Source organism: Trueperella bernardiae (genome assembly GCF_030246965.1).
GTDB classification, from domain to species: Bacteria; Actinomycetota; Actinomycetes; order Actinomycetales; family Actinomycetaceae; genus Trueperella; species Trueperella bernardiae.
On sequence record NZ_CP127099.1, the window covers coordinates 1371255 to 1428925 of the forward strand.

Here is a 57671-nt window from a genome sequence, read left to right on the forward strand (position 1 = left end):
ATGGTTAGTATCCCCTGCTTCAGCATGGACGGTCCTTCGCCGGTACCAGAATAACAACTGGTTGCCCATCGACTACGCCTGTCGGCCTCGCCTTAGGACCCGACTAACCCAGGGCGGACGAACCTGGCCCTGGAACCCTTAGTTATTCGGAGGACGGGATTCTCACCCGTCAATCGCTACTCATGCCTGCATTCTCACTCGCACTCAATCCACCACACAGTCACCTGGCAGCTTCACCTCAAGCACGACGCTCCCCTACCCAACAAAAAAATTGTTGCCACGGTTTCGGCGGTGTACTTAGCCCCGCTACATTGTCGGCGCGGAATCACTTGACCAGTGAGCTATTACGCACTCTTTCAAGGATGGCTGCTTCTAAGCCAACCTCCTGGTTGTCACAGCAACTCCACATCCTTTCCCACTTAGCACACCCTTAGGGGCCTTAACCGATGATCTGGGCTGTTTCCCTCTCGACAATGGAGCTTATCCCCCACAGTCTCACTGCCACGCTCAACTTAACCGGCATTCGGAGTTTGGCTGATCTCAGTACCCGGTATAAGGGCCATCGACCATCCAGTCGCTCTACCACCAGCAAGCACACGCAACGCTGCACCTAAATGCATTTCGGGGAGAACCAGCTATCACGAAGTTTGATTGGCCTTTCACCCCTAACCACAGGTCATCCCCTCCATTTTCAACTGAAGTGGGTTCGGGCCTCCACACGCTCTTACACGTGCTTCACCCTGCCCATGGCTAGATCACCTCGCTTCGGGTCTAGAACATGCAACTACAACGCCCTATTCAGACTCGCTTTCGCTACGACTACCCCACACGGGTTAACCTCGCCACACATCCTAACTCGCAGGCTCATTCTTCAAAAGGCACGCCATCACCCCCACCAAGAAGGCTCTGACGGATTGTAAGCGCACGGTTTCAGGTACTATTTCACTCCCCTCCCGGGGTACTTTTCACCATTCCCTCACGGTACTATCCACTATCGGTCACACGAAGTATTTAGGTTTACACAGTGGTCTGTGCAGATTCACACGAGATTTCACGAGCCCCGTGCTACTCGGGACAACCACAAAGAGAGCATGAGGTTTCAGCTACAGGACTATCACCCACTACGGTCCAGCTTCCCAACTGATTCGCCTACCCCACACCTTTATCACTCCACGACCCCATGCCGGTAAGGCCACATGGCTCCCACAACCCCGAATGCGCAACGCCCGACAGCTATCACACACACCCGGTTTAACCTCATCCGCTTTCGCTCGCCACTACTCACAGAATATCTCTTCCTACGGGTACTAAGATGTTTCACTTCCCCGCGTCACCCCCAACCACCCTATACATTCAGGTGGCGGTACCCAGAAACAACTCCAGGCAGGTTCCCCCATTCGGACACCCTCGGATCACAGCTCGTATGCCAACTCCCCGAGGCTTATCGCAGGCTACAACGTCCTTCATCGGCTTCGTGTACCAAGGCATCCACCGAACGCCCTTAAACACTTACAAAAACCAAAAGATGCTCGCATCCACTATACAATTCTCAACCACCACACCAACACCACACACAAACCCAAACAAACAGCCTGAAAACTTGCGCATGGGTGGCCAGGGCCTGTTACCCCACACCCCAACAGCATGCCAGCCAATCACATTGCGAACCACTAAAAACCCCACAACAACACCCACAACCACCATGATCGCAGGCACATGAGGCTCCTTAGAAAGGAGGTGATCCAGCCGCACCTTCCGGTACGGCTACCTTGTTACGACTTCGTCCCAATCGCCAATCCCACCTTCGACCGCTCCCCCCAAAAGGTTAGGCCACGGGCTTCGGGTGTTACCAACTTTCGTGACGTGACGGGCGGTGTGTACAAGGCCCGAGAACGTATTCACCGCAGCGTTGCTGATCTGCGATTACTAGCGACTCCGACTTCATGGGGTCGAGTTGCAGACCCCAATCCGAACTGAGACCAGCTTTAAGAGATTAGCTCACCCTCACAGGCTCGCAACCCTCTGTACCGGCCATTGTAGCATGCGTGAAGCCCAAGACATAAGGGGCATGATGATTTGACGTCATCCCCACCTTCCTCCGAGTTAACCCCGGCAGTCTCCCGTGAGTCCCCAACCGAATTGCTGGCAACACAGGACAAGGGTTGCGCTCGTTGCGGGACTTAACCCAACATCTCACGACACGAGCTGACGACAACCATGCACCACCTGTACACCACCCCGAAGGCTGCACCATCTCTGGCACATCGCAGTGTATGTCAAGCCTTGGTAAGGTTCTTCGCGTTGCATCGAATTAATCCGCATGCTCCGCCGCTTGTGCGGGCCCCCGTCAATTCCTTTGAGTTTTAGCCTTGCGGCCGTACTCCCCAGGCGGGGCACTTAATGCGTTAGCTACGGCGCAGAACCCGTGGAAAAGGCCCCACACCTAGTGCCCAACGTTTACGGCGTGGACTACCAGGGTATCTAATCCTGTTCGCTACCCACGCTTTCGCTCCTCAGCGTCAGTGGTGGCCCAGTAACCTGCCTTCGCCATCGGTGTTCCTCCTGATATCTGCGCATTCCACCGCTACACCAGGAATTCCAATTACCCCTACCACACTCTAGTCTGCCCGTACCCACTGCAACCCCGAAGTTAAGCCCCGGTCTTTCACAGCAGGCGCAACAAACCGCCTACGAGCTCTTTACGCCCAATAATTCCGGACAACGCTCGCGCCCTACGTATTACCGCGGCTGCTGGCACGTAGTTAGCCGGCGCTTCTTCTGCACATACCCTCAACCAAAAAGGCCTTGTTCTGTACTGAAAGGAGTTTACAACCCGAAAGCCTTCATCCCCCACGCGGCGTCGCTGCATCAGACTTGCGTCCATTGTGCAATATTCCCCACTGCTGCCTCCCGTAGGAGTCTGGGCCGTATCTCAGTCCCAATGTGGCCGGTCACCCTCTCAGGCCGGCTACCCGTCGACGCCTTGGTAGGCCATCACCCCACCAACAAGCTGATAGGCCGTGAGCCCATCCCTATCCAGAAACCCTTTCCAACCCCCACCATGCGATGAAAGCAGAATATCCGGTATTAGACCCAGTTTCCCAGGCTTATCCCAAAGACAAGGGCAGGTTACTCACGTATTACTCACCCGTTCGCCACTAATCCACCACAGCAAGCTGTAGCTTCATCGTTCGACTTGCATGTGTTAAGCACGCCGCCAGCGTTCGTCCTGAGCCAGGATCAAACTCTCCACAAAAAACCAAACCAACCAAACAGTCAGTAAGATCCATACAGAAAGCCTGACAAACAGACTCAAACAACCAGAAAAACTGGCAAAAAACACAACCAACCAAAAAGGCCAGCTGCAAAAAACACAACATAAAAAGCTGACACACTATTGAGATATCAAACAACACACCCACTCGCGAGACCAGCGAGTGTTCTTCGCTGCGCCCCTCGGGAGCAACCTCTCCAAGTTACTTCATCTTTCGACCGGAGTCAAATACCGGTGTCTAGATCACATAATCGGAAAGATGTTTGCCGCTCGTCCCGCGAGTCTCACGCTCCGGCGGCAAGAAAAGAATTTACACACCTTGCGCCCACAACGTCAAACTTCAGCGCCGTGCCCCTCCTCACACCGCTCTGAACTGCGAAAACAGGCGGAAAGGCCGACCGTGACGCATGACATAGGGCTGGGGGCGCGTCGGAATCGGCGCGCCCCCAGCGATCTGTGCTATATGCGGGCTCCCTTTCGCGCTCCAAGTGCCCGGCGTGCCCGCCGCTTGCGCGCATTCACGCCCTTTTCTTTACTACTGCCCGTTGGCGAACTCCTCGCGAATCGCGCCCGCCACCTTCTCAGCCAGGTCGGGCGTGAAGACACCCGGAATGATGAACGCCGAATTCAGCTCCGCCGGCTCCACCGCCGCCGCAATCGCGTTCGCGGCAACCACCAGCATCTGGTCGGTCACCTCGCCCGCCCGCACGTCCAGCATTCCGCGGAACAAACCCGGGAAGGCCAGCACGTTGTTTATCTGGTTCGGATAGTCCGACCGGCCCGTGGCCACCACCGCCGCATGATCCCCCGCAACGCCCGGATCCACCTCCGGCGTGGGGTTAGCGAGGGCGAACACCACGGCGTCGTCGGCCATGGTCGCGATGTCGTCCCCGTCAAGGATGTTTCCCGCCGAGACGCCGATGAACACGTCCGCGCCCGCCAGTACCTCTTTGAGGCTACCCTGCACCTGGCGCGGGTTGGTGTTTAGCGCCAGCCAGTTGCGGTCCGGGTCGGCCTCCTCGCGGAACGCTCCCAGCGCGCCGTTGCGCCCGCAGCCGATGATATCGTGGGCGCCCTGGCTCGTGAGCAGGCGGATGATGGCGTTGCCGGCCGCACCTACGCCCGACACCACAATCCGCACGTCCTCGATCTTCTTGTGAACCACCTTCAGCGCGTTAATCAGCGCCGCCAGCACCACAACCGCGGTGCCGTGCTGATCGTCATGGAAGACCGGAATGTCGAGCTCCTCGCGCAGCCTGCGCTCGATCTCGAAACACCGCGGCGCCGAGATGTCCTCCAAGTTGATCCCCGCAAACCCGGGCGCGATCGCCTTTACGATCGCAATCATCTCCTCGGTGTCCTTCGTGTCCAGGCATACCGGCCACGCATCCACGCCTGCGAAATTCTTGAACAGCGCCGCCTTGCCCTCCATGACGGGCATCGCGGCCAGCGGCCCGATATCCCCCAGGCCCAGCACGGCCGTCCCATCGGTTACGACGGCGACCGTGTTGCGCTTAATCGTGAGCCTGCGCGCCTCACTCGGATCCTCCACGATCCTCTCGCAGATCGCCGCCACACCCGGCGTGTAAATCTTCGACAGGTCCTGGCGCGTCTTCAGCGGGCGCTTGAGCGTCACCTCGATCTTACCGCCCAGGTGGGCCTGCACGGTCGCGTCGTGAATCCCATGCACGATCACGCCCTCGGTGCGTTGCAGCTTCTTGCGGATCTTCTTCGCGTGATCCAGGTCGTGCGTCATGCACGTGACGTCGAACAGCAGGTGCTCGTCGTCGGAACGCACCATGTCAATTCCCGTGATCAGCGCGTCTTCGTAGCTGATTTCGTTGGTGATACGCGGCACTGCGTGATCGTCGTAGGGAATCTCGATGCGCAACGTCACCGCATAACTCGGTCTCGGCTTTGCCATATTCTGCCTTGTCTCTCGTACTTGCGGGATTATTCTGTCAGGTCACCGGGCCCAAGGCCCCAAAGTTTCATCCACCGGGAAACCCCGTATCACCACGCGCCTCCGCCCACCGACCAGTGACCTCGCAAGGGAAAACCCCGGCGACCATCCGCCCGGGTTCCCGCACACGCTACCGCGCCCTGAGCACTTAGGCCTGGCCCGAGCGCTCCATGATGAGCTCGCGCACGCGCGCCGCATCCGCCTTGCCGCGGGTGGCCTTCATGACCGCGCCCACGATCGCTCCGGCTGCCTGCACCTTGCCCGCCCGGATCTTCTCCAGCACGTCCGGGTTCGCGGCCAGCGCCTCGTCTACGGCGGCACCGAGCGCCCCGTCGTCGGACACAACCTCCAGCCCGCGCGACGCCGCCACCTCAGCCGGGCTGCCCTCCCCGGCCAACACCCCATCCAGGGCTTGGCGGGCGAGCTTATCGGTCAGCTTGCCGCTTTGTACCAGCCCATCCAGTTCGGCGACATCGGCCGCACTCACCGGCACGTCAGCCAGCGCCAGCTCGTTGTCCTTCGCGTAGCGGGCCAGCTCACCCATCCACCACTTGCGAGCACCCGCCGGGCTCGCCCCGGCGTCCACCGAATCGCTGATGAAGTCCAGCGCGTCGGCGTTGACGATGTCACGCATCTCCATCTCCGACACGCCCCACTCGGCCGTCAGCCGCTTACGACGCGCGGCCGGCATCTCCGGCAACGACGCGCGGATCTCCTCCACCCACTCCGCCGGAGGCGCGATCGGCACCAGGTCCGGCTCGGGGAAGTAACGGTAGTCGTCAGCATCCGACTTGGGCCGGCCGGGCGACGTCGTCGAATTGGCCTCCTGCCAATGCCGCGTCTCCTGCAACACGGCCTGGCCCGAGGACAGCACCGCGGCCTGGCGGCACATCTCGAACTCGACCGCACGGGCGATCGCGCGGAAGGAGTTGACGTTCTTCGTCTCCGTGCGCGTGCCCAGCGGCGCGTCCGGGCTGGGGCGCAGCGACACGTTCACATCGGCGCGGACGTTGCCACGCTCCATGCGCGCCTCCGACACCCCGATCGCGCGCGCAATATCGCGGATGGTCTGCACGTACTTCGCAGCTACCTCCGGCGCCCGCGCCCCCGCGCCCTCAATCGGGCGGGTCACGATCTCCACCAGCGGCACGCCCGCACGGTTGTAATCCACCAGCGAATGCGTGGCGCCCTGCAGGCGGCCCTCGCCACCCACGTGCGTGTTCTTGCCCGCGTCCTCCTCCACGTGCGCGCGCTCGATGAGCACGCGGAAGACTTCGCCGTCGTCGAGCTCCACATCAAGGTGGCCGTCGTAGGCGATCGGCTCGTCCGACTGGGAGGTCTGGAAGTTCTTCGACAGGTCCGGGTAGAAGTAGTTCTTCCGCGCAAACCGGCACGATTCAGCGATCTTGCAGTTGAGCGCCAGGCCGAGCCGGATCGCATACTCGATTGCCTTCTTGTTCACCACCGGCAACGCGCCCGGCAGGCCAAGCGAGACAGGGGTGGTGTTAACGTTGGGCTCCCCGCCAAACTCGTTGGGGGCGGCGTCGAACATCTTCGTCGTCGTGGCGAGCTCCACGTGCACCTCAAGCCCGAGCACCGGGTCGAAGTTCGCGGCGACCTCGTCAAAATCCATCAATTCTTCCATCTCTACTTCTCCCCCACTTCGATCGGGCACTCGCGGGCGGAGGGGTCCGTGACCGCCTCCACCATCGCCGCCACCTTGTACATGCGCGCGTCCTCATGCGCCGGCGCGATCACCTGGAAGCCCACAGGCAACCCGTCCGCCAGCCCCGCCGGCACCGACACCGCCGGTACGCCCGCCAGGTTCGCCGGCGTGGTGGTCATATCATTCATGTACATCGCCATCAGGTCATCCTTCTTCGAGCCAAACTCGAAGGCGACCGTGGGGGCCGTGGGCGTGACCAGAACATCCACCTGCTCAAACGCCGCGTCCAGGTCCCGATGCACGAGCGTGCGCACCTTCAGCGCCGAGCCGTAGAACTGGTCATAGTGGCCCGAGCTCAGCGCGTACGTGCCCAGGATGATGCGGCGCTTCACCTCCGCACCAAACATCGCCCCGCGCGTGGCCGACATCATCGTCTCAGCCGTGACCGGCCCAGACTCCGGCTCCACACGGTTGCCATACCGCACCCCATCAAAGCGCGCCAGATTCGAGGAGACCTCCGCCGGCATGATGAGGTAGTACGCCGCAATCGCCGAATCAAACGCCGGGCAGGACACCTCCGTGACCTCCGCCCCGCGCGCCCTCAGCTTCTCCACGGTCTCCTCAAAGACGGCGAGCACGCCCGGCTCGAAGCCATCCCCCGACATCTCCTTCACCACGCCGATCCGCAGGCCCGCCAGATCCTGCGCGGCCATGCCCTCGGCCGCCGCGTCGTGCAGGCCGGTCGCAACCTGGGGCAGCGACGTCGAATCGTGCGGATCGTGGCTGGAAAGGATCTCCTGCAGGGCCGCCGCGTCGACAACCGTGCGAGCACACGGGCCCACCTGGTCCAACGACGACGCCATCGCCACCACGCCATAACGCGACACGTTGCCGTACGTGGGCTTGGCGCCCACCGTGCCCGTCACCGCGCCCGGCTGACGGATCGAACCGCCCGTATCCGAGCCCAGCGCCCACGGCACCATGTACGCCGCCACCGCCGCGGCCGAGCCGCCACCCGAACCACCCGGAATCAGGTTTTCGCCCCACGGATTCGTGGTGGGGCCAAACGCCGAATTCTCCGTGGACGAACCCATCGCGAACTCGTCCATGTTCGTGTGCCCCACGATCGGCAGCCGGGCCTCCTTGAGGTTCTTCACCACCGTGGCGTCATAGGGTGAAATCCAGCCCTCCAGCATCTTCGAACCACACGTCACCGGGGTACCCAGCTGGCAGATATTGTCCTTGATCGCAACCGGAACACCGGCGAAAGGCGGCAACTCCTTGCCAGCCACGCGATCGGCGTCGACAGCCCGCGCAACCTCGAGCGCGCCATCGGCGTCAACGAAAAGAAACGCATTCAGGTGCCCGTTCTCCGCCTCAATCCGGTCAAGGCACGCCTGCGTCAACTCAACCGAGGTGACCTCGCCGGCGCGCAACATCGCCACCAGCTCGACTGCAGACTTCTTCAGCAACTCCATTATTCCTCCCCCAAGATCTGCGGCACCGCGAACTTACCGTCCTCATTGGCTGGCGCCGAAGCAAATACCAGGTCAAGATCCAGCTTTTCAGTGCCCACCACATCCTCACGCCACACGTTCGTGAGCGGAATCGGATGGGAGGTAGCCGGAACATCGGAGGAAGCGACCGCGGAGACCTTCTCCATCGCGTCCGAGACCGTGGACAGCTCGCCAGCGAACTGCTCGATCTCCGCGTCCGTCAGGGAAATGCGTGCGAGGTCGGCCAGGCGGGCCACCTCGTCTTTTGAAAACTTTGACATGAGGAAAGTCTAACCCGTTCGATACTATTAGCACATGTCACGCTTCCTGCGACCAAATCGCGAAACCCCCAAGCGTCTCCTCAAGTACGGGGTGCTCGCCGGCGTCGGTGCCCAGCTCGCCACCGTCGCCGCCGTCCTCGCCGTGGACGAACACCGCAAACGTCGCAACCCGCCCACCGGCAAATTCCCCACCCTGCCCCCACGCACCACCACCGTCTCCGGCTCCGACCTCACCGTCTACACCTTCGGCGAAGACCTCTATGCCGACATGCTCGAAGCTATCGACGGCGCGCGCGAGCAAGTCTTCTTCGAGACCTACATCATCAAGGCCGACGAGGTCGGCTACCAGTTCCGCAATGCCCTCATCGCCGCCGCCCGGCGCGGCGTGCAGGTGTACATCATCATCGACACCTTCGGCAACCTCAACCAAGACCCACGCTTTCGGAACTTCCCCGAACAAGAGAACCTGCACGTCATCCTCTTCCCCCTCCTACGCACCGGCATCTTCACCGGCAACGGACGCGACCGCGGCTTCGATCACCGCAAGCTGCTGGTGGTCGACCAGGAGATCGGATTCGTTGGCGGCTACAACATCGGCTCCCTCTACGCCGACACCTGGCGCGACACCCACCTACGCATCAAAGGCCCGTCCGTGTGGGAGCTTGAGAACGCGTTCGTCGACATGTGGAACGTCTACCGGCCCAACTCCCAACCCGAGCTGCCCGACCGCGGGCTGTCGCACTGGTCGTCGAAAGTGATCGCCACGCAAAACGTGCCCGCCTTCAAGTCCTACCCCGTGCGCGCCTCCTACCTCGGCGCCATCGACCGGGCCTACCACCACGTCTACATCACCATGGGCTACTTCATTCCCGACGCCGGGATCCTCCACTCCCTCATCTCCGCCGCGAGGCGCGGGGTGGATGTGCGAGTGCTCATCCCCGAGTATTCGAACCACATCGTGGCCGACTGGGTGGGTCGGCCCTACTACAAGGACCTGCTGGCCTCCGGGGTGCGGATCTTCCTCTACCGGGAAGCCATGATCCACGCCAAAACCATGACCGTGGACGGCATCTGGTCCACCGTCGGCACCACCAACATTGACCGGATCTCCATGGACGGCAACTTCGAAATCAACGTCGAAGTGTTCAACAACCCGTTCGCCAAGATCATGGAGGAGATCTTCGAGCTGGACATGTCCAACTCCCGCGAGCTCACTGCCGCCCAATGGTCTCAGCGCAGCACCCTGGCCCGGGTCACAGAGCGGATCCTGCGCCCGCTGGCCCCGCTACTCTAAGGTCAGCGCGCGGGGCAGTTTTCCCTGGCCGGATTTGAACTTGTTGGACGGTATCGAGTCCACCGCCACGTGGACTCACGCCCTCATCGAGCAAACGGCGAAGCTCCAGGAGCGTTTAACGACGACACTCCGGCGCGACTACCCGCGCTGGCCGATCGGCGACCTCACCCGCCTAACGCTACGCCCACGCACGCCGCACCGCCGCCCCCTAGCCGTCCGCCCGGCCGAGCCTGCGCAGGAACTCCTCCGCGCTCCAGGTCTCAATGCCGAGCGCCTCCGCCTTCGTAGTCTTCGACGCGCCCGGGTTTTCCCCGATCACCACCACGGTGGTCTTCTTCGACACCGAGCCGGTGGCCTTACCACCCGCCTTCATGATCGCCTCGGCCACCCCGTCACGCGTGAAGCCTTCCACCGCGCCGGTCACCACGATCGTCATGCCCTCGAACGGCCGCACGACGCCGTCCGCGCCCTCCGCACCATCCGTGCCGGTCCCACCGGCCGGGCGCTCGTCCTCAAAAGTGACCCCGGCCGCCCGCCAGGCGTCCACGATCTCGCAATGCCAGGGTTCCTCGAACCAGTCGAGCAGCGAGCGGCCGATGATCTCGCCCACCCCGTCGATCTCGGAGAAGGGCGCCTCCCCCGCCTCCACCTGGGCGCGCCCTGAGGCCAGCATCGCCTCCAGCGAGCCGAAGTGGGCCGCGAGCGCCCGTGAGGCCACCGGCCCCACGTGGCGGATGTTGAGCGCCACGAGCTTGCGCCACAGCTCCTTCGTCTTTGCCTTCTCGATTTCGGCGAGCACCTTCTCCAACGTCTTCGACGGTGCCGAGATCGTCTTCACCTCGAAGCCCGCCCGCGCGGCACCCTCCGGCGCGGCCCCCTCCGCGGCTCTGCCCGCACCCGCCTCGCCCGCGCGCCCGGTCCGCGACCACGCCGGCTTGGTCCAGCCGGCCCTCACGTAGCGCCAGTCACCCGTGTGCTCGCCGGCAAGCCGAATCGGTAGCCATGTTCGCACACCCTCCAGGCCCGCGGCCGTGAGGGCGAACAGCTGCGCCTCGGTGTCAAGGAAGGGCTTCTGTGCTGTGGGGATCCCGAGCTCGCGCTGGAGCTCCTCCCCAATCACGCCCTCCGGGTCGAGCAGCGCCCCGTCCTCATTCGTGATTCCCAGCTCCACCCGCTGCTCAAGCGTAAGCACGATCCGCACGCGCGGGTCGGCCGCGTCCTCCAGCGGCCAGCCGGCCTCATGCGCGGCGAGCGCCTCCTCATCCGTGAGCTCAATCGCGTGCCCGGTGGCGAGCGCGATCAGCACGTCGGCCCGGTAACGGTCCGGATCGGCCAGCCACTGCGCGGACTCCTCCCCCAGCGATTCGATGTCGAGCGCACCGCGCGAGCCGATGTGGATCACCCGCTGGTGCAACTGCGCGGGGCACGAGCGCGTGTTCGTACACCGCAGGTCCTTATCCCCCTCTTTCGCCGGCGCGATCTTGCCCCCGCACGCGGGGCAGTGCGTGGGCATGACGAAGGCACGCTCCGAACCGTCCCGTTCCGCCAGCACCGGGCCCACCACCTCGGGGATGATGTCGCCCGCCTTGCGTAAGATCACCACGTCGCCGATCATCACGCCCTTACGCTCCACCTCGAATGGGTTGTGCAAGGTGGCTTGGGCCACCGTGGAGCCGTCCACCCACACCGGCTCCATCACCGCGAACGGCGTGACGCGCCCCGTGCGGCCCACCTGCACCTGGATATCGAGCAGCCGGGTCTGGACCTCGGTGGGCGGGAACTTGTAGGCCACCGCCCAGCGCGGCACGCGCGCCGTGTAGCCAAGCTGTGCCTGCACGCGCCGGTCCTCCAGCTTGATGACCACGCCGTCAAACTCGTGATCGAGCGACGCCCGCGCCCCCTGAAACTCATCGAGGTAATCCTCAATCTCCGCCAGAGTGGACACCATCCGCGTCTGCCCCGACACGGGCAGCCCCCACGCCCGGAACACCTCATAGACGCCCTCCTGGGTGGCCATCTTTTCCTGCAGTGCCTCCGAGGCGCCCTCGAGAGCCCCGATCCCGTGGGCGATGAAACTCAGCGATTTGATCGCGAAGCCCGTGTTGTCTTCCTGGCGCATCGTTCCAGCCGCCGCGTTGCGCGGGTTGACGAACGTCTTGAGTAGCCCCTCGCGCTGCAGGCGCGGTAGCGGCGCCAGCCCCTCCTTCGCCCGGCCGGCGTTCTTGGCACGCAGCGCCTTGTTATAGGCATCGATCTCCTGGTTGCGCCGCGCCACCTCCTCGTTGCGCGCCTCCACCAGATCGTTGAATTCGGTGAACTTCGCGATCGGGAAGTAGACCTCCCCGCGCACCTCCACCAGTTCCGGCCACTCCTCCCCCGAAAGCCGCGCGGGGATCGCCTGGATCGCGAGCGCGTTGCGCGTCACGTCCTCGCCCGTCACCCCGTCCCCGCGCGTGGCCGCGGTCTCCAGCACGCCGCCGCGGTACGTCAGGTTGAGCGCCAGCCCGTCGATCTTCACCTCGGCCGTAAACCGACTCCCTTCCGGCAGTTCGCCCGTGATCCCGGCAAACCACGTGGCCAGCTCCTCGCGGCTGAACACGTCCTGTAGCGAGTACATGCGCTCGGCATGGCGCAGCTCGGCCACCGCCCCGCGCGCCACCTTCGCCCCCACCTTCATCGTGGGCGACTGCGGGCTCCACAGCTGTGGGAAGCGATCCTCGAGCGCGCGCATCTGCGCAATCAGCGAGTCATACGTGGCGTCCACCATGATCGGCTCGCCCGTCGAATGGTAGGCCTCCTGCGCGCGGCGCAGCTTGGGCGCCAGCTCATTCCAGCGTGTTGTTGCTTCTTCGATATTCACCCCCTCATTGTCTCCCATCCCTCCGACATTTTTCTTCCAGTAGGCTGGGGGCATGTGTGGACGATACGCAACCACGATGTCTCGGACCGACATCCAGCTCGAGTTCCGCCTCGACGTCGCCGCCGACTCCTACTCCCCCACCCCCAACTGGAACGTCGCGCCCACCCAGGACATCCCCATCGTCCTCGAGCGCCCGCCCCAGCCCGGGGATGAGCCGCTTCGCGACGCCGTCACCCCACCCGCGTCCACACCTCCCGAAGCGCCCGACTCCCCTGGCGAGGAGGGCGCGCCCGGCGTCGTTCGCGCCCTCACCCCGGCGTTTTGGGGGCTCATCGCGCCGTGGGCGAAGGACACCACCCGGCCGATGATCAACGCGCGCATGGAGACGCTGGCCGAGAAGCGTATGTTCGCGCCAGCCCTGAAGAAGCGGCGGTGCATTATCCCGGCGTCGGGGTACTTTGAGTGGCGCAAGCCGGACAAGACCCCGCTCTACCTCTACCGCGAATCCGGCCCGCTCGCGTTCGCAGGCTTGTACGGCTGGTGGAAGGACGGGCAGGAGTGGCTGCTGACGGCCGCGATCGTCACGCGCGCGGCCGAGGTCGAACTGGCGCAGATCCACGATCGGGTGCCACTCATCCTTGAGCCCTCCGAGTACGACACGTGGCTCGACCCCGCCAACGACGACCCCGCGCTTCTCACCGCTCTCGAACGCCCCGGACCCCAGCTGTCCTTCCACGAGGTGGGCCGGGCGGTGGGTAACGTGCGCAACAACTCACCGCAGAACATCGCCCGCACCTGAGGCACACCCCCGGTATGAAAGGCGTCCGATTTTTACCCCGTACCCTAATGCCATGAACGAATTTGCCACCGTCCGCGGATCCTTCCCCGGCGACTTGCTGTTGGCACTCCTGGTCGCCTTCCTCACGTTGCTGATCCCCGCTGACGTGCTCGGCATCGACCTCCTCCACGACGCGCTACTGTATACTTCCGGCGTCGCCACCGTGCTCGGCACCTTCTTCCGCCGCACGCACCCCGTCCCCGCCGGCATCACGGTCTACCTGGCGGCGCTCGTGCGCTACGTGGCCTTCCCCACCGAGTTCTTCCCGCAGGACGTGGCCGTCCTCCTCGCGCTCTACGCTGTGCTCGCCTTCGGCTCGGCCACAATGAAGATCCCCGCGATCCTGGGCGCCTGCTTCGGCGCGTTCCTCCTCGTGCTGCCGTACGCGGGTAGCGAGTCCCCCCACCTGCTCGTCATCTTCCTCGTCTTCGCCGGCCAGGCCATCGTCATCGCCACGGCGGCGGTGGCCCTGTTGCGCCGCGCCCAGTACGACCAACTCGACCACATCATCGTCGACGCCCAGATCGCCCAGGTCAACGCCGAGCGCGACGCCGAGCTCGCCGTCGTCTCCGAACGCACCCGCATCGCCCGCGAAATGCACGACATCGTGGCCCACACCCTCTCCGTCGTCATCGCCCAGGCCGACGGGGGGCGCTACGCCGCCAAAAACAACCCCGAAGCGGCGGTGCGCGCGCTCGACGTCATCGCCGACATGTCCCGTGCGGCCCTCGGCGACATCCGCTCCATCATCGGCGTGCTCCGCGACCCGGAGGAAATCGACGCCCCGCTCGCGCCTGAGCCCGTCGACGCCGACCTGCTCCAGCTGGTCGAGCAGGTGCGCTCCGCCGGCCACGAGGTCGCCCTGGTGACCACCGGCTCCCAGCGCCCACTGCCAGTTGGCGTGGGCAAGGCCCTCTACCGTATCTGCCAAGAGGCCCTCACCAACTCCCTCAAGCACGCCGGCCCCGACGCCGCCATCACGGTCTCCCTCCACTGGCGCCCGGCCGAAGTGGTGCTCGACATCAGCGACAACGGCCGCGGGGCCGCCACCTTCAACGACGGCAAGGGCCACGGAATCATCGGCATGACCGAGCGGGCCGCCGTCTTCGGCGGTACTGTGGTCAGCGGACCGCGCTCGAGCGGCGGATTTAGAGTGACAGCAACAATTCCAACCCCCGGCGAAAGGAACAGTCATGTGTGACAAGATTCGGGTGGGCCTCATCGACGATCAGGACCTGGTGCGCAGCGGGTTTTCCATGGTCATCGACTCCCAAGACGACATGTGTACCGTGCTCGAGGCCTCGCACGGCAAGCAGGCCCTGGATCGGCTGGCACTCGTGCCGGTCGACGTCGTGCTCATGGACATCCGCATGCCCGGCATGGACGGGCTGGAGACCACCGAGCGGATCAACCAGATGGAATTCCCGCACGGGGTGCGCCCGAAGGTCATCATTCTCACCACCTTCGACCTGGACGAGTACGTCATGCGCGCCATCCGCGGCGGCGCCTCCGGCTTCCTCCTCAAGGACGCCCCGCCGGACCAGATGCTCTCCTCCATCCGCACCGTCCACCGTGGCGACGCCGTCATCGCGCCGTCGTCCACCAAGCGCCTCGTGTCCTACATCGCCCAGAAAGCGGTGGAGGATCGCGCGTTGCGCCCGCAGATTGTCGACGTGCTCACCGAACGTGAGCGCGAAGTGCTCTACCACATGGCCAAGGGGCTATCGAACACGGAGATCGGCGAGGAGCTCGATGTCGCCCAGGCCACGATCAAGACCCACGTGGGGCGCATCTTCGCCAAGCTCGGCGCCCGTGACAGGGTGCAGGCCGTGGTGCTCGCCTACGAAGCCGGGCTCGTGCGCCCGGGTGATCTCGGGTGATTGAGGCCGAGTACGTCCGCCTCGACAGCGGCGTGGGCCGCCAGCGTCGCACCGTCCTCGACGACGTCTCCCTCACCATCCCCGACTCCTCCATTACCACCGTGCTTGGTGGGCTCGACTCCGACATGTCGGCCCTCATGAACGTGCTGGGCGGGATGGAGCGCGTCACCTCGGGTAGCGTGGTGGTCGACGGCGTCGACCTCGCCAGCACCTCCGACGCTGAGCGCGAGCGCATGCGCGCCTCCACGTTCGCCCTGCTGTTCAAGCAGGACAACCTCCTGCCCGCGCTCACCCTTGGGGAGAACCTGGACCTGCCCGCCAAGCTCAACGGCACGCGCGTGAGCACGCAGGAGCACACGGAGATCATCGACCTGTTCGGCCTGTCCCAGGTGCTCGGCCACTACCCTGACGCGGTTCCGCTCATCGAGCAGAACAAGTGCGCGCTCGCCGCCCTCGTCATGGCCGGGCGCCGCGTGGTCCTGTGCGACGAGCCCACCGACGGCTTCACCCGCGCCGACCGGGAGACCCTGTACGCGCTGCTGCGGGTGTGTGCCCGCGAGCGCGGCATGACCGTGGTGACCTTCACCTCCAACCCGATGTCCGCCGTGTCTGCCGACAGGGTGTACCTCATGACCGACTCGCGCATCACCGCCGAGCTCAACGCCCCCACCCTCGATTCGATCCTCGATACCCTGCGTGTCATCTTCAGCGAGGAACCCTGATGCTGCGCCAGCAACTCGAGCATCACTGGCCCTCCCACCTGCTTGCCGGCGTGGCACTGACCTACGCCGCCGCCATGGTATTCTTCGTCACCACCATGCTGGGGTTCGCCGACCACACGCTGGCCCTGTCGGTGAAGAAGTCGATCCCGCACTCGGACCTGGTGGTGTATTCGGAGGCCGACACGGCCCTGGCCGTTGCCGAGCAGATCGGCGAGCTGGACCAGGTGGAGACCGTCTTCGTCGATTCTTCGCTTCTGGCCGAGGTACTGACCGAGACCGAGCACCTGCCCGTCTCCATCCGCTCCCTCGCCCCGCCCGTGCTACGTACCCAGGAGATCATCTTCGGTGAATTCCCCGCATCCCCGCGCGAGATCGCGGTGACCCACCAGCTGGCCAGCGCCCTCCACGTCCAGGCCGGCGACGAGCTGACCGTGGCGGGAGGGGACGTGGCCAAGCGATATAGCGTCTCCGGGATCTATACCCGCTCCCGGCTCCTTGACCCGGTGGGCTTCGAGGCGATCACCACCGAACCCAACCCCAACTTCGTGGCCGCCCAAGGCAACGAGCAGGGCGGGATCGAGGTGCGCGTCCTTCCCACCGCCGACCCCGATACCCTCCAGGCGGAAATCCTCGAGATCCCTGGCACCGTGGTGGTCAACGCCCAGGACCGCTACGACGTCGAATATGCCCGCCAGCGCGACGCCCTGGATACCCTGACCGAGGCCACTCCCTGGCTGCTCACCACCGCCTTCATCACCGCCACCACGGTGGTCTACATGACCGTGGTCGGCGTGGCCCGCCGGCGCACCACCGAGAGCCAGGCCCTGCGCTCCCTCGGCCTGTCGGCCCTGCGCCGCCACCGGATGCTCGGCCGGGAGGTCGGCGTCGTCGCCGGTCTCACCTATCTGCTCGGCATCGGGGTGGGCTACGCGGGGGCGATGGGTGCCTCCTCCATCGCGCGCGCCGAAAGCGGGGCCCCCTTCCTGCCCGCGAGCATCGGCTTCCCCGCCGCGGCAACGTTCTGGGCGTTCGTGGCTGTGGCCCTCGCCACGGTGATCGGCACCGCCACCGGCATCCTGTCCACCTACCTGCGCACCACCAACGCCTGGAAACCTGCCATCCGCACGGCCAGCCCCGCCATCGTGCTTTTCGCTGCCGCCTTCCTGTACGCCACGGTCGCAATGCCCGGCGCGCTGAGCGCGAACGTGAGCGCGGGCGGCGTCGTCGTCTCACTGCTGGCCCTCGCAGCTGCCACGCTGGTCGCGTACGGGGTGATCGTCGTCGTGACGAGGCGCCTGACCAAGTCCTTCCACGTCGGCTCAGCCTTCTCACTCCTGCCGCGATCGCTCACCGCCACGATGACCACCGTGTCGCTGTTCGTCATCCTCATGTCCTCCGCCGCGCTCGGTGCCCTCCACACCACCTACTCCACGCTCACCGCCAACGACGACCGCCTCGCCAACCTCTACGACCTGTCCATCACCGCCGGGGTCACCTCCGCTTCCATTTCCGACGCCGACATCCAGGCCGTGCACGACTGGGGCGGAGCCTCTGCCACCCTCACCTACCACCTGCTCAACACCTCCGGATGGGAGCCCGAAGACTTCCAGCCCGGGGCACTGTATGCCGTGGATCCCGGGGAGGCCGAGGACTACCTCGGGCGGCGGATCGAGCCGGGCACGCTGCTCGTTCCGCGCGGGACCAACAACGTGCCGAGCTCCATGAACCTCACCTACGTCGACGCCAAAGGATTCACCCGCTCGACGAACGTGAACGTGACCGTTGCCGACGTGCCCTTCGCGCTCATCTCCTCGGCCGGGCTGGGCGACCTCGAGCCCACCGCCATGTGGATCCGGCTCGCCGACCACCACCACATCTCCGAGGACTTCAGCCGCCTCGAAGCCTCCCTCACCCCCGGTGAGGACCGGCCCTTCCTCACCCTCGCCATCACACCCCCGCAAGAGGCGCCCGCGAACGTGTCACAAATCGCGGCCATCATCCAAACGAGCGTCATCGCCGTGCTTGGCTTCGCCGCCTACCTGCACGTGCCCCGGTACCTCGCCGACCAGTCCCTCGAGACCCGCTACCTGCGCTCCAAGGGTATGACCGGGCTGCGCATCCGCCAGCGGCGACTGAGCCAGGGAATGGCAAGCGCCTTCGTGACCTCAGTGACCGGGGTGGGGCTTGGGGTGGGAAGCACCCTCCTGCTCATGACCCTCCACGGGCGGGCCACCCCGCACGAGCCGAGTATCCCGATCGTCACGCTCGCCCTCAACATCGGGTCGATCCTGCTCGGGTGCCTCGCCCTTGGCATACTCGGATACCATGTCGACGTGTCAAAGCGCACAAAAGCCCGAGATTACGCGGAAATTGGGCGTTAATCACACTTTTTTCCTTTACCGGGCACACAAAACCTGAAAAGGTTAAGGGCGTATAAGCCAGTGTTAAACAATGCGTTAGGAGACTAGGTCATGGATTGGCGCCACCGCGCAGAATGCCTCAACGAGGATCCAGAGCTTTTCTTCCCGATCGGCTCCTCGGGTCCCGCCATGGCACAGGTCGAGCGCGCCAAGGCCGTGTGCCAGCGTTGCGACGTCCAGGAGGTGTGCCTTAAATGGGCCCTGGACAACAACCAGGACGCCGGCGTGTGGGGCGGCATGTCGGAAGACGAGCGCCGCACGCTCAAGCGCCGCACGGCGCGCGTGCGCCGCTAATCGCTGGGAGCTTTCGCGGGCCCCGTCAGCGAGGCCCGCTTTTCTTATGCCCGGCCGACCCGGCCCTAGGCCTGGGAACGGATGTTGAGGTCGAGCACCACAACGGTGCCCCCGCCCTCACGAGGGAGCCACTCGATATTGCCCCTGAGCTCGGAGAGCACCATTGTCCTCACGATCTGGGTGCCGAGGCCGGAGGGGCGGTGGTCGCCCACGCCGACGCCATCGTCGGCCACCTCGATGTGGAGCCGGGTGCCGTCGCGTTGGGCGCGGATGTCGAGCCGTCCGCCCCCCGGCAGTCCGTGTTCTATGGCGTTGGAGATGATCTCGTTCATCACCACGCCGAGCGCCGTAGCCTCCTCGGCTCGCACGCGCCCGAAGGTGCCCTCGAACGTGGTGATCACCGGCTCCCCAGTAACGCCAACGTCTCGTACCATGCGCATGACCGGCACGAACACCTGATCGAAGTCCACAACCTCGTCGATGGTTTGTGACAGCTTCTCGTGCACCACGGCGATTGTGGCCACGCGGCGCTGCGCCGTCTCCAGCGCGGCCCGGGTCATGCCCTCCCCTGCACGGCGCGCCTGCATCCGCAGCAGCGCCGACACCGTCTGCAGGTTGTTCTTCACGCGGTGGTTGATCTCGCGGATTGTGGAGTCCTTGCTCATGAGCACGCGCTCTTGGCGGCGCAGCTCGGTGATGTCGCGGCAGAGCACGAGCGCCCCGTGGCGCACGCCCTTGACCAGCAGGGGCACGGCACGGAAGGAGATGACCACGTCGTTGCGCTCGATCTCGGTCATCCACGCGGCCCGGCCCATGAGCACGAGCGGCAGGGCCTCGTCCACGCGGGACACCCCATCTAGTTCGATCACTTCGGTGGCAAGCATCGCGCCCTGGAGCGGCTTTTCCACGCCGAGCCGGCGCAGGTTAGAGATCGCGTTCGGCGAGGCGTAGATGGTCTCGCCCTCGGTGTCCACGTGAATGAGCCCGTCCGTGACGCGCGGGGTGCCGTGCCGGTAGCCCGAAGGCGAGCCGTCGATGGGGAACTCCCCGGTGGTTACCATGGCGATGAGCGCGTCCGCGATCGACTCATAATTGGCGAGCAGCACCATCGGCACGCGGTCCACGAACTTGGCGGTGATCACCCCGAGCACCGCGATGACCTCCCCTTCGAATCGCACGGGCACAAGCCGCACGTCGACGTCGTCGTCGTGCCCAAAAACCTGCTCGCCGGTGGTGGCGGCCTTCTCGATGACGGCCGCCTCGTCGTCGGGGACGATCTCGCCCACGAAGTCGGTTTGGTGGACGGTGGTGGCGGTGGCGGGGCGGGCCTGCGCGGCCGTCATTACGCCCGATTCGACGCGGATGTAGAGGGCAAGGTCGGAGAAGGTGATGTCAGCGATGATCTGCCACTCGCCGGTGAGGTGGTGGAGCCATTCGCGCTGACGCTCGTTCAGGTGCGAGTCACGGCTGAGAATGCGGGAGAGTGTAGACACAGTTCCCACTGTAATGATTAATCGTGTTGAATAGTAGCTATGAAGTTTGTTTCTGAAACCAGCTACGTCGGCCCGCTTGAGCTCGTGCTGGATGTGCTGACGTCGCCCGAGTTGTTCCGCGCACGCACGCGTGCGGCGGGCGTCGCGGAGTTGGCCGATTTTGCCGACGACGGCGCCACGCATTCCTTCCGCCTCCAGGTTCCGACCGAGCAGATCCCGGCGGCGGCGCGCTCCTTCTTCCCACACGGCGCGAAGGTTTTTGCAACGGCCACCCCCGTGGTCCACAACGAGGCCGGGCGCGTGGACGGGGCGAAGATCCCGTACACGATCGATGTGTCGGGCGCGCCCGTGGCCGGCTCGCTCACCTTCCTGCTCGCTGACACCGGCGCGACCACCGCGGCGAAGATCAGCGGCGAGATCAAGGTGTCGGTGCCTTTTATTGGTGGCCGAATCGAGAAGATGGTGGTAGACCAGCTGAGTAAGGTCATTGCCAAGGATACTGATCTGGTCAACGCCGAGGTCCTGCGGCGGCGCACGGAGGAAGAATGATTAACCGTCAATACGAGGATCTGCTGGCCGACGTCCTAGAAAACGGGGAGCGCAAGGGCGACCGCACCGGCACTGGCACGCTGTCCGTGTTTGGTCGCCAGCTGCGCTACAACCTGGCCGAGGGCTTTCCGCGCATCACCACGAAGTTTGTAGCGATGAAGGCGGTCAAAGGCGAACTGCTGTGGTTTTTGCGCGGGGATACGAATGTGCGCTGGCTTCAGGAGCGCGGGATTTCCATTTGGGATGAGTGGGCTGACGACGACGGCGAACTCGGGCCCGTCTATGGCTACCAGTGGCGTTCGTGGCCGGCCCCGTCCGGAGAGCACATTGACCAGATCGCGAACGTGGTAGAGAAGTTGAAGAAGAACCCGGATTCGCGGCGGATGATTGTGTCGGCGTGGAATGTGGCCGACCTCGACGACATGGCCCTGCAGCCCTGCCACGCCCTGTTCCAGTTCTATGTGGCCGGCGGCAAGCTGTCCTGCCAACTGTACCAACGGTCGGCGGACCTGTTCTTGGGCGTGCCGTTCAACATCGCCTCCTACTCCTTGCTCACGCACATGGTGGCCCAGCAGGCGGGGTTGGACGTGGGCGATTTCGTGTGGACGGGCGGGGACTGCCACATTTATTTGAACCATGTGGACCAGGTGCGTGAGCAGATCTCGCGCGAACCCTACCCCTTCCCTACGCTCGAGCTGAAGAAGGCCGACTCCATTTTCGACTACGACATGGACGACATCCTCGCCTCCCAGGGATACCAGCATCACCCCGCGATTCACGCCCCGGTGGCCGTGTAATGCTGGGGATGATCTGGGCCCAGGGGCATGAGCGGGCGATCGGCCGCGGCGGCGCGATGGCCTGGCACCTGCCCGAAGACATGCGGTTTTTCCGGCGCATGACCACCGGCCACCCCGTCATCATGGGCCGCCGGACGTGGGAGTCACTCGACGAGCGCTACCGCCCGCTGCCCGGGCGCACGAACATCGTGCTCACCCGGGACGAGAGCTTTTCCTCCGACGACGCCCTGGTGGCCCGCTCGCTGGATAAGGCGATCGCCCTGGGCGAGGAGGCCGCTGGCGAGGGGCTCGTGTGGATCGTGGGCGGGGCGCAACTGTATGAGGCGGCGATGAAGAAGGCGGACGGCGTCGTGGTCACGGACATCGACATCGACGTTCCCGACGCCGACGCGTTCGCCCCCGCCATCCCATTCAACTGGGAACCCGTGGGCACCGAGCCCTTCCGCGGGTGGCACGTGGCCGAGAACGGCATGCGCTTCCGGGTAAGCGCCTACAGGCGCCGCCGCTCCGGCTTTGTCCCCGGGGATTTGGCCGCCGCGCTCGGCGAGCTGCCGCTCTAGTCTCCCAGCAGGTCCGACATCGGCGTGAAGTCCGCGAACAGGGCCTTCGCTTCGGCGACGTCATCCGACTGACTGTCGACCGGCTGGCTGTCGGCCGCATTCACGACGCCGGCGCCCGCCCCCGCGCCTGAACCCGCCTGCCCCGCGCCCACAACACCGTCGCCCGCGCCTGCCTGGCCGGCAACCAAGCTGCCCGCGGGCCGCCCGGCCTGGGCGATGACCGCCAGCTCGTCCATCGCGCGCCGGATTCGGCGGCGCAGGCTCGCCCCGCCCTCGGCGTCGGAATCGGCGGCGTGCGCGCCGAAGTCCTCGGTGGCAGCGTAGACCGCAGTCGTCACAACGTTCGCGTGAAGGTAGGTCATCATCGGCCGGATCGCGTGCTCGGTGACGAGCGAGTGCCGGGGCGTGCCGCCCGTCGCACCGATCGCCACGGGCTTGCCGGCCAGGTACCCCTCGGGCAGCACGTCAAAGAAGGACTTGAACAGGCCCGAGTAGGAGGCGTTGTAGGCCGGCGTCACCGCGATGAGCGCCTCCGCGCCCCTCACCTGCTCGAAGGCCTTAGCGAGCGCGGGCAAGGGGAAGCCGGTGAGCATCGCGTCGGTGACGTCGTGGGCCAGCTCGCGCAGCGAGATCATCTGCACCTGCCCGCCGTGCGCGCTCACGTACGCCTCCGCCATCGCCCGGCCCAGCTGCTGCGTGGTCGAGGACTCCGACAGCGACGCCGACACCACCGCGATCATCGCTCGCCCTCCGCGTCTCGCAGGAGCTGGTCGGCGAGGTTGACGGAGGCCGCCTGGGTGTCCTGCTGGGCGTAGAAGGAGGCGCCGGTGACGTCGTCGACGTACGTCTTGCCCTCCTCGTACGCGATTCCCGCCTCACGACGCGCGGCCACCCGAGCGGCGTGCGTGGGGGCGTCCGGCACACCGGGCTTCCGCATCGCCTCGAACTCCTTGCGCATGACAGGCACGATCTCGCCCAGGTAGTCGAGCTGTTCAAGCACGGTCCTGAGCGGCAGGCCGGCGTGGTCGATGAGGAAGAGCTGGCGCTGGTAGTCCCCCACATGCTCGCGGAAGCCGAGCGTGCGGTCGATGACCTCCTGCGGGGAGCCGACCGTCAACGGGGTCTGCTCCGAGAAGTCCTCGAGCGAGGGTCCGTGCCCGTACACGGGCGCGTTGTCGAAGTAGGGGCGGAACTCGCGCTTGGCGGTCTGCGAATCCTTCGCGATGTAGAACTGCCCGCCCAGGCCCACAATCGCCTGCTCGGGCGTGCCGTGCCCGTAGTGGGCGAAGCGCTGGCGGTAGAGCGCGATCATCTGCCGGGTGTGGCTCATCGGCCAGAAGATGTTGTTGTGGAAGAAGCCGTCCCCGTAGTAAGCGGCCTGCTCGGCAATCTCCGGCGAGCGGATCGAGCCATGCCAGACGAAGGGCGCCACCCCATCCAGCGGGCGCGGGGTGGACGTGAAGCCACGCAGAGGCGTGCGGAACTTGCCCTGCCAGTCCACCTCCTCTTCCTCCCACAGCCGGCGCAGCAGCGCGTAATTCTCAATCGCGAGCGGGATACCCTGGCGGATATCCTGGCCAAACCACGGGTAAACCGGGCCCGTGTTGCCGCGGCCCATCATGAGGTCCATCCGCCCGTCCACCAGGTGCTGGAGCATCGCGTAGTCCTCGGCGATCTTCACCGGATCGTTGGTGGTAATGAGCGTGGTCGACGTCGACAGGATAATCTTCTTCGTCTGCGCGCCAATGTAGCCCAGCAAGGTGGTGGGCGAGGAGGAGAAGAAGGGCGGGTTGTGGTGCTCGCCGATCGCGTAGATGTCCATACCCACGTCCTCGGCGTGCTTGGCGATCGTCACCGCGGCCTTGATGCGCTCGGCCTCGCTCGGCGTGCGGCCGGTGGTGGGGTCGGTGGTGATGTCAGAGACGGAAAAGACTCCGAATTGCATGGTGTCTCCTTGGGGCATAATCAGCTTCGGAGACATCCTAGCACATTTAATTGAAACCTCAACTATCCGGGTTCTGCTTCACCTCCCCAGTCTCGGCCATCGGGTTTCGGACGCGACGCAACAGGCCTGCGTCGAGCATCAGGACTTAGAGGCTTTTCGTCGCCACAACCGGCGCTTTTGGCCACAAAGTCCTGATGTTTGACAACCGAGCTACTTATCCAGCCGGCGCATGAAGGACGCCCGCAACCTCTCCTTGTTGACGGCGGCCACCGCCGCGAGCGGCACGTTCGCCGGACACACCGCCGCGCACTCCCCATAGTTCGAGCACGGCCCGAAGTTCCGATCCGCCACCGCGATCATCGCTTTCGCCCGGAGCGCCCGCTCCTTCGACGGCAGCGGCAGCATCGCCAGGTGAGTGAGCTTCGCACCCACGAACAGGTGGGCTGCGCCGTTGGGGCAGGCCGCCACGCACGCCCCGCACCCGATGCACGCGGCGAAATCGAGGGCGTCCTCCACGGTGGTGTGGTCCACCGGCACGGAGTCGGCGTCGGGGGCCGTGCCCGCGTTGATCGCCACGTGGGCGCCGGCCTCGAGCACCTCGTCGAGCTTGTGGCGGTTGACCATGAGGTCGCGCAGCACGGGGTAGCTGGCCGAGCGCAGCGGCTCGATCCGCACCATCTGCCCGTCCGTGAAGGAGCGCAGGCGCTGGTGGCAGGCCGGCGTGTTGCGCTCCGGACCGTGCGGGGTGCCGCTCACCTGAATGCCGCATGCCCCGCAGATGCCTTCACGGCAGTCGGACTCGAACGTGAAGGGCTCCTTGCCGGAGTTGACCAGCTGCTCGTTAAGGCGGTCCAGGAGCTCGAGGATACTCATCGAGTCGTCCAGACCCTCCATCGTGTGGTATTCGAAGCGGCCCGGGGCGTCCTGCCCGGGCTGACGCCAGATTTCCAATGTCAGTTTCATGAGTAGCTCCTCGTTGCCAACGGCACGGCCGTGAAGGTCAGCGGCTCCATGTGCCGCACGAAACCGTCCGGCGCGCTCTCCCACGCCGAGGCGAAGGCCCAGTGGGCGTCGTCGCGCTTGGCTTCGCCGTCGTCTTGGTATTCGAAGCGGAAGTGGGCCCCGGCCGATTCTTCGCGGTCGAGCGCGTCCACGCACATGAGCTCGGCGAGCTCCAGGAAGTCGGCCACGCGGCCGGCCTTCTCCAGGGTTTGGTTGACCTGCGCATCCCCGCCGGGCACCGACAGGTCCTCCCAGAATTCCCCGCGCAGGCGCCGGACCTCGCCGATCGCCTTCTCCAGGGACTTCTTCGTGCGGCCCACGCCGCAGCCCTCGTACAAGATGGCCCCGAGCTCACGGTGGAACTGGACCGGACCGCGGCTTCCCCCGATCGCGAGGAAGGCGTCCGTGCGGGCCTGTACCCGCTCCAGCGCCTCCCTCACCGGCGCCGAGTCCGGGCCGGGTAGCTCCTCGCCCAGATGCTTGGACAGGTAGTTCGGTACCGAGAACGGCAGGGTGAACCACCCGTCCACGCACGCCGACAGCAGCGAGTTCGCGCCCAGCCGGTTCGCGCCGTGGTACGACCAGCCGGCCTCCCCGCCCACGAACAGCCCGGGGATCGAGCTCATCTGGTCAAAATCGGTCCACAGCCCACCCATCGTGAAGTGAGCTCCCGGCGCGATCCGCATCGGGGTCTCGTACGGGTTCTCACCCGTGGCGTGCTCGTACATATGGAACAGGTTGCCGTAGCGTTCGGCGATCACGTCCTTGCCCACGGCTCTCATCGCGTCCGAGAAGTCGAGGTAGACCGAGTTCTTTAGCGGCCCCACCCCGTGGCCCGAGTTGATCTGCTCGGTGGCCGCGCGCGAGGCGATGTCGCGCGGGGTGAGGTTGCCGAACGCGGGGTATTTGCGCTCGAGGTAGTAGTCACGCTCGGCGTCGGGAATCTGCTCAGGCGGACGGTCATCCCCGGCGCGCTTGGGCACCCAGATTCGCCCGTCATTGCGTAGCGACTCCGACATGAGGATCGTCTTCGACTGGAACGGCGAGCTGACCGGCAAGGCGGTGGGGTGGAACTGGACGAAGGAGGCGTGGGCGAGGTAGGCGCCGTGTTTGTGGGCACGCCACGCCGCCGACGCGTTCGAGTTCAACGCCAGCGTGGACTGGAAGTACACCGAGCCATACCCGCCGGTCGCAAGCACAACGGCATGTGCCGGGATCGCCTTCACCTCACCCGTCACGAGGTCGCGGATGACGACGCCGCGGGCCACGCCGTCGTCGATAATGAGGTCCAGCATCTCCGAACGAATGTGCATCGTGACCTTGCCGCGGCGGATCTGGCGCTGGAGCGCCTGCGAGGAGGCGAGCTGGAGTTGCTGGCCGGTCTGGCCGCGCGTGTAGTACGTGCGCGAGACCTGCACGCCGCCAAACGAGCGCGTGGCGAGCGTGCCGCCGTACTCGCGGGCGAAGGGGGCGCCCACCGCGTTCATGTGGTCGATCACGCGGATCGACTCCTCGCCGAGCCGGAAGGCCTCCGCCTCGCGCGAGCGGAAGTCGCCGCCCTTGACCGTGTCGGTGACGAAGCGCTTGAGCGAATCGCCATCCACCTTGCGCGCCCGGGCCGCGTTGATGCCGCCCTGGGCCGCCACCGAGTGGGCGCGGCGCGGGGCGTCGTGGTAGGTGACCGAGTGGACGTTGTAGCCCAGCTCCCCCAGCGCCGCGGCACACCCGGCGCCCGCCAGTCCCGTTCCCACGACGACGACCGTGAACTTCTTCGTGTTTAGCGGGCTGACCAACTTGTACGAGTCGCGGCGGCGCTGCCACGCGGTGGCCGGATCGCCATCTGGGATGTTGCCGTCCAAGATCGAGCCAAGGCGTGTGCCGCGCACCTTCGCCGGGGGCGGCGTGAAGTCCGCGGCGAACGCGGGCCGGGCGGCGGCGTCGTCGGAAGAACCGCGCAAGAAATTGAAGAAACTCATGATAGCCACCCCATCTGTACGGCGAGCGGAATTGAGGCGTTGCCCAAGAGGATCGCGATCGCGGCCAGGGCGCCGACCCAGATGAAGACCGAGCGAAGGCGCGCGCCCATCGAACCGAAGTCGACCGCCATGTTGAAGGCGCCATGTGCCACGTGAATCGCAAGCAACACCATGATGAGCACGTAGAAGATCGCCATCGCCGGGCGCTCAAAGGAGCCAACCAGGTTGCCGTAGGCGGCGGACGAGGCGGCCGTGGGCCCGCGGAAGGAATCGGAGGCCACCGGCTGCAGACCAACCGTCAGGTCAAGAATGTGAACAATGAGGAAGCCCAGGATCGCCACGCCCGTCACCGGCATGAGCCGGGCCGAAACCGCCTGGATGCCGTGAAGCTTGCGTGCCCGGTGCTTGCCGCGGAACTTCCGGCCCCGGATGTAGACGATCGACGCCGCCCACACATGCAAGACCAGGCAAGCGCCCAGCACCACGCGCATGATCCAGAGCACGGCCAGCTTCGGGAACAGCGGGTAGAACGCCTCGCGCAGCCAGTGGGCGTAACCGTCGAAGCTGGCAGCACCCATGTAGACCTTGAGATTTCCATACAGGTGGATGAGAACGAAGATCGCCCAAATGGCGCCCGTGACCGCCATGACGACCTTCAACGCCCACGAGGGCGGAGCCTTCAGTTGCATCGTTGCCTCCTTCCTGCCATTGTCCCAGGCCGCAGATGTGATTCTTCACACCTTTGTCCCGAATCGGGTATGCTCGAGGGGTTGCCGGGACGGCCCGGCGCCGCGCTGGTGTTGCCGATCGCTACGCGGCACAGGCGAGGGACGGCCCTCAAGAAAGGGCACATGCCTGCTGTGATTGCATGGTTGGCCATGGGGTTGACCTTGGTGGTTGACCTGTCGGGGCCGGTGACCGTGGCGGGAATCCTCGCCGTCATCATCTATGCCTCCTTCGAGGTGAAGCGGCGGGCGGACGCGCTCTCACGGCGGCTCGGCGAGCCCGTCGGCACGATCATCCTCACCCTGTCGATCATGGTGATCGAGGTGGGAATGGTGGCGAGCGTGCTGCTCGGCCCGGGCACACATGCCTCCATCGCGCGCGACGCCGCCTTCTCCGCCGCGATGCTCATCCTCAACGGGATCCTGGCCGGCGCCATCCTCGCCCACGTGGCCCGGCGCGGGCCGATGCCGATTCGGGCACGGGCGCTGGCTTGGTACCTGGGAACGCTCGGGGTACTCGGCACGGGCGCATTCGTGCTGCCGAGGGCGGTGGGCGAATACCGGGGCGGCTGGGCGGTCATGGCCGGGGTCGGGCTGGTCGCAGCATACGGGGTTTTCATGTGGCGCCAGCTCGGCCCGGGGGCGGGCGACTTCTCCGAAGCCGACTCGCCCCCGCGCTCCTCCGAGCCCGTCGCTCGCAACCTGGTGTGGCTCGTGGTCACCTTGGTGGCGATCGTGGCGCTCTCCCACGCGCTTGGCCCACTGCTCGATGCGACCGTGGGCAACACCGCGATTGTTGGCCTCATCGTGGCGGGCGTGGTCCTCCTGCCCGAGACCGTCACCACGCTCCTTGCCGGCTGGGAAGGGCAGAGCCAGCGCGTGTCAAACCTGACCCACGGCGCGCTCGTATCGGTACTCGGCGGCTCGGTCCCCGCCGTGGTGCTCATCGGGGTCGCCACCGGGCAAGACATCGTGCTTGGCGTGGGAGGCACGGAGCTGGCCCTCCTCGCGGCGACGCTCGGCCTGCAAGCCACGGCGCTGGCAGGCCGGCGATTCAACGCGGCCCACGGGCTGGGGCACCTGACGTTGCTTGCCGCCTACGTGGCGGGACTGCTCGCCTGACGACCGGGGTTCCCGCCCGGCTTCACTCCCCTTCCCCGCGTGTGCAACGGTAATTCCCCATGTGCAACGTTAATAAACTGCTTTTCGCCGTTGCATATTGCGGATTAGCGTTGCATATGGCCAGGCACTGACGAGCGAGGTGGCTGAGGCGTGGCGGGGTCGGGCAATGCAAAGCCCGGGATCTCGGCTGAGATCCCGGGCTTGTTCTCGTGGCGGGGGCAGGATTTGAACCTACGACCTCCGGGTTATGAGCCCGGCGAGCTACCGAACTGCTCCACCCCGCGTCGGCATCCCCTACTTTATTCAGCCAGCGTCCCGGATTCAAGGTTGGCCGTGGTGCCCTTCCTCACCATCCGCCAAGCTCGCCCAGGTGGGTAGATGCAGACACCGGGGCGGGGGCCCGCGCATGCGAGCCCCCGCCCCTCGATCCGATCAGCGGCAGGCAGACACCGTGTCAGCCAACCCGCCGGCCGTGTGGCCGTTAACCGATCAGATCAATGTTGTCCCAACCGTGGCCGCCCTGGATGGGCTTCGCCCAGCCGCTCTTGCCCGTGTTGTAGTAGGTGAACAGGCGGCCGTCGTTGCGAACGCCGACCAGGTCGAAGCGGCCGTCACCGTTCACGTCGCCCGGGATGGTCGCCTGGACGAAGCTCGACCAGCCGTGGCCGATCTGAGCCGTGTAGGCGATCAAGCCATCGCGGCCGCCCTTGTACAGGAACATCTTGCCATCGTCGCGGATCGCCACGATGTCAGCGTTGCGGTCGCCGCTGAGGTCGCCGGGGCCAAGGATGGTGGCCATCGACGACCAGCCGTGGCCGATCTTCGTGCCAGAGTGCATCCCATTGGCCGTGACGACGTAGCGGTAGAGATCGCCCGTGGCAACGTGGCGTGCCACCACGTACTCGGAGCCCGAGCCTCCCAGCTTGCCGGCGTAGACAATGTTGTCCATGCCGTTCCAGCCATGACCCACCTGCGGGCCCTGGGTCAGGAAACCATCACCCTGAGAGTAGTAGAAGTGCACCGTGCCGTCTGTGTGGCGAACCAGCACGTCCGCACGCCCATCGCCGTTCATGTCCGGGATGGGGGCGAGAGCGGTGAACTCATCCGCGTTGCAGTCGACGATAGCGCCGCCCGCGAAGGTGCCGTTGCCCACAGAGGCGTAGCGGCGCAGACTGTTGTCCTTGTCAACCGCCCACAGGTCAGCAAAACGATCACCCGTGAACTCACCCAACAGGCCCGTGCCACGAGCCGGAATCGACGGACGATCCACGGCCTGGCACGTCCCAGGCTCCGGCTGCGGCTCCGGCTCGGGCTCCGGCTGCGGCTCCGGCTCGGGCTCCGGCTCGGGCTCCGGCTCGGGCTCCGGCTCCGGCGTAGCACAGGTGCCGCCGAGGCGGATCTTGCCAGCGCCACCGAAGACAGCGCCGTTGATGGCATCGAGGCCAACCAGCTTGACGAACTTGCCCTCAACGGCCGGGAACTCCACAACCTGAGGCGCGAGGTCGGCAGTGAAGTTGCCCGTAGCGACCGGATCGCCCCAGTCCTCGCCATCCATCGAGACGTAGATCTCGTAGCCCTTGATGCGACCGTTCGCCGCACCCTGGCGGGTGGTGTACTCGAAACCGGTGAACGTACAGGTCAGGTCGTTATCCGTGACCGCCGCCGGCTCGAGCGTGATGTGGTGCGGGTAGCCCCGCACACTCGGGCTCCACTGGGTGTGCCAGTAGGTGCTGGGATCGCCGTCGATCGCCGCCGCAGCGAAGCCGCTCGGCGCCGGCTCATCGGACGTCTGCTGGGAGCTGAAGTCCGTGACCGTCAGGTCTGACCCACCGATCGGGTTGAGGAGCTCGGCCTTGCTCGGGTCGATGGTCGCGGTCTGCGCGCCCTCGCCCGCCTTGTCGCCGATCATCCAGGTGCCGGTGAAGACCAGATCGCCGGGCTCGGAAGTGCGCGGAGCATCGACCTTCCAGGTCGCCACAGACGCGGCGTCCTTCGTGGCCTCGGTGGCGCCGGCCGTCACCTCCGTGACGGTCCAGCCCTCGGGCGCCTGAAGCTTGTGCGCCACGTCGGTTAGGTCGTCAGCGTAGGAATCCACCGTTGTGGTTACCTCGTAGGTGCGCACGTCGTCGCTCGAGGGCTCAACCTGCTGGACATCCATACTGGTGCCCGGGATCAGCCCGAGGTCCTCCACGCGGAAGTTGTCGATCGTCAGATCGCCCTGGTAGTGGTTGCCCGCCTTGACAATACCGATGAAGGTCGGCTGGGAGCTCGCGCGGAACTGCATCTCGAAGGTCGACGTGCCCTTGCCGGCGTTACCGTCGGCGTCTTGCCAGCCTGTACCGCGGCTCTGCGCGATCGGGTTGCGGGTGTCGATGACTTCCTTCCAGCTATCCCCGGTCGACTCGTCGTGGCCGATGACCAGCTGGTAGTCGCCGTCGTAGCCGGCCTGGTAGTCGAAGCTCACCTTGTAGGTGCGGTTCGCTTCGAGCGGCACCGACGCGGTGGTGGTGCGCAGGATGAGCCCGCCGTTCTCCTGGTGGGCGAGGAGCGACCAGTCGCCGTCGAGCACGTTGTCGATGAGCTTCTGGCCCGCCTCGGTGTTCTGGCCGTTGCGGGTGCCCCACCAGCCGGACTGCGAGTAGGGCTCGTTGCGCAGGGCGAGCTGCGTGCGGGCGTCACCGGTCTGGGTGGAGCCGGTGACGAACGGCCAGTAGCCGGTGTCGGTGTCCTCGAAGTTCGTGAACGCGATGGTCGCGTCTGTCGGGGCCTTGTCGGTCTCCTTGAAGGCCACCACGCGTAGGTCGTCGACCGCCACGGTCGCGTCGCCCTCGCCCACGGTGATGGCGAACGTCATCGCCTTGCCGTCGGTGTGGAAGCGGACGGGCACGCGCTGGAAGCGCGTTTTGAACTTCTCGTCCGACGCCGTGGCATTGATCGCGCCCGACGTGGTGATGGTGGTGGTGGCCACCCCGTCCACGTCCTTCTGGTAGTCGCCCGGTGTCACGACGCCGTCCTTGCCGGTCACGGACACGCTCACCTCGCGCGTCTTACCCGGCTGGATCTCGATCCACGCCCAGGCGGAGTAGTCGCCTTCGGGCAGGGTGATCTCCTGGGAGATCGAGCCCGCGCCCTCGCCGAACTGGGCCTGGTAGTTGCCGCGCTCGGAGGTGGCGACGGTGGCGTCGCCAGTCACGTCGTAACTATCGAGGGTGCCGGAGAAGAAGCCCGGGTCCGTAATTCCGGTGCCCTCGCCCCAGTTCGGGGTGGCGGGCGCGGGAACAGCGCTGCTCGGGTAGAGCACGTAGGCCGTAGTGGCACCGCCGTCGGTAGCCGGGATGGTCACTGAGCCGTCCGAAACCGGCAGGTCGGTGACCTCGGCGCGGCCGGTGGCCGTGAGCTTGAACAGCTTCAGGCTCGACTGCGAGGCCCATGCATTCGTGAGCTTCCAGGTGGTGGCCTCCCCGCTCGGGTTGTAGTAGTACAGGCGATCCTCGCCGCCGTCCTTCCACGGCAGCAAGTAGGTTGCACCGTTCAGCACGGTGGCGCCGTCATAGGTGACCACACGGTCGGTTGCGGAGTCGTACCCGCCAACCGCGGTCTGCGCCGAGGTGACCTCCGTGCCGTTGGCAAAGACCACGCGGCCGGCCTGGCCGTTCGCGGGCTTGGTCCAGGACATGATGTCGGACTGCTGGAGGAACTTCGCCGGGAGGTTCTTCTGCCAGATGCCCTGGATGAAGGTGTTGTAGTTGACGTTGCCCGCCCAGCCCTCGAACTCGCGGACGTTGGTGTTGCCCAGCATCGGATCGGGGTTGAACGTGTCACGGTAAGCGTTTTCCACGAAGCGGATGAGCGTGGAGCTCAGGCCCTTGTTCGTGGTTCCGCCGTAGGGTTCGTCATTGGCCCAGTGGGACCACGTGGACAGGGTGGGAAGCGAATAGGCCCACTCGGAGGCCAGGCGGAAGCCCAGCTCTTGCTGCTGCCTCCACGCGAACGCCTCGGCCTGCCAGCCGCTCTCATAGTAGACGTCCCAGTAGAGCCAGTTGAGGTTCGAATCGGCCGGGAAGTCCTTGCGCAGCTGCGCCAGGCGCTTGAGCACGTTGCCGGTGGCCAGGTCCTTCTTGTCGTTCATCTTGTAGGACTGGTTCATCCAGCCCCACGCGAGCCGCGGCGGCATGCGCAGCTCACACGGAGCGGCCACGCCGTTCGCGGCATCGTCCACGTAGCCGTTCACCCCGTCAGAGAAGCACTTGGCCTCGGAGTAGGACTCGGTGGCGTTGACATGGATACCGAAGGTGGCATTCCAGGCCTTGCCGGCATCCACGAGCTTCTTGAGGTCGGCAAGGCCGCCGGCGCGCTCGTTGTAGTTGTTGCCGTAGTCGCCCTGGGCCGAGTCGTGGCCCTCGGACTGGTAGCCCTTGAGCAGGACCTGCTGGCCGAGGTTATCCGTGGCGAGCGCGATCCGCTTCGTGTCGTCGAGCGTGCGCAGGAAGGGGTGGGTGGCCTGGGAGACGATGTTGAACGGGATGCGGGTGATGACGGTGTTCTTCGTGTCATTCATGCCGACGAACGGGCGCAGCACGTCGCGCGTGGCGATCGCTGCGTCCTGCCAGTCGACAGCCCCGTCCGCGTTCGCGTCAGCCGTGATCTTGACCTGGATGAAGGGATCAGGCTCTTCCCCGATGCCGCTGCCGTCGTCGTACTGCACGACGGCGCCGCCGCGGTGCACCCATTCGTACGGGGAGATGGTGCCGATGCGGTTGCCATTCTGCTCGCGGACCTGGACCGTGTAGCGGTCATTACCCGAGGTGCCGGACACGGCGGTCTGGTCGTCAATCGCATTGGTCTCGAAACCGGCGGCCAGGCCGTTGCCGGCTGCCACCGCCATCCACACCCGTGCAGTCGTGTCGGCGGTGGACGCGACCGTGAGGAAGCTGTCCGGGTTCGCGGCGCGGTTGGTGTTGATCCGCGCGCCGCCCACCATCGCCGTGGCGTCGGCAACCGAGTCCAGCGACACGAGGTCAAGCCCCGGGATCTGGATGCGGTTGATCTTCTTCTCCGGGTCAGTGATGTTCGTGATGCGGTAGTCGAGCACCTGGTCCTTGACCGAGATAACCACATCGAAGGATCCAGACACCGACGGCAGGCTGACCGGGTACGTCACCGCGGTCTTGTCCGCGCTGACGGACGGATCGCCGACGACGACGGGCGTCGCCTTCCCATCAATGTTGACCGAGGTCAGCGCATCGCCGAACTTGCCGGGCATCTGCTTCTCACCCAGCTGGTAGTCCACCACCTGCGGGAAGGCGGGGTGGGTGTGAACGGTGAGCTGGCCGTCCGTGATTTCGGGCGCACCCTCGGGGATAACGACCTCGAGAGGAGCGGCCGGCTCCGGCTCGGTGCCTGGCTCGTTTTCAGCGGCGGTGAAGGCCGCGAACTCGGACAGCGCGGCCACCTGCTCCGCGCTGTCGTTGCCGCCCCATGTGCTGTTAATAGTCACCGCCACGCAACGTGCGGCGGTCGGCTCGAAATCGACGTTGACCGGCGCAAGCTTGCCGGCATCCGGGGCCGCGGGGATCGACTCGTCCGCCACGGACTCAAAATCGGGGACCGAGTCTTTACTGGCGTAGGCCTCCGGGTTCGCGCACTCCGCGTCAGTAGAAACGGAGACGTTGAAATTGCCGAACCGGCCCGAACCGTTAGAGGACTGGCGCGGGGTCAGCACGATACGGCCGAGCCCCTCCACGCTCTCGCCAAGGTCCACGACGAGCTTGTGAGGTAGCGGATCCTTCGCAGGGTTCCACTTCGTGTGCCAATAAGTGTCAGTGTTGCCGTCGAGAACGAGCTTCGCCGGGCCGTTGGCACCTTCGCCCGTGGTCTCGACCGAGTCCGCGTAGGCCACAGACATCCCCGTCTGCGGTATCGGTGAGTATGTATAAGTTACGCCAAAGGCGGGGGCTGTGATCCCGCCTATCGCCAGCGCTGCACCCGCGATGAGCGCCGCACTTCGTTGTGGAGATGATCGCATGTTTTATTCCTGTCGCTGGATTTGTGATCTGTAAAGCCAGCTTGAACGTCAATGTTCACGGCTTCACGCTTCCAGCCTAGACCATGGGAGAACTCATTTCAGCAAAACTGGCAAAATTCGACCACGTCAAAACCGTTCTTTTGCCATATTGGCCAAACCTGCGCGACCACGGGGACCAGGAAACGGGGAGGGAGCCCGCCCGGACTCCCTCCCCTGCCTGCGACTCAGCGCCAGCTACTGGCCGTCGATCTCCTGCTGAGCCTTGACCGCGTCGTCGATCGCCTTCTCCAGCGCCTCCTGAGCCTTGCCGTAGTCCGCCCAGTTGCCCGCGTCCAGCGCGGCCTTCGAATCCTCGATGGCCTTCTTCGCCGAATTCAGCGCGCTATCGAGCCGCTCCTGCACGCTACCCGGCACTGGCGCGATCGGCGCCTGGCTCGGCTCGCTGCGGGGATCCTCAGTCGGCTCCGTGCTCGGCTCCTCCGGCGGCGTCGCACCCTCGAGCGGGGCCTCCTTTTCGCCCACGACGCCGGCATCGCCCGCGTTCACACCCGAATCACCGCCGAAGACCTGGTCGAGGGACTCATCCAGTGTGGGCGCGAAGCCCACGTTGTCACCAAACAGGGTGAGCACGTACTGCAGGGTCGGGTACTGAGTACCCGAGGACGCCTGGACGTAAACCGGCTGGACGTAGAGCAGGCCGTCACCCACGGGCAGCGACAGGAGGTTGCCGCGCATGATCTCCGTGCCGCCCTGCTGGAGCAGGTTGAGATCCGTAGACACCTTCGGGTTGGCCAGCATCGTGTTCTGCGCCTGGCCGGGGCCGGGCACCGTCAGGTCTCGCGGCAGCTCGAGCAGGCTGAGCTTGCCGTAACCTTCGCCCTTGACGCCCCTCTCGTTGCCGGCGTCGCCGGATGCGGCAAGGAAGCCGGTCATGACGTTACGGTTCGTCTGGCCGCCCGGAATGTAGGACGTGGTGAGCGAGAACGCCGTCTGGTCCTCCCCCGGCATCTTGAGGGTGAGGTAGTACGGGGGCTGCTTCGGGGTGGTGGGGCTGGCGGCCTTGGTCGGCTCCAGCGGCACGTTCCAGAAGTCGCCGCCCGAGTAGAACGACTTCGCGTCCGTCACGTGGTAGCGCGCCAGCAGGGTGCGCTGGATCTTGAACAGGTCCTCCGGGTAGCGCACGTGGGCGATCAGATCGCCCGGCATCTCGGACAGCTCGGTGATCTGGCCGGGGAAGATGGACTTCCAGGCGTTGATGATCGGATCGTCGTTGTCCCACTGGTAGAGGGTGACCGAGCCGTCGTAGGCGTTGACCACGGCCTTGACCGAATTGCGAATGTAGTTGATTTCCTCCGGGCGCGGCTGACCCAGGCCGGTCGTCGTCGCATCCGCGGTGGCCTCGGTCAGGGTCTCGCGCGCCGAGTATGGGTAGTTGTTCGACGTCGTGTAGCCGTCGATGATCCACACCAGGTCCTTGCGGGTGGACGGATCGTTGTCCATGTCCACCACCGCGGGCACGGCCTTCGTATCCAGGGTCAGGTACGGAGCTACCTTGCGCACGCGCTCGTGCGGGTCGCGGTTGAACAGGATCTGGGAATCGGAGGTGACGCGGTCAGAGAAGAACAGTTCGGTCGACCTCATCCGGATGGCGTACATGAGCCGCTCGAAGGCGTTGCCCACGCTCGGCCCGCCGTTACCGGTGTAGGTGTTCATCACCTGACCGTTCGGGGCCGTGTCGTCCGGGTAGTCGAGCTCCCACGGGTCCGAGCCCTCCGGTGCGCCCACGATCGAGTACGACGGCGACTGCTGACCGAAGTACACGCGTGGCTCGTAGTCGCCGAGCTGGCCCGTGGACGGGATGCCGGCCTCCCAGAACGCCGGGTCGCCACGCGAAGTAATCGTGTTGCCGTAGGCGGCCGCCACGCCGAAGCCGTGGGTGTAGACCGTGTGGTCGTTGACCCAGGAACGACGCTCGGCGTCCAGACCCCCGAGGTTGAGCTCGCGCACCGCGATCACCGTGTCGCGCGTCTGCCCGTCGATCTCGTAGCGGTCAACCGTGAGCGGGTCCTTGAACTGGTAATACTGCCGGTTCTGCTGGAGCTGGTTGAACGAGGGATCCACGATGTTCGGATCGAGCAGGCGGATCTGCGCCGCCGTCTCCGAGTCCTTGCGCAGCTGGCCCGGCTCGACGTCGGTACGCGCGTCATACTGCTGGGTCTCAACGTGGGCCATGTCGTAGGCCTTGAGCGTGGCGTCAATGTTGCGCTGAATGTAGGTCGATTCGAGCTCGGCCGCGTTCGGGCGCACCTTGAAGTTCTCCACGAGCGCCGGGTAAAGCATCGTCACCACGAGGGCCGTGGCCACCGTGGAGGCGATGCCGATGACGGCTGGCTTCCAGCGGCGCTGCACCGCGGCGACCACGAACAGTCCCGCCACGAGCACCACCACAATCGCCAGGATCGTCAGGCCCGGCTTGGAGGCGTTGATGTCGGTGTAGGTGGCGCCGGAGAAGCGCTGGTTATTGCCCAGCAGCAGGTCATACCGGGCGAGCCAGTAGTTGACGGCAATCATGAGCGTGCCGATCGCGAGCAACACGCCGGCGTGTGCCTGGGCCTTTTTCGACACGGTAAATCCGCGCTGACCCGCCCCGATATCGCCCGTCATCCAGTAGACCACGGCCCCCACCATGAACGATAGGATCACCAAGGTCACCATGAAGCTCATGATCGTGTGGATCGCGGGCAGGGAGAAGACATAGAAGGACACGTCCAGGCCGTATTCGGGGTCCGCCTCCCCGAACGAGGAGCGGTTGATCCACAGAAGGAAGGTCTGCCAGTTGCCGGCCAGGCCCGCGCCGAACAGCAGGGAGACCACCGCGGGCACCACGCCGAAGGTCAGCCACTTGCGCCCCAGCAGCGTGTCGCGGAAGTTGTTCCCGTCGAGGTTAATGACGTTCTCCGGCGTCTTGCGCTCGCGCACCGCGATCCACAGGTTGAGCACGACGACCCCGAACACCAGCACGAATCCGATCGCGCCGAGGGCGATCGACGCGCCGTACTGGGTCCAAAACACGCGCGCGGCCTCAATCTGTTCGTACCACTTGAGCTCGGTCCAAAAACCGGCAAAGCCGATGAGCGCAAACACCAGCAAGCCGAGCACGATCAGCGTGGGGATGAACGCTCCTGGCCGGGCCCGATGCTCCTTTTCGGTGGATGTAGTCAAGATAAACCTCGTTTCATGGCCGCGTTTTGCGGGCATTTCGGCACGTTAGAACTGACAAAACCGTATAACATCTGCCGCGCGGGGCGCCATGCGGTTCACCTAAGAGCTTGCCGGTGGCGTGTGGTAAGAATAGGCCGTGACTGAAAATACGAAGACCCCCATGACTCGTTCGTTGGAGAAGTCCACCTTGGAGATCGAGCGGCACGTGGCCACCGGCGGCTGGGATGCCCCGATCCGGCTCTTCGCCCTCGCACTCGCCAAGAATGCGCTCGCCCAGCATCCCGAGCTCGCCGGCGAGCTCCCATCGGACGTCCAGGCCGACGCGATCAACGACGAGACCACCCTGTTCTCCATCGAGCAGGAGGGCCTGCCCCCGGTGGATACGCTCGAGGAGCTCCTGGGCCGCATCGTCTGGCCCGCCGACGTCGATGGCGCGGCCCTCGCCGTGGAGCGCATCATTCTTCCGCCCAGCGCCGAGGTGACCCTGCCCGAAGACCCGGTCGAAGCCGAGAAGATGCTGGCCGAACACCCGGATCGGCAGGACGTGCGCATCGTCGCCTCCGTCCTTCGCACGGGCGAGAGCTGGTGCGCGATCCGCATGCGCAAGTTTGACGACGACGCCAAGGTCCTCTCCGGCGCCAACCTCATCCCCGGCATCGTCGAGGGGCTGAGGTTGGGCTTCGCCGAGCAGCCCTAAGCGCTGGCTCAGCCTCCGCCGCCGGGCGGCGGGCCGCAGGCGCTTAGCCCTCCGGGTTCACTTCGGGCAGCGCCGAGCAGGGCGTGAGCGAGCTCGTGTCACCCGCGCCGATCGCCTCGACGGCGGCGATGGCCTGGTCGATCGTGCGCACGGCCCAGATATTCAGACCGTCGAGCTCGTACCCGATCGTCTCGGGGCAGTTGTAGGCGGGGGCAATGAAGTCCGTGGCGCCGGCCGCGCTTGCCCCCGCGAGTTTGTGGCGGATCCCCCCGATCGGCTCGATGTCGCCATCCCAGGCGATGGCACCCGTGCCGGCGATCACCGCATCCCCGCCCAGCGAGCCGGGCGTGACGGCGTCGTAAATGGCGAGGGTGAACATCGTGCCGGCCGAGGGCCCGCCGATCCCCTCCACCTCGTAGGTGGCCTGCGCGGGCAGCTGAACATCAGCGACCGAGACGTAGATTCCGAGCACCGAGCCGGGGTGGACCCAGCCGGTGACGTCGGGCTCGAAGCCGCGGGTCGTCGTCGTGACCTCTTGCTCCGAACCGTCGCGCTCGATCGTCAGCGTCACCTGCGTACCGGGCGCCGTATCGTCGAGCACGTTGGTCATCTGGCGGAAGGTTCCGATCGTGGCCGTGCGCTCCGGCGTCGTGATCGCGCGCAACACGTCGCCCTCCTGCAGGATCGCTTCTGCCGGGGAGCCCTCGGGCACGCCCGCCACGCTCAGCGTCATCGACACGTCCATCCCCGCCTCCTCGAAGGCGACCGCGGCGGCCGTGTCCTGCGAACTCGTCATGAGCTGAACGTTTTGCTCGTTGACCTCGCTCGAGGACACCTCCTTGGGATAGTACGCGCGCACCGGCACCACCTCGTCTGAGGTCAGGAGCGCCGAGGCCACCACGGCACCCGAGATGCCGGCGTCGGCGTTGCCCAAGGCGTTGACGGTGGTCATGAGGAAATGCGTGCCCGAATCGAAGGTCTGCGTGCCCCCGACCGTCACCAGGTTCTCCCCGTGCTCGGTCACGTCCAGGACCGGGCCGGGGCGCTGCACCATATACGACGACGGCAGCGCGGCACCCGCCGCGAGCAGAACGGCGAAGATGCCACCCGAGATGACGGTCTTGGAGGGGCGAGAAGTGAACATGTGATCCTCTTTCCGGAACTTCGCGCTCGGCGCACCGCCCCGCGTTGTCCGGTGCGGCGGACTGCTACTACCCTATAGTGAATCCAAGGAGGAAAAATGAGCAATAGCGACATGGGCCCGGGCAACGACGGTTGGCAGGACCGCCTACGCGCCATCCTCGGCCCGGAGGCCGCCGACCGGCTCATTGAGCAAATCAGGAATCAGGGCCAGGATCCGGATCAGTTCATGTCCCAGATGCTCAACCCAGCAAACCTCGCACTTGTGACGAATCAAATTCAGCAGATGCTCGGCTCCTCGGGCGAGGGGCCGGTGAACTGGAAGCTGGCCGAGCGCGTGGCGCGCGAAACGATCACCAATCAGCACCTTGATCGGCTCACCGCCGACACCGCCGATAGGACCCGCGCCTCCCTGCGCACGGCCTCCCTGTGGCTGGACGCCGCCACCGCCCTCGACCCGACGACGGGCCCTAACATGGCCCTGTCCCGCCTCGACATGCTGGCCCATTCCCTGTCCACCTTCCGCAGGCTGCTCGAGCCGGTGGGCTCCAACGTCTCGCGCGCCTTTTCTGAGATCTTCCGCGAGCAGGCCGAGCACATACCCCCACAGATGGCCGGCTTGTTCGGCGACCCGGGCGGCTTCGTGAACAAGATGATCGCCTCCGTGCTCGGCGTACAATACGGCGGGGCGCTGGCGGAGCTCGCGGCCGAGAGCTTCGGCTCCACCGACACGGGCGTTCCGCTCATGGAGGGGTCCTCGGCCGTGCTCGTGCCCACGAACGTGGCGGGCTTCGCCAAGGACCTCGAGATCCCGGACGAGGAAGTGCTGTTATTTGCCGCCGTTCGCGAGGCCGCCGCCGCGCGCCTCTACACGCGCGTGCCCTGGCTGCGCCCGCGAGTCATCGACACGATCGCCCAGATCGCCTCCGGCTTCGAGATCGACATGGAAACGATCGAGGAACAGGCCCGCGGCCTGACCGAAGGCATGTCCTTCGACCCGTCCTCCATGCCCGAACTCGACATGTCGAAGGTATTCGTGCTCGACCTGTCCGAAGAGCAGGAGGATTCCGTGGCGCGCCTTCAGCTCCTCCTGTCACTGGTGGAGGGCTGGGTCAGCGAGGTCACCGCCCGCGCCGTGGCACCGCACCTGCCCAACGCCGTGGCCCTGCGCGAACTGTTCACCCGCCGCTACGCCACCGACAACCCTGCCAAGCACGTGTGGCAGGCCCAGCTCGGCATCGAACTCACCCCGCGCCTGCAGCGCGAGGCCGCCGCGTTCTGGCAGCAGGCCGAGTTCCGCGTGGGGATCGACGAGCGCGACGCCCTGTGGGCTCACCCCGACCTCCTGCCCACCTCCGCCGCGCTCGACAACCCGGCCGCCTTCTTCGGCCCGGACGTGGCAAGCGTGGAGGCCGAGCTCGATTCCTTCCTCGAGGACCTCTTCAACGACGAGAACCAGGGCCAGGCCCCGCACGAGCCCGGCTTCGGCGACGTGGAGTAGCCCGGCTGGCAGAGGGCGGCGCGAGCTGAGAGAGCTCCGCGTAGGGCGAGGGCCGAGGGAGGCGAGTGCCACGAACGAGGCGAGTCCCGCGAGCGCGCGGCAGTTTTCCACAGCGGTGCATTGCCGGGGCCCGCGCCCGGCGTTTTGACTAGCGTGTGCCTCATGCAGCTGACCACTGGAGTGTTTTGGACGGGACCGTGGCGTGCCCAGATCGGGATCGACCCGCGCATCGGCCTCAGCCTTGACGGGCTGAGCAAGGCCGAGCTGTCGTTCGTCGACACCCTCACCCTCCCTCAGGAACGGCCCGAGGTGGAGGTGCGGGCCAAGGCCGCCGGCATCTCCCGAAAGCGGCTGGCCGCGCTGCTTGGGATGCTCACCGACGCCGGCGTGCTTGACCAGCGCCCCTCCTCCGGGGTGGACCACGCGCCGTGGCGGCGCATCCGGCAGGATTCGCCGCGCCGCCAGAACTGCCACGTCCACATCCACCGCGCCGACTACCTGGGCGCCGGCATCGCGATCGCGCTCGCCCGGTGCGGGGTGGGCAAGATTACTACAGACGACTCCGGCGCGGTAGGCTACAGCGATCATCCCATGATGACCTCGCTCGGCTTGGGCAGGGGGCGGGCCGCCGCGCTCAAGACCCTGCTGCGCCGGGAGGCGCCCACCATCCAGACCGCGGGGGTGGACATGGGGGTACGTCCGCCAGACGTGGTGGTGGTCAGCGGCACGTATGCCACCGACCCGGTGAGCGTGGGCATGTACCTGGGCCAGTCCGCGCCCGTCTACCAGACCTGGATCGAGGAGGTGGACGTGTTCGCCGGTCCGCTCTCAATCCCTCACGAGTCGGCGTGCGGCACTTGCCTCATGCTGCACCGCGCGGATGCGGACCCGAATTGGACCGACCTCATCCAGCAGGCCTGCTCGGCCACGCCCCTCATGCCCGAGTCTTCCTCGGCGATGATGGTGATCTCGCTGGCCGTGCGCGACATCGTGGCCTACCTGGACGGCGGGCCCGTACCCCACATGTGGAAGGTGGGGCCGGCACCGCATCCGCCCGAGCCGATGGTGCTCCAGCCCCACCCCAAGTGCGGGTGCACGCTCAGCACCGCGTGAACCGGCTTCGGCTAGCGCCCGAAGCCGATGGGCTTGTCCCCCACGATGGCGAGCAGGTCGAAGCCGTAGTCGGTGAGCTTGCGGGTACCGATCCCGCGCACACGGCCGAGCTCGGCCAGGTCGCGCGGCTTCTTCACGGCGATCTCGCGCAACGTCACGTCGTGCAAGATGAGGTGGGCGGGTTTGCCCGTCTCCTGCGCCTTGGCCAGCCGCCACATGCGCAGCTCCTCAAACAGCGCCACGTCGTCAGGATTCTCCGCCGCCCACTGCTCCTTGGCCGCCTTCGAGCTGGCCCGCCGCGAGCGCGTGGAGCGCGATTCGGGCTGGGGCCAGTGCTCGTCGAGAAAGCGGGTGAGTTTGCGCTTGGACCGGCCCCGGTTGCCTTCCGCATAGGAGATGAAGAGCTCTTCGCGTGCGCGGGTGATGCCCACGTAGAGCAGGCGGCGCTCCTCGGCCACCGCTTCGGGGCTGGAGGCGTGGGAGATCGGCATGAGCCCCTCGCTCATGCCGGCGAGGAACACGGCTCCCCACTCCAGACCCTTGGCGGCGTGGAGGGAGGAGAGGGTGACAGCGTTGGTGGTGGGTTCGTTGCCCAGCTCCGCGCGCTCCTCGAGCTCGGCCACGAACTCGGCCACGCTCGCGTGGCGCCTGTCCCACATGGCCTGGGCCAGCTTGAGCAGAGCGTTCTGGGACTCCCAGCGCTCCTTGGCCGCCCCCGCCTCGGGCGCCTCGGGCCGCCAGCCCATCCCAAAAAGCGTGTCCTCCACAATCTGCGGCAACTCCCCTGCCACCGCCCCACGCGCGGCGGCGCGCAGGGCCACCATCGCGTCCTTGACCTCGCGGCGCATGAAGAAGCGCTCCGACCCCTTCATCTCGTACGGGATGCCCGCATGGGCGAGCGCGGTCTCAAACTCCTGGGATTGGGCGTTCGTGCGGTAGAGGATCGCCATGTCGGAAAAGTCCATGCCCAACTCGCGCAGGGTAAGGATCTTGCCGGCGATGCCGACCGCCTCGTCGGCGTCGTCGGCATACATGGAGTACGTGACGGGCCGGCCGGACTTTAGCGCCGAGACGAGCTGGACGGCGGCGGCGTTGTGGTCGGATTCGATGACGGCGTTGGCGAGCTCCACGATCTGCGGGGTGGAGCGGTAGTCGCGGTTGAGCTTGACCGTGCGCGCCCCGCGGAACTCCTGCGTGAAGCCCTCCAGATACCGGGCGGAGGCCCCGGTGAAGCTGTAGATGGTCTGCGACACGTCACCCACCACGCACAGGTCCCGCCGATCGCCCAGCCACAGCTGGAGCAGGCGGTGCTGCATGGGCGACACGTCCTGGTATTCGTCCACCACGAAGTGCTGGTACTGTTTGCGGATCGTGGCCGCGATGTCGGGCCGATCACGCATGATGCCAATAAGGATGACGATGACGTCCTCGAAATCAATGACGGCGCGCTCGGACTTGACCTCCTCATAAGCCCTGATGAGCGCGGCGATCTCCGCGTGCGAATAGCCGGCCACCTCCGGGCGAAGCTGGGAGGCGGCCTCGCGTTCGTAGTCCCCCGGCGCGATGAGCGAGACCTTCGACCACTCGATCTCGGCCGCCATGTCGCGCACCGAGACCTTGTCCACGCTCATTCCCAGCCGGGCGGCGGCGCTCGCCACCAGGTTGACCTTCGACTCCTTGATCTCCGGCACCCGCCCGCCGATCGCGTTCGGCCAGAAATAACGCAGCTGGCTCAGCGCCGCCGAGTGGAAGGTGCGGGCCTGGACGGTGGGCACCCCCAGGTCGCGTAATCGCGAGCGCATCTCACTGGCCGCCCGGTGGGTGAAGGTGACGGCCAGGATGTTCGTGGGCCGCTGCTGGCCCGAGTGCACGGCATAAGCGATGCGGTAGGTGATCGCGCGGGTCTTGCCTGTGCCGGCGCCGGCCAGCACCGCCATCGGCCCGCTCACGTTTTCGGCCACCTCGCGCTGGCGCGGGTCCAGGTGGCTCAGTAGCTCCTCGGCATCAAACACGTGCCCCTCCTCTTTCTAGCGGTCCGCCCAGCCAGTCCTCGATGAGGGCGCGAGCCACGGACGTGGGCCCGGGCATCGAGGCGGGGTTGTCCGCGTACATCTGGCGTAGCTCGGCGCGCGTGACGAACATGGCCTCCACCACCTCCACGCCGTCGGGCCTCAGCTCCGGCGCCTCCTGCGCCGTCCAACCGCGGAAGCCCACCATGAGCGAGCGCGGGTAGGGCCAGGGCTGGGAGGCGAAGTATTCCAGGCGCCCCACCTCGATCCCTGCCTCCTCCAGGACTTCGCGGCGCACCGCGTCCTCCAAGGTCTCCCCGGCCTCCACGAAGCCGGCCAGGGTGGAAAAGCGCCCGGCGGGCCAACTGCGGTTACGCCCGAGTAGCAGGCGGTCCGCCCCGTCCCGGATCGCTATGATGACCGCCGGGTCCATGCGCGGGAAGATCACGTGTCCGCCCGGGCAGCGCATCTGCCAACCCGATTCGACCAGCTCTGCGCGCTGCCCGCACATGGGGCAGTACGGCGTGCCATGCCAGTTGAGGAGCGCCATCGCTTCCATCGCCAGCGCCGCCTCGGCCTCGTTCAGCAGGTGGCCAACCTCCCGCAACGGCGCGAAGCGCAAGCCGGCCAGCTCGCCCTGCCACGCGCGATCAACGCTGAGCGCCCCAGCATCGACGCCGAAGTACGGCCGCCCCTCGAACACGCCGAGGTAGGACGGTTCAGGCGCGCCCAGCTGCTGGAACTGGCCGCGCGTCAAAAACACGAGCGCACCGTCGAACGGCACGTCCCCCTCATGAATTAAGAGGTATCGTCCGCGCGGATCGGCCAGCCCCGCCCGCGGATCAGACCTGCTCTCCGCGTCCCGCTGGCCGATCGCCCGCCGCTCGCTCAATTTTCCGTACATCGTGCCTCCTTCCCCCTCCACTCTACTGCGCCCCTCCGACACTGCCGGAGGCCAGCCCGCTACCGATTCACACCATAAACTGCCACAATAGGGTTCGTGACTTCCCAGCAATCCACAAAGCCCGTGTCGCGCTATACCGCGCGCGAGCCCGAGCCGTCGTTGCCCGTCACGGGCCCGGTTCGCCTCGGCGCGCACCTTACCGGCCATGGGGTCGACGTCGCCGTCATGGCCTCGCACGCTACGGCAGTGGACGTCTGCTTCGTGGACGCAAGCGCCTACCACACCTCCGAGCGCCGCTTCCGCCTGCGCCGCGGTGACCACGGCGTGTGGTCGGGGCACGTGCCCGGCATCCGCGCCGGCCAGGCCTACGGTTTTCGCGTGCACGGCCGCTGGGACCCGGCCCAGGGCCTCCTGCACAACCCCGCCAAGATCCTCCTCGATCCCTACGCGCGCGCCATCACCCGCACCCCCGAACTCCACCCGGCGCTCTACTCGCACGTCGTCGACGCCGACCTCAAGCCGGACCCGTCACGCCAGGCCGACCAGCGCGATTCGGCGGAGGTAACGGCGCTCGGCGTCGTGGTCGAAGATCAGCCCCTGGAGATCCATCGGCCGAACGTGCCGTGGGACCAGACGGTCATCTACGAGGCGCACGTGGTCGGGCTGACGAAGGCCCTGCCCGGCATCCCCGAGGAGCTGCGCGGCACGTACGCCGGCGCCGCCCACCCTGTCACGATCAACCATCTCAAGAGCCTGGGCGTCACCGCGATCGAGTTCCTGCCGATCCACGCGAAGATGAGCGAACCCTTCCTGTCCGTCCAGGGAAAGGAAAACTACTGGGGGTACAACACCCTAAGCTTCTTCACCCCCGAGCCCTCCTACGCGATGGAATCCTCCCGGGCCGCCGGGCCGCAAGCGGTGATCGACGAGGTCAAGGGCATGGTCAAGCTCCTGCACGACGCGGGGATTGAGGTGCTGCTCGACGTCGTGTACAACCACACGTGCGAGGCAGGCTCCGATGGGCCCACCGTGTCCTGGCGCGGGCTGGACAACTCGATGTACTACCGCCACGATTCCCAGCGGCCGGGCCAGCTCATCGACACCACCGGTTGCGGCAACTCCCTTGATTTCCGCCGCATGCCGGTCATCCGGCTGACCCTGGATTCGCTGCGCTACTGGGTGGAGCACATCGGGGTGGACGGTTTCCGCTTCGACCTTGCGGTCACGCTCGGGCGCGAGGGCGATTCGTTTAACCACATGCACCCGCTCTACGTGGCAATGGCCACCGACCCGATCCTGTCCCAGGTCAAGCTCATCAACGAGCCGTGGGACCTGGGGCACGGCGGCTGGCGCACCGGCCAGTTCCCGCCGCCGACCGCGGACTGGAATGACCGCTTCCGCGACACACTGCGCTCGTTTTGGGTCACGGAGCCGGCCGCGATCGTCCACGGTGGCCAGGGCGGGGACCAGCGCGACCTCGCCACCCGCATCGCCGGCTCGGCGGACCTGTTCGGGCACGGGCGCATGCCCGGCGGGCGCGGGGTGTATTCCTCGGTCAACTTCATCACCGCCCACGACGGCTTTTCCATGTATGACCTGGTGAGCTACAACCACAAACACAACGAGAGTAACGGCGAGGACAACCGAGACGGCACGGACAACAACCGCTCGTGGAACCATGGGGTGGAGGGCGAGAGCGCCGACCCGAAGATCCTGGCCGCGCGTCGTCAAACCATGCGCAACCTTTTCGCTTCCCTCTTCTTCTCCGTGGGCACGCCGATGATCGCCGCCGGCGACGAGCTGATGAAGACCCAGGGCGGCAATAACAACGCCTACAGCCAAAACGGCGCGGTTTCGTGGATCGACTGGGACCTCGACCAGGACCAGCGCAACATGTTCGACACGGTGGCCTACCTGCTGCGCCTGCGCCGCGACCACCGCACCTTCCGCCCCACGACCTTCTACACGGGCAACACCGCCGACGGCGACGTGATCCCCGACATCACCTGGCTCGACTACACCGGCCAGATGATGCCCGACTACAAGTGGTTTGACCCGAACGTGCGCCTGTTGCAGGCCCTGCGCTCGGGCTTCGGGCAGGACGCGGACGCGCTGATCGTGGCGAACGGCAACGTCACCTGGCGCGTGGTGCAGCTCCCGCAGGGGCGGGGCAACCCGTTCCGTCTCGAGTGGCGTTCCACCTGGGAGACTCCGCGCCGATCGACGCCGACGTACGCGCCCGGTGCCCTCACGCGCGTGCCCCCGCTCTCACTGACACTGTTCTTCGCCAACCCGGCCTAGAAGTTTCGAAACGTCGAGGCGGCCACCTATCATGGGGGCATGACTGATCGCGCTAGCTTTGACATGTCCGATGCCTCCCTCGATCACGCTCGCTCGGTGAGCGCGAAGATCGATCGGGCCATTGCCGAGGACCCTTCCCAGTTCCGTGTGCTCACGGGCGCCCGCCCCACGGGCAACCTGCACATCGGTCACTACTTTGGAGCGCTTCGCAATTGGGTGGACATCCAACGCCGCGGGGTCGATACCTGGCTGCTGATCGCGGACTACCAGGTGATCACCGACCGCGATGAGACGGGCTCGATCCGCGATTCGGTCTACTCCCTTCTCACCGACTACCTGGCGATCGGCATGGATCCGGAGGCGACCACGATCTTCGCCCACTCCCAGGTGCCCGAGCTCAACGAGCTCCTCCTGCCCTTCCTTTCCCTCGTGACCGACGCCGAACTGCGCCGCAACCCCACCGTCAAGGCCGAGCTTGAGGCGACGGGCGGGCGACCCATGTCCGGCCTGCTGCTGACCTACCCGGTCCACCAGGCGGCCGACATCCTGTTCTGCAAGGCCAACCTGGTGCCGGTTGGCAAGGACCAGCTCCCCCACCTGGAGCAGGCGCGCGTGATCGCGGACCGATTCGAGGCCCGTTACGGCCACAAGGGCGAGTCCCGTGTGTTCCCGCGCCCGCAGGGCCTGCTGTCCGAGGCCGAGTCGGTGCTCGGGCTGGACGGGGCGAAGATGAGCAAGTCGCGCCACAACACGATCGAGCTGGGGATGAGCGCGGATGAGACGGCCAAGCTCATTAAGAAGGCCGTGACCGATTCGGAGCGCTTCATCACGTTTGATCCGGAGGGCCGCCCCGAAGTGTCCAACCTCCTGCTGTTGGCGGGCCTGGCCACCGGCCGCGACCCGCGCGAGATCGCTGAGGAGATCGGCAACGGCGGCGGCGGGACCCTGAAGAACGTCGTCACCGAGGCCCTCAACGAGCACCTGGCACCCCTGCGCGAACGCCGCGCCGAGCTTGCAAACGACCCGGCCTACCTCACCTCCGTGCTCGAGCGCGGAGTGGCCCGGGCCCGCGAGCAGGCGGCGCAGACACTCGCGGAAGTTCACGACGCGCTTGGCATGCGTTACTGACGTTTTCTTGCAACAATCCTCGACCAATTTGGAGACGCTTTTTTCGCGGGTATCCTTGGAGCGTTAGGTCTCGTGGACGTCCACGCTTCACTGAAGGGGTTTCATGACTCACGATAATTTGACCGCGACAATTGCGGGCCAGGTCCGTTCCGTCTCTGGCAAGAACGTCCTTTCCGCCACACTGCAGGAATACTGGCAGGGCACCGCGGCCGCCGTCGTCGACCACCTTGCCGACAACTGGCAAAAGACCGAGGAGCGCTACAACGCCTCGCGCATGCAGCACTACTTCTCGGCCGAGTTCCTCATGGGCCGGGCGCTGCTCAACAACCTCAACAACCTGGGGCTGGTCGAGGAAGCCGAACAGGCCCTGGGCGCGTTCGGCCAGAACCTGAGCGACGTCCTGGAGGAGGAGCACGACGCCGCGCTTGGTAACGGTGGCCTGGGCCGCCTAGCCGCGTGCTTCCTCGACTCGTCGGCCACCCAGAACCTGCCCGTGCGCGGGTATGGCATCCTGTACCGCTACGGCCTGTTTAAGCAATTCTTCGAGGACGGCAACCAGGGCGAAGAGCCCGATCCGTGGATGGAGGAGGGCTACCCCTTCGTCATCCGCCGTGAGGAGAACGTCAAGTTCATCAACTACGCCGACCTCAAGGTCCGCGCGATCCCCTACGACATGCCGACCACCGGATATGGCACCGACAACGTGGGCACGCTGCGCCTGTGGAAGGCCGAGCCGATGGCCGACTTCGACTACAACGCGTTTAACTCGCAGGATTTCACGGGCGCGATCGTGGAGCGCGAGCGGGTCAACGACATCTCGCGCGTGCTCTACCCCAACGATTCCTCCTTCGAGGGCAAGGTGCTGCGCGTGCGCCAGCAGTACTTCTTCTGCTCGGCCTCCCTCCAGCAGATCGTGGACAACGAGCTGGCCCAGCGTGGAACGCTGAAGGATTTCGCGACGTTCAACTCGATCCAGCTCAATGACACCCACCCGGTTCTCGCCATCCCCGAGCTCATGCGTATCCTCATGGATGACCACGATTTCGGGTGGGACGAGGCGTGGGAGATCGTGCGCGGCACGTTCGCCTACACGAACCACACGGTGCTGGCCGAGGCGCTGGAGACCTGGGAGGTGTCGATCTTCGACCGGCTCTTCCCGCGCATCCGCGAGATCATCTTCGAGATTGACCGCCGCTTCCGCGAGGAGATGGCAAAGGCCGGCTTCGACCAGGGCAAGATCGACTACATGGCACCCGTGTCTGGCAACCGCATCCGTATGGCGTGGATCGCCTGCTACGCGGCCTTCTCGATCAACGGCGTAGCCGCCCTCCACACGGAGATCATCAAGGCCGACACGCTCAAGGACTGGTACGACGTGTGGCCGGAGAAGTTCAACAACAAGACCAACGGCGTGACTCCGCGCCGCTGGCTTGACCAGTGCAACCCGCGCCTGTCCGCCCTGCTCACCGAGCTGCTGGGCAACGACGAGTGGGTACGCGACCTGGACCTGCTGAAGAACCTCGAGGGCTACCTCAACGACGCCGACGTGCTCGACCGCCTAAATGCGATCAAGCACGCCAACAAGGTGGACTTCGCCGCGTGGATCAAGCACCGCCAGGGCATCGAAGTGGACCCGGACGCTATCTTCGACACGCAGATCAAGCGCCTGCACGAGTACAAGCGCCAGCTACTCAACGCCTTCTACATCCTTGACCTGTACTTCCAGATCAAGGACGACCCGTCGATGGAGGTGCCCCCGCGCGTGTTCATCTTCGGCGCGAAGGCCGCCCCCGGTTACGTGCGTGCGAAGGCGATCATTAAGCTGATCAACACGATCGGCGAACTGGTCAATAACGACGACGACGTGGCCGGCCGCCTCAAGGTGGTCTTCGTGGAGAACTACAACGTTTCCCCCGCCGAGCACATCATCCCGGCCACCGACATCTCCGAGCAGATCTCCACCGCCGGCAAGGAGGCCTCGGGCACGGGCAACATGAAGTTCATGATGAACGGCGCGCTCACGCTGGGCACCATGGACGGTGCGAACGTGGAGATCGTGGACGCGGTGGGTAACGACAACGCCTACATCTTCGGCGCCACGGAGGACGAGCTGCCCGAGCTGCGCAAGACGTACGACCCGCGGCGCACGGCCGCCGAGGTCCCCGGCCTACAGCGTGTCATGGATGCGCTGGTGGACGGCACGCTCGACGACGGCGGCACGGGGCTGTTCCACGACCTGCACAATTCGCTGTTCGACGGCTGGGGCGGCGCGGACGAATACTACGTGCTGGGCGACTTCGCCTCCTACCGCGAGACCCGCGATAGGGTGGCGGCTGACTACTTCGCCGACCGTCGCCACTGGGCGGCGATGTGCCTGAAGAACATCATCGAGTCGGGCCGCTTCTCCTCTGATCGCACGATTCGGGATTACGCCCGCGAGGTGTGGAAGATCGAGCCACAGAAGATCTGACGTGTAAAAGCGATCTGATCCCACGGGGTGCCCGCGCGATTGCGCGGGCACCACTGCGTTTCTAGGCGCTACTTGAGGGCAACCCCGTAGAGCATGTCGCTCGGGGGAAGCGCCGGGCAGGCCTCGAGGACGTCGTCGTGGCCGCCCTCGGCTTCGAGAGCAGGCTGGAGGTCGGTGGGGAACCACTCCCGCCCCGAGCCGTCCTCGGCGAAGAAGTTCTGCACGTAGGATTCACGCGAGGGGCGCTTGGAGACGTCCGTCGCATAGCCGTAGCCCTCCAGGCACGGAATCATGTACTCGTTCCAGTAGTCGTAGACGAGCCCGACCTGCTCGGCTGACCAGTCGCGGGCGAGGGCCGGGTCGAAGGGAAACTGCATTTGGCACGTGTATCCCGCCAGCTGGAATGCCCGTTCTTGCAACTCGGGATACTTACCATAGGACAGGCCGCCCGTTTGAAGTGCTTTGGCGCTAAAGCCGGCGTCGGTCATACACTCGGCCATCTTCTTTTCTTGTTCTCGGAACGAATCGTAATAGGCGACGACGGGCACATCAGGCAGGCTCTCAAGCAGCTCGGGATCCGTGACGAATTGCCGTGCAACCTCTTTGCGGGTCTGATCCTTCTCGTCCTCGGTCAGCGAGGGGCGCGTAATGGTGACGGTTGGCTCCCACGCCTTGGGATCCCAGTCCCGCGACGGCCCCTCCGAGGTCCCCGTGCCCTCGGACGTCGGGGCGTCGGGCTGTTGTGCCTGGGGAACGGAACAACCCGCGAGCAAAACAGTCACAAGTACGGCACAGAAAGGCTTACGCATGAAAACCATCCTTCAAAGCAATCTGTTATCAACTATGGCAAATCAGACTGAATCTTGCCTTCCTACCAAGGCAGTAGTAGGTATCCTTGATCGAAGAATGCCCGACATTTAACCTGAAAGTACCTATTTCAGTGATGATAGAAGGGATAATCTCATGAAGAGATTTGGTAGAGTCGTTGCTGCGACCATGATGTCGGTAGCGCTCGTATTTGGCGCTACAATGCCTGCTTCGGCTGGTACAAAATCGGGGACTCATTCTTGCGCAACAATCGCAAGGAATGCTGTCAGAGGTGAGCAACAGCGTTTCGCTACTATGACTCTTAAACTCGGCGGTTCGACCGTTTACTCGAAGTACGGCGAGTATGTGGGATGGGGATACACCACATCTGGAGGGACCAAGACGTGGTCTGCAAGTTCGCCATGGCTACTCTGGTAAGGCACCTACGCTACGTGCGCGCCTAAGATCATCAACTAGTTGATTCTGAGTAGCGAACCAACACCGCAAGTTCAGGCCTCCCGCTTGATCCAGAACGCTGCGCATGTAAGGGAACCCGTATGAAAGGTTTTCGTGCTCTCGCGACACGCCTCGGCGCCGTCGTCGTGCTCGCCGGCGTCTTCTGGGCGGGGTACACCGTCGCGTCCCCGAGCTCCGCACCTACCAAGGACGCCGCGCCCACCACGGTCGAGGCCACGTCGGGAACGATCGAGCACAAGATCGTCCTCACGGCGAGCGTGAGCAGGCAGGCGCTCCCCCTGACGGTCAACGCGCTGGAGGGCTACGTCCTCAAGGTCACGGACGCCTCCACTGCCTCACAGGGCGACATTCTCTACCAGGTCGACGCCCGGCCCGTCTTCGCCGTCGTCGGCTCTACCCCATTCTGGCGCGACCTCGCGCCCGGCGACTCGGGCGACGACGTCGCCCAGCTCAACCAGATGCTGGTCGACACCGGTTTCCTCGCCGAACCTGGGCAGAAGTTCACCGCGGCCACGCGGGCGGCGATGAAGGCCCTGCTCGCCGAGCATGGCGCCGGCTTCGACGACGTGGTGCCGATCGGCCAGCTCATCGCCATCCCCTCCGAGGCGACCCCGGTCATGATCGATAGGTCGATCCTCTATCCGGGCGCCCGGTTATCCGGCGGGGAGCGGGCGATCTCTATCCTGGACCGCGATCCGAGCTTCGCTATGATCGTCACCCCCACCCAGGCGGGAATGATCCCACCCGGAACGACGGTGCGCGTCCACCACGGTGAGCTGACGTGGGACGGGGTGGTCGGCCAGTCCAGCACCACCGACGAGGGCATCTCGCTCGAGTTGCTCGGCGCCGACGGCGGGCTCGTCTGCGGCGAGGAATGCGACGCCCTCCCGCCCACCGCCACGGCCTCGCTGCTGACCGACGTCGTCCTCGTCCCTCCTGCCACGGGCGTGACCGTCCCGGTGGCCGCGATCAGCACCCACGCCGACGGCACCACCAGCGTGACCCGCGTGGCGGGAGATGCGCAGGAGAGCGTGAACGTCACGGTCGTGGGCGTCTCGGGCGGCCTCGCGGTTGTCGAGGGAGTGGAGGAAGGCGACACGCTCCTGTTGTCGGGGCCGCAGGAGGAGGAGTCGTGACCGGGATCCTCACCGTCACGGACCTCACCTTTCGCTACAAGGCCTCCCTGCCCGAGCTCTTCGACGGCCTGACCCACGACTTCGAGGCCGGCGTGACGGCGGTGACCGGCCCGTCCGGCCGCGGGAAGTCCACGCTCCTCTACATCCTGGGCATGTTGTTGCGCCCGACGTCGGGCACGATCCGGCTACGCGGGAGGAACCTCACCACGCTCAAGGACCACGAGATCTCCTCCGTGCGGGCACGCGAGTTCGGCTTCGTCTTTCAAGATTCCGAGCTCGACCCGGCACGCCCGATGATCGACTCGGTGATCGAGCCCGGGCTGTATGCGGGCGCGCGCCGGGCCGACCTCCTTGAGCGCGCCCGCCGCCTCCTAGCGGAGGTCGGCCTGGAGGAACGGGCCACCCACCGCCCGGCCCAGATCTCGGGCGGCCAGGCGCAACGAGTGGCGCTGTGCCGGGCGCTGGTCAACGACCCGGCCGTCGTGCTCGCCGACGAGCCGACAGGCAATCTCGACCCCGCAAATTCCGCGATCGTCCTCGACGCGCTCGGCGACATGGCGGCGTCCGGGCGCGCCGTCGTCATCGCCACGCACGACCCGGTGGTGCTGGAACGCGCGGACAGGGTGCTCGCCCTATGAACATCGCCGAACTCCTCGCCGAATCCTGGCGCGCCTTCCGCTCCTCTCCCGTGGCGGCCCTCCTCATCGCCTTCCTGACCGCCGGCATGGGCGCCATTACGATGGCGAGCGCGGGCTCGAACGCCGCCACCTACGATTCCATCAGCGAGTCGCTCAACGCCCCCGAGGCGCGCACGTTCAAGCTCACCGACGGCGAGCAGCAGGTGATCGGGATGCCGATCGTGGACTCGGTGCGCTCGCTGTCCTCGGTCGAACGCGCGCTGGCCATGACCACCCCGCAGGACATCGTAGCCGGCAACCTCGGCCAGGACTCGACGCCCGTGCCACTGTCCCACATCGCCGGCGACGTCGACGGCGCGCTCACACTCACCTCGGGCCGGATGCCCGACCCCCACGAGGTCGTCATCGGCCCCGGGGCGCTCGACGCGCTCCGGCTTGTCGACGGGGTGGGCTACGTGGAGTCCCCCGCCGGGGAGCAGTGGGCGGTGGTCGGCACTTTCGCGGCGCGACCCCCGTTCACCGACCTCAACTCCTACGCCATCTCTACCGAGGAGGCCGGCGCCTACGCACGCCTGCACGTGGTGGCACGCAGCCTCGAGGTGCTCTCGGGCATGGAGCGGGACGTCTCCGACGTCGTCGGCGAATTCCCAGGGATCGAGATCGCCAAGCAGTCGGCGGCGGCGTCGACAGCCGAATCGCTCAAGGTTATGGGGATCCTGCGTAGCTCGGGCACTGCAAACGTGGCGCAGACGATGGGAGCCGGGCTGCTTATCGTGTTTGGCGTCGTGTTCGCCGACGTCCTCCTCCACGCCCGCGATCTTGGACGACGCCGCACGCTCGGCATCACCCGCTCTCAGCTCGTAGCCTTCGTCCAGTTGCGCGTGGCCTACTCCGCGTTACTGGGCGCCGCGGCCGGCGTGCTGGGCGCGCACATCGTGCTCGCAACCCGCGGCGTGGCCGTGCCCTGGACGTTTGCGCTGGCAACCTTCATCCTGACGGTCACTGCGGCGGTGTTCGCGGCGTTCACGCCCGGCGTTGTTGCCGCCTACCGCGATCCCGTCACCGTGATGCGCACGCACATGTAGCATTTCGATACCGGCTGATTGCGGCAGTAAAGTTGCGGCCTTTGGCATAGGATGAAAAACGTGACTAGCAACGATTTCACCCAGCCCGCTGTTCCTGCTTCTGCCGCTGAAGCCGCCACGAAGGCGCCTGCTGGCAAGGCTCCTGCCGTTGCAAAGGCGCCGGCGAAGAAGCCCGCAGCGCGCAAGCCGCGCGCCACCACGCGCCGCACCACCAAGGCCACAAAGGCCGCCGAGGCGCCCACGCTGGGCCGCATCCCGATCGTCGACGTCCAGCCGAGCCTGCAGAACGGCGCGTGGCCGGCGAAGGGCACGCAGGGCGAGGCATTCCCCGTCACCGCCACGGTGTTCCGCGAGGGCCACGACCAGTTTGGCGCTGCCGCCGTGCTCGTGGATCCGGAGGGGCGCGAGGTGCAGGAGTCGATCATGTACGACTCCCACCCGGGGCTCAACATTTACAAGGGCTGGCTCACCCCCACCCACCCGGGCACGTGGGAGTTTTTCGTGCGCGCGTGGTCTGACCCGGTTGCCACGTGGTACCACGACGCCGACATCAAGCTCAACGCCGGTCAGGACACGGAGTTGGTATTCCTCGAGGGCGCGCGTGTGCTCACCCGCGCGATGGAGAAGATGCCCGCGCGTAGCGAGGAGCGCAAGATCCTGCGCGATGCAATCTCGGTGATGAAGCGTGACCGGGTGGCGATCAACCTGCGCTTCGCCGCGGCCACCTCGGAGGACGTGCGCCGGGCGCTCGCCGCCTACCCGTTGCGTGACCTGGTCACGGAATCGGCGCGGCTGAAGGTGAACGTGGACCGCGAGCGCGCGCTCGTGGGCTCGTGGTACGAGTTCTTCCCGCGCTCGGCGGGCTGCTACTACGACGCGGCGGCTGAGAAGTGGGTGTCGGGCACGCTGAAGACCGCCGCTGAGGCGCTGGATCGTATCGCGGCGATGGGCTTCGACGTCGTCTACCTCACCCCGATCCACCCGATCGGTGAAACGAACAAGAAGGGGCGCAACAACTCCCTCGATTCCATCCCGGAGGATCCGGGCTCGCCGTACGCGATCGGTTCTGCCGACGGCGGCCATGACGCGATCCACCCGGACCTGGGCACGTTCGAGGACTTCGACGCGTTTGTGGCACGCGCCCGGGAGCTGGGCATGGAGGTGGCGCTCGACATCGCGCTCCAGTGCTCCCCCGATCACCCGTGGTTGAAGGAACACCCGGAGTGGTTCACCACGCGCGTGGATGGCACGATCGCCTACGCGGAGAACCCGCCGAAGAAGTACCAGGATATCTACCCGCTGAACTTCGATAACGACCCGGAGGGGATCTACCAGGAGATCAAGCGGATCCTGAAGCTGTGGGTCTCCCACGGGGTGACGCTCTTCCGCGTAGATAATCCGCACACGAAGCCGGTCATGTTCTGGAAGCGCCTGCTGGAGGAGTTCCGGGCGGAGCATCCGGAGGTCATCTTCCTGGCCGAGGCGTTCACGAAGCCGCCGATGCTGCAGACCCTGGGCGCGGTGGGCTTCCACCAGTCCTACAACTACTTCGCGTGGCGGAATGAGAAGAAGGAGATCGAGGACTACCTGTGGGAGCTCTCGGCGGAGTCGGATTCGCGGGTGCGTCCGGCGTTTTGGCCGACGACGCACGACATCCTCACCCCGTACATGCAGCGCGGCGGCGTGCCGGCTTTCAAGATCCGGGCCATCCTCGCCGCTACCGGCTCGCCAACCTGGGGCATCTACTCGGGATACGAGCTGGCGGAGAACGTGGCGCGCCCGGGTGCGGAGGAGCAGATCGATAATGAGAAGTACGAATACAAAAGCCGGGACTGGTCCTCGGCTGAGGCGTTTGGTATCT

At 65.8% G+C, this 57671-nt stretch carries 39 protein-coding genes, 1 tRNA gene and 2 rRNA genes (2 of these 42 cut by a window edge); 21 read left to right on the forward strand and 21 right to left on the reverse strand.

From position 1 onward, the window contains the following. From QPC17_RS06395 to gatC, 7 genes are all read right to left on the reverse strand, one after another. Positions 1–1515, reverse strand: a 23S ribosomal RNA gene (locus QPC17_RS06395) (it extends 1564 nt beyond the left edge of the window). Beyond that, on the reverse strand, positions 1510–1716 hold the full coding sequence (locus QPC17_RS06400; RefSeq protein WP_201783186.1) for a hypothetical protein: 207 nt from the start codon (positions 1714–1716) through the stop codon (positions 1510–1512). The genes QPC17_RS06395 and QPC17_RS06400 overlap by 6 nt, the downstream gene beginning before the upstream one ends. A gap of 14 nt (positions 1717–1730) precedes the next feature. Further along, positions 1731–3256, reverse strand: a 16S ribosomal RNA gene (locus tag QPC17_RS06405). Together the 16S and 23S rRNA genes form the textbook arrangement of a ribosomal RNA operon. A gap of 553 nt (positions 3257–3809) precedes the next feature. Further along, positions 3810–5198, reverse strand: coding sequence for an NAD(P)-dependent malic enzyme (locus QPC17_RS06410; RefSeq protein WP_062613511.1), 1389 nt, complete (start codon positions 5196–5198; stop codon positions 3810–3812). Positions 5199–5385: 187 nt separating this feature from the next. Next, positions 5386–6882 (reverse strand): Asp-tRNA(Asn)/Glu-tRNA(Gln) amidotransferase subunit GatB, encoded by a 1497-nt coding sequence (gene gatB / locus QPC17_RS06415; protein ID WP_062613510.1) that lies wholly within the window; start codon positions 6880–6882, stop codon positions 5386–5388. 2 nt (positions 6883–6884) lie between these two features. Continuing rightward, positions 6885–8381, reverse strand: a complete 1497-nt coding sequence (gene gatA, locus QPC17_RS06420; protein ID WP_432049306.1) for an Asp-tRNA(Asn)/Glu-tRNA(Gln) amidotransferase subunit GatA — start codon at positions 8379–8381, stop codon at positions 6885–6887. After that, on the reverse strand, positions 8381–8680 hold the full coding sequence (gene gatC, locus QPC17_RS06425; RefSeq protein WP_068538715.1) for an Asp-tRNA(Asn)/Glu-tRNA(Gln) amidotransferase subunit GatC: 300 nt from the start codon (positions 8678–8680) through the stop codon (positions 8381–8383). Before gatC ends, gatA begins: the two co-directional genes overlap by 1 nt. 34 nt (positions 8681–8714) lie before the next feature. Here gatC and QPC17_RS06430 point away from each other — a divergent pair, with 34 nt between their 5' ends. Beyond that, positions 8715–9974 carry a phospholipase D-like domain-containing protein gene (locus tag QPC17_RS06430; protein ID WP_070446380.1) on the forward strand — a complete coding sequence of 420 codons (1260 nt, stop codon included), beginning with the start codon at positions 8715–8717 and terminating at the stop codon, positions 9972–9974. A 208-nt stretch (positions 9975–10182) separates the two neighbouring features. On the opposite strand, the gene QPC17_RS06435 is transcribed toward QPC17_RS06430, so the two are convergent. Further along, a complete protein-coding gene (locus tag QPC17_RS06435; protein ID WP_244899230.1) occupies positions 10183–12834 on the reverse strand; it encodes an NAD-dependent DNA ligase LigA in 2652 nt (883 codons plus the stop codon). Positions 12835–12886: 52 nt separating this feature from the next. On the opposite strand from QPC17_RS06435, the gene QPC17_RS06440 reads away from it, so the two are divergent. From QPC17_RS06440 to QPC17_RS06465, 6 genes are all read left to right on the forward strand, one after another. After that, positions 12887–13633: an SOS response-associated peptidase gene (locus QPC17_RS06440; protein WP_285347122.1), complete on the forward strand. Its 747-nt coding sequence runs from the start codon at positions 12887–12889 to the stop codon at positions 13631–13633. Between the two features lie 52 nt (positions 13634–13685). After that, positions 13686–14873 (forward strand): sensor histidine kinase, encoded by a 1188-nt coding sequence (locus QPC17_RS06445; protein WP_070446384.1) that lies wholly within the window; start codon positions 13686–13688, stop codon positions 14871–14873. Further along, positions 14866–15552 (forward strand): response regulator, encoded by a 687-nt coding sequence (locus tag QPC17_RS06450; protein WP_062613503.1) that lies wholly within the window; start codon positions 14866–14868, stop codon positions 15550–15552. Before QPC17_RS06445 ends, QPC17_RS06450 begins: the two co-directional genes overlap by 8 nt. Continuing rightward, positions 15549–16274 (forward strand): ATP-binding cassette domain-containing protein, encoded by a 726-nt coding sequence (locus tag QPC17_RS06455; protein ID WP_285347123.1) that lies wholly within the window; start codon positions 15549–15551, stop codon positions 16272–16274. Before QPC17_RS06450 ends, QPC17_RS06455 begins: the two co-directional genes overlap by 4 nt. Further along, positions 16274–18655 (forward strand): ABC transporter permease, encoded by a 2382-nt coding sequence (locus QPC17_RS06460; RefSeq protein WP_276787463.1) that lies wholly within the window; start codon positions 16274–16276, stop codon positions 18653–18655. The genes QPC17_RS06455 and QPC17_RS06460 overlap by 1 nt, the downstream gene beginning before the upstream one ends. Before the next feature lie 90 nt (positions 18656–18745). Further along, positions 18746–18988 carry a WhiB family transcriptional regulator gene (locus QPC17_RS06465; protein ID WP_062613500.1) on the forward strand — a complete coding sequence of 81 codons (243 nt, stop codon included), beginning with the start codon at positions 18746–18748 and terminating at the stop codon, positions 18986–18988. A gap of 65 nt (positions 18989–19053) precedes the next feature. On the opposite strand, the gene QPC17_RS06470 is transcribed toward QPC17_RS06465, so the two are convergent. Continuing rightward, entirely contained in the window at positions 19054–20481 is a 1428-nt protein-coding gene (locus QPC17_RS06470) for a sensor histidine kinase (protein ID WP_062613499.1), read from the reverse strand. 39 nt (positions 20482–20520) lie between these two features. Here QPC17_RS06470 and QPC17_RS06475 point away from each other — a divergent pair, with 39 nt between their 5' ends. Genes QPC17_RS06475 through QPC17_RS06485 form a run of 3 tightly spaced genes read left to right on the forward strand, consistent with a single transcriptional unit; the run spans position 20521 to position 22387 of the window. Further along, a complete protein-coding gene (locus QPC17_RS06475; protein WP_062613498.1) occupies positions 20521–21030 on the forward strand; it encodes a DUF2505 domain-containing protein in 510 nt (169 codons plus the stop codon). Next, complete coding sequence (locus QPC17_RS06480; RefSeq protein WP_062613497.1) at positions 21027–21827, forward strand: thymidylate synthase; 801 nt, start codon at positions 21027–21029, stop codon at positions 21825–21827. Before QPC17_RS06475 ends, QPC17_RS06480 begins: the two co-directional genes overlap by 4 nt. An 8-nt stretch (positions 21828–21835) precedes the next feature. Next, positions 21836–22387, forward strand: coding sequence for a dihydrofolate reductase (locus QPC17_RS06485; RefSeq protein WP_251769213.1), 552 nt, complete (start codon positions 21836–21838; stop codon positions 22385–22387). Here QPC17_RS06485 and QPC17_RS06490 read toward each other — a convergent pair. The 5 genes from QPC17_RS06490 to QPC17_RS06510 form a co-directional block, all read right to left on the reverse strand. Continuing rightward, the gene (locus QPC17_RS06490) at positions 22384–23127 is read right to left on the reverse strand and encodes a CE1759 family FMN reductase (protein WP_062613495.1); all 744 of its coding nucleotides are present in this window, start codon (positions 23125–23127) and stop codon (positions 22384–22386) included. The two genes, QPC17_RS06485 and QPC17_RS06490, sit on opposite strands and share 4 nt — an antisense overlap. Then, positions 23124–24332, reverse strand: a complete 1209-nt coding sequence (locus QPC17_RS06495) for an LLM class flavin-dependent oxidoreductase (protein WP_082661151.1) — start codon at positions 24330–24332, stop codon at positions 23124–23126. The genes QPC17_RS06490 and QPC17_RS06495 overlap by 4 nt, the downstream gene beginning before the upstream one ends. A 210-nt stretch (positions 24333–24542) precedes the next feature. Beyond that, entirely contained in the window at positions 24543–25295 is a 753-nt protein-coding gene (locus tag QPC17_RS06500) for a succinate dehydrogenase/fumarate reductase iron-sulfur subunit (protein WP_062613494.1), read from the reverse strand. Beyond that, positions 25292–27310, reverse strand: coding sequence for a fumarate reductase/succinate dehydrogenase flavoprotein subunit (locus tag QPC17_RS06505; RefSeq protein ID WP_083200557.1), 2019 nt, complete (start codon positions 27308–27310; stop codon positions 25292–25294). The genes QPC17_RS06500 and QPC17_RS06505 overlap by 4 nt, the downstream gene beginning before the upstream one ends. Further along, positions 27307–27999, reverse strand: coding sequence for a succinate dehydrogenase cytochrome b subunit (locus tag QPC17_RS06510; protein ID WP_285347124.1), 693 nt, complete (start codon positions 27997–27999; stop codon positions 27307–27309). Before QPC17_RS06510 ends, QPC17_RS06505 begins: the two co-directional genes overlap by 4 nt. Before the next feature lie 162 nt (positions 28000–28161). Between QPC17_RS06510 and QPC17_RS06515 the strand changes: the two genes are divergently transcribed. Next, positions 28162–29157, forward strand: coding sequence for a calcium:cation antiporter (locus QPC17_RS06515; RefSeq protein ID WP_143602008.1), 996 nt, complete (start codon positions 28162–28164; stop codon positions 29155–29157). A 210-nt stretch (positions 29158–29367) separates the two neighbouring features. Here the strand turns inward: QPC17_RS06515 and QPC17_RS06520 are convergent. From QPC17_RS06520 to QPC17_RS06530, 3 genes are all read right to left on the reverse strand, one after another. Beyond that, a tRNA-Met gene (locus tag QPC17_RS06520) sits at positions 29368–29441 on the reverse strand. 197 nt (positions 29442–29638) lie between these two features. After that, positions 29639–35056, reverse strand: a complete 5418-nt coding sequence (locus QPC17_RS06525) for an endo-alpha-N-acetylgalactosaminidase family protein (protein WP_285347125.1) — start codon at positions 35054–35056, stop codon at positions 29639–29641. Positions 35057–35416: 360 nt separating this feature from the next. Continuing rightward, a complete protein-coding gene (locus tag QPC17_RS06530) occupies positions 35417–38404 on the reverse strand; it encodes a UPF0182 family membrane protein (protein WP_236698661.1) in 2988 nt (995 codons plus the stop codon). A 160-nt stretch (positions 38405–38564) separates the two neighbouring features. Between QPC17_RS06530 and QPC17_RS06535 the strand changes: the two genes are divergently transcribed. Continuing rightward, positions 38565–39101, forward strand: coding sequence for a PPA1309 family protein (locus tag QPC17_RS06535; RefSeq protein ID WP_285347126.1), 537 nt, complete (start codon positions 38565–38567; stop codon positions 39099–39101). A gap of 43 nt (positions 39102–39144) precedes the next feature. Here QPC17_RS06535 and QPC17_RS06540 read toward each other — a convergent pair whose 3' ends face one another. Further along, complete coding sequence (locus QPC17_RS06540) at positions 39145–40245, reverse strand: YlbL family protein (protein ID WP_062613489.1); 1101 nt, start codon at positions 40243–40245, stop codon at positions 39145–39147. Positions 40246–40341: 96 nt separating this feature from the next. Here QPC17_RS06540 and QPC17_RS06545 point away from each other — a divergent pair, with 96 nt between their 5' ends. Together QPC17_RS06545 and QPC17_RS06550 are read left to right on the forward strand one after the other, a co-directional pair. Further along, positions 40342–41742 carry a zinc-dependent metalloprotease gene (locus tag QPC17_RS06545; protein ID WP_236698660.1) on the forward strand — a complete coding sequence of 467 codons (1401 nt, stop codon included), beginning with the start codon at positions 40342–40344 and terminating at the stop codon, positions 41740–41742. 162 nt (positions 41743–41904) lie between these two features. Then, entirely contained in the window at positions 41905–42855 is a 951-nt protein-coding gene (locus QPC17_RS06550; RefSeq protein WP_285347127.1) for a hypothetical protein, read from the forward strand. Positions 42856–42866: 11 nt separating this feature from the next. Here the strand turns inward: QPC17_RS06550 and QPC17_RS06555 are convergent, their stop codons facing one another. Both QPC17_RS06555 and nudC read right to left on the reverse strand, forming a co-directional pair. Further along, on the reverse strand, positions 42867–44867 hold the full coding sequence (locus QPC17_RS06555; protein WP_062613487.1) for an ATP-dependent DNA helicase UvrD2: 2001 nt from the start codon (positions 44865–44867) through the stop codon (positions 42867–42869). After that, a complete protein-coding gene (nudC, locus tag QPC17_RS06560) occupies positions 44860–45768 on the reverse strand; it encodes an NAD(+) diphosphatase (protein WP_285347128.1) in 909 nt (302 codons plus the stop codon). The genes QPC17_RS06555 and nudC overlap by 8 nt, the downstream gene beginning before the upstream one ends. A gap of 96 nt (positions 45769–45864) precedes the next feature. Here nudC and glgX point away from each other — a divergent pair, with 96 nt between their 5' ends. The 3 genes from glgX to QPC17_RS06575 all read left to right on the forward strand — a co-directional run bounded on the left by glgX (position 45865) and on the right by QPC17_RS06575 (position 51667). Further along, positions 45865–48069 (forward strand): glycogen debranching protein GlgX, encoded by a 2205-nt coding sequence (gene glgX, locus QPC17_RS06565; RefSeq protein ID WP_285347129.1) that lies wholly within the window; start codon positions 45865–45867, stop codon positions 48067–48069. A gap of 39 nt (positions 48070–48108) precedes the next feature. Further along, the gene (trpS, locus tag QPC17_RS06570) at positions 48109–49197 is read left to right on the forward strand and encodes a tryptophan--tRNA ligase (RefSeq protein WP_062613484.1); all 1089 of its coding nucleotides are present in this window, start codon (positions 48109–48111) and stop codon (positions 49195–49197) included. 103 nt (positions 49198–49300) lie between these two features. After that, positions 49301–51667 (forward strand): glycogen/starch/alpha-glucan phosphorylase, encoded by a 2367-nt coding sequence (locus tag QPC17_RS06575; RefSeq protein WP_285347130.1) that lies wholly within the window; start codon positions 49301–49303, stop codon positions 51665–51667. 68 nt (positions 51668–51735) lie between these two features. On the opposite strand, the gene QPC17_RS06580 is transcribed toward QPC17_RS06575, so the two are convergent. Next, positions 51736–52476 carry a hypothetical protein gene (locus QPC17_RS06580; protein ID WP_062613482.1) on the reverse strand — a complete coding sequence of 247 codons (741 nt, stop codon included), beginning with the start codon at positions 52474–52476 and terminating at the stop codon, positions 51736–51738. Positions 52477–53031: 555 nt separating this feature from the next. Here QPC17_RS06580 and QPC17_RS06585 point away from each other — a divergent pair. The 4 genes in view from QPC17_RS06585 to QPC17_RS06600 are tightly spaced (at most 51 nt apart) and all read left to right on the forward strand, a layout consistent with a single transcriptional unit that may run on beyond the window. Beyond that, complete coding sequence (locus tag QPC17_RS06585; protein ID WP_285347131.1) at positions 53032–54087, forward strand: efflux RND transporter periplasmic adaptor subunit; 1056 nt, start codon at positions 53032–53034, stop codon at positions 54085–54087. After that, complete coding sequence (locus QPC17_RS06590; protein ID WP_236698659.1) at positions 54084–54725, forward strand: ABC transporter ATP-binding protein; 642 nt, start codon at positions 54084–54086, stop codon at positions 54723–54725. Before QPC17_RS06585 ends, QPC17_RS06590 begins: the two co-directional genes overlap by 4 nt. Next, positions 54722–55810: an ABC transporter permease family protein gene (locus tag QPC17_RS06595; RefSeq protein WP_285347132.1), complete on the forward strand. Its 1089-nt coding sequence runs from the start codon at positions 54722–54724 to the stop codon at positions 55808–55810. Before QPC17_RS06590 ends, QPC17_RS06595 begins: the two co-directional genes overlap by 4 nt. A gap of 51 nt (positions 55811–55861) precedes the next feature. Continuing rightward, positions 55862–57671: the 5' portion of an alpha-1,4-glucan--maltose-1-phosphate maltosyltransferase gene (locus QPC17_RS06600; RefSeq protein ID WP_070446416.1), read on the forward strand. 374 nt of this gene lie beyond the right edge of the window; the window shows 1810 of its 2184 coding nt (coding positions 1–1810); its start codon is at positions 55862–55864; its stop codon lies off the right edge, out of view.

Bases quoted from the DNA above. Each gene is read 5' to 3' on its own strand.
- nudC (WP_285347128.1), bottom strand. From the start codon at position 45,768: ATGTACGGAAAATTGAGCGAGCGGCGGGCGATCGGCCAGCGGGACGCG.
- QPC17_RS06545 (WP_236698660.1), top strand. From the start codon at position 40,342: ATGAGCAATAGCGACATGGGCCCGGGCAACGACGGTTGGCAGGACCGC.
- QPC17_RS06595 (WP_285347132.1), top strand. From the start codon at position 54,722: ATGAACATCGCCGAACTCCTCGCCGAATCCTGGCGCGCCTTCCGCTCC.
- QPC17_RS06505 (WP_083200557.1), bottom strand. From the start codon at position 27,310: ATGAGTTTCTTCAATTTCTTGCGCGGTTCTTCCGACGACGCCGCCGCC.
- QPC17_RS06475 (WP_062613498.1), top strand. From the start codon at position 20,521: ATGAAGTTTGTTTCTGAAACCAGCTACGTCGGCCCGCTTGAGCTCGTG.
- gatC (WP_068538715.1), bottom strand. From the start codon at position 8,680: ATGTCAAAGTTTTCAAAAGACGAGGTGGCCCGCCTGGCCGACCTCGCA.
- QPC17_RS06430 (WP_070446380.1), top strand. From the start codon at position 8,715: ATGTCACGCTTCCTGCGACCAAATCGCGAAACCCCCAAGCGTCTCCTC.
- QPC17_RS06480 (WP_062613497.1), top strand. From the start codon at position 21,027: ATGATTAACCGTCAATACGAGGATCTGCTGGCCGACGTCCTAGAAAAC.
- QPC17_RS06495 (WP_082661151.1), bottom strand. From the start codon at position 24,332: ATGCAATTCGGAGTCTTTTCCGTCTCTGACATCACCACCGACCCCACC.
- trpS (WP_062613484.1), top strand. From the start codon at position 48,109: ATGACTGATCGCGCTAGCTTTGACATGTCCGATGCCTCCCTCGATCAC.
- gatA (WP_432049306.1), bottom strand. From the start codon at position 8,381: ATGGAGTTGCTGAAGAAGTCTGCAGTCGAGCTGGTGGCGATGTTGCGC.
- QPC17_RS06510 (WP_285347124.1), bottom strand. From the start codon at position 27,999: ATGCAACTGAAGGCTCCGCCCTCGTGGGCGTTGAAGGTCGTCATGGCG.
- QPC17_RS06585 (WP_285347131.1), top strand. From the start codon at position 53,032: ATGAAAGGTTTTCGTGCTCTCGCGACACGCCTCGGCGCCGTCGTCGTG.
- QPC17_RS06575 (WP_285347130.1), top strand. From the start codon at position 49,301: ATGACTCACGATAATTTGACCGCGACAATTGCGGGCCAGGTCCGTTCC.
- QPC17_RS06535 (WP_285347126.1), top strand. From the start codon at position 38,565: ATGACTCGTTCGTTGGAGAAGTCCACCTTGGAGATCGAGCGGCACGTG.
- QPC17_RS06550 (WP_285347127.1), top strand. From the start codon at position 41,905: ATGCAGCTGACCACTGGAGTGTTTTGGACGGGACCGTGGCGTGCCCAG.
- QPC17_RS06540 (WP_062613489.1), bottom strand. From the start codon at position 40,245: ATGTTCACTTCTCGCCCCTCCAAGACCGTCATCTCGGGTGGCATCTTC.
- QPC17_RS06580 (WP_062613482.1), bottom strand. From the start codon at position 52,476: ATGCGTAAGCCTTTCTGTGCCGTACTTGTGACTGTTTTGCTCGCGGGT.
- QPC17_RS06490 (WP_062613495.1), bottom strand. From the start codon at position 23,127: ATGATCGCGGTGGTGTCGGCGTCGCTGTCGGAGTCCTCGACCACGCAG.
- QPC17_RS06445 (WP_070446384.1), top strand. From the start codon at position 13,686: ATGAACGAATTTGCCACCGTCCGCGGATCCTTCCCCGGCGACTTGCTG.
- QPC17_RS06500 (WP_062613494.1), bottom strand. From the start codon at position 25,295: ATGAAACTGACATTGGAAATCTGGCGTCAGCCCGGGCAGGACGCCCCG.
- QPC17_RS06450 (WP_062613503.1), top strand. From the start codon at position 14,866: ATGTGTGACAAGATTCGGGTGGGCCTCATCGACGATCAGGACCTGGTG.
- QPC17_RS06485 (WP_251769213.1), top strand. From the start codon at position 21,836: ATGATCTGGGCCCAGGGGCATGAGCGGGCGATCGGCCGCGGCGGCGCG.
- QPC17_RS06515 (WP_143602008.1), top strand. From the start codon at position 28,162: ATGCCTGCTGTGATTGCATGGTTGGCCATGGGGTTGACCTTGGTGGTT.
- gatB (WP_062613510.1), bottom strand. From the start codon at position 6,882: ATGGAAGAATTGATGGATTTTGACGAGGTCGCCGCGAACTTCGACCCG.
- QPC17_RS06460 (WP_276787463.1), top strand. From the start codon at position 16,274: ATGCTGCGCCAGCAACTCGAGCATCACTGGCCCTCCCACCTGCTTGCC.
- QPC17_RS06410 (WP_062613511.1), bottom strand. From the start codon at position 5,198: ATGGCAAAGCCGAGACCGAGTTATGCGGTGACGTTGCGCATCGAGATT.
- QPC17_RS06465 (WP_062613500.1), top strand. From the start codon at position 18,746: ATGGATTGGCGCCACCGCGCAGAATGCCTCAACGAGGATCCAGAGCTT.
- QPC17_RS06440 (WP_285347122.1), top strand. From the start codon at position 12,887: ATGTGTGGACGATACGCAACCACGATGTCTCGGACCGACATCCAGCTC.